At 57.2% G+C, this 41,754-nt stretch carries 44 protein-coding genes and 3 pseudogenes; 20 read left to right on the forward strand and 27 right to left on the reverse strand.

Annotation, left to right across the window (positions count from 1 at the left end):
* Nucleotides 1-392: 392 nt before the first annotated feature.
* From VQ830_RS26235 to VQ830_RS26250, 4 genes are read right to left on the reverse strand one after another with little or no spacing between them, the layout of a single operon-like run.
* Nucleotides 393-1,274, reverse strand: coding sequence for an NAD-dependent epimerase/dehydratase family protein (locus VQ830_RS26235; RefSeq protein WP_337271110.1), 882 nt, complete (start codon nucleotides 1,272-1,274; stop codon nucleotides 393-395).
* A gap of 23 nt (nucleotides 1,275-1,297) precedes the next feature.
* Nucleotides 1,298-1,759, reverse strand: coding sequence for a hypothetical protein (locus VQ830_RS26240; protein WP_337271111.1), 462 nt, complete (start codon nucleotides 1,757-1,759; stop codon nucleotides 1,298-1,300).
* Entirely contained in the window at nucleotides 1,756-2,226 is a 471-nt protein-coding gene (locus VQ830_RS26245) for a DUF6152 family protein (RefSeq protein WP_337271112.1), read from the reverse strand. The genes VQ830_RS26240 and VQ830_RS26245 overlap by 4 nt, the downstream gene beginning before the upstream one ends.
* 57 nt (nucleotides 2,227-2,283) lie before the next feature.
* Nucleotides 2,284-3,177, reverse strand: a complete 894-nt coding sequence (locus VQ830_RS26250; RefSeq protein WP_337271113.1) for a type 1 glutamine amidotransferase domain-containing protein — start codon at nucleotides 3,175-3,177, stop codon at nucleotides 2,284-2,286.
* Nucleotides 3,178-3,369: 192 nt separating this feature from the next.
* On the opposite strand from VQ830_RS26250, the gene VQ830_RS26255 reads away from it, so the two are divergent.
* The 3 genes from VQ830_RS26255 to VQ830_RS26265 all read left to right on the forward strand — a co-directional run bounded on the left by VQ830_RS26255 (nucleotide 3,370) and on the right by VQ830_RS26265 (nucleotide 6,605).
* Nucleotides 3,370-3,993 (forward strand): TetR/AcrR family transcriptional regulator, encoded by a 624-nt coding sequence (locus tag VQ830_RS26255; RefSeq protein WP_337271114.1) that lies wholly within the window; start codon nucleotides 3,370-3,372, stop codon nucleotides 3,991-3,993.
* Between the two features lie 400 nt (nucleotides 3,994-4,393).
* Nucleotides 4,394-5,644: a multidrug effflux MFS transporter gene (locus tag VQ830_RS26260; protein ID WP_337271115.1), complete on the forward strand. Its 1,251-nt coding sequence runs from the start codon at nucleotides 4,394-4,396 to the stop codon at nucleotides 5,642-5,644.
* A 55-nt stretch (nucleotides 5,645-5,699) separates the two neighbouring features.
* Nucleotides 5,700-6,605, forward strand: a complete 906-nt coding sequence (locus VQ830_RS26265) for a LysR family transcriptional regulator (RefSeq protein ID WP_337271116.1) — start codon at nucleotides 5,700-5,702, stop codon at nucleotides 6,603-6,605.
* A 59-nt stretch (nucleotides 6,606-6,664) separates the two neighbouring features.
* Here VQ830_RS26265 and VQ830_RS26270 read toward each other — a convergent pair whose 3' ends face one another.
* Nucleotides 6,665-7,090 carry a winged helix-turn-helix transcriptional regulator gene (locus VQ830_RS26270; RefSeq protein WP_438618756.1) on the reverse strand — a complete coding sequence of 142 codons (426 nt, stop codon included), beginning with the start codon at nucleotides 7,088-7,090 and terminating at the stop codon, nucleotides 6,665-6,667.
* 73 nt (nucleotides 7,091-7,163) lie between these two features.
* Between VQ830_RS26270 and VQ830_RS26275 the strand changes: the two genes are divergently transcribed.
* The 3 genes from VQ830_RS26275 to VQ830_RS26285 all read left to right on the forward strand — a co-directional run bounded on the left by VQ830_RS26275 (nucleotide 7,164) and on the right by VQ830_RS26285 (nucleotide 9,694).
* Nucleotides 7,164-7,760: an NADPH-dependent FMN reductase gene (locus VQ830_RS26275; protein ID WP_337271117.1), complete on the forward strand. Its 597-nt coding sequence runs from the start codon at nucleotides 7,164-7,166 to the stop codon at nucleotides 7,758-7,760.
* 115 nt (nucleotides 7,761-7,875) lie between these two features.
* Entirely contained in the window at nucleotides 7,876-8,637 is a 762-nt protein-coding gene (locus VQ830_RS26280) for an SDR family oxidoreductase (protein ID WP_337271118.1), read from the forward strand.
* Nucleotides 8,638-8,701: 64 nt separating this feature from the next.
* Nucleotides 8,702-9,694 carry an aldo/keto reductase gene (locus VQ830_RS26285; protein ID WP_337271119.1) on the forward strand — a complete coding sequence of 331 codons (993 nt, stop codon included), beginning with the start codon at nucleotides 8,702-8,704 and terminating at the stop codon, nucleotides 9,692-9,694.
* 181 nt (nucleotides 9,695-9,875) lie between these two features.
* Here VQ830_RS26285 and VQ830_RS26290 read toward each other — a convergent pair whose 3' ends face one another.
* Complete coding sequence (locus tag VQ830_RS26290; protein ID WP_337271120.1) at nucleotides 9,876-10,139, reverse strand: hypothetical protein; 264 nt, start codon at nucleotides 10,137-10,139, stop codon at nucleotides 9,876-9,878.
* A 53-nt stretch (nucleotides 10,140-10,192) separates the two neighbouring features.
* Between VQ830_RS26290 and VQ830_RS26295 the strand changes: the two are divergent.
* Nucleotides 10,193-11,056, forward strand: a pseudogene (locus VQ830_RS26295) (efflux RND transporter permease subunit); the annotation flags it as partial.
* A 162-nt stretch (nucleotides 11,057-11,218) separates the two neighbouring features.
* Here VQ830_RS26295 and trbI read toward each other — a convergent pair.
* The 12 genes from trbI to traI are packed head-to-tail and all read right to left on the reverse strand — an operon-like array spanning nucleotide 11,219 to nucleotide 21,543.
* Nucleotides 11,219-12,520: an IncP-type conjugal transfer protein TrbI gene (gene trbI, locus VQ830_RS26300; protein WP_337271121.1), complete on the reverse strand. Its 1,302-nt coding sequence runs from the start codon at nucleotides 12,518-12,520 to the stop codon at nucleotides 11,219-11,221.
* 11 nt (nucleotides 12,521-12,531) lie between these two features.
* Nucleotides 12,532-13,011: a conjugal transfer protein TrbH gene (gene trbH / locus VQ830_RS26305; RefSeq protein ID WP_337271122.1), complete on the reverse strand. Its 480-nt coding sequence runs from the start codon at nucleotides 13,009-13,011 to the stop codon at nucleotides 12,532-12,534.
* Complete coding sequence (trbG, locus tag VQ830_RS26310) at nucleotides 13,011-13,829, reverse strand: P-type conjugative transfer protein TrbG (RefSeq protein ID WP_337271150.1); 819 nt, start codon at nucleotides 13,827-13,829, stop codon at nucleotides 13,011-13,013. Before trbG ends, trbH begins: the two co-directional genes overlap by 1 nt.
* Before the next feature lie 50 nt (nucleotides 13,830-13,879).
* A complete protein-coding gene (locus VQ830_RS26315; protein ID WP_080831085.1) occupies nucleotides 13,880-14,542 on the reverse strand; it encodes a conjugal transfer protein TrbF in 663 nt (220 codons plus the stop codon).
* 15 nt (nucleotides 14,543-14,557) lie between these two features.
* Complete coding sequence (gene trbL, locus VQ830_RS26320) at nucleotides 14,558-15,760, reverse strand: P-type conjugative transfer protein TrbL (protein ID WP_337271123.1); 1,203 nt, start codon at nucleotides 15,758-15,760, stop codon at nucleotides 14,558-14,560.
* Nucleotides 15,754-15,987 carry an entry exclusion protein TrbK gene (gene trbK, locus VQ830_RS26325; protein ID WP_337271124.1) on the reverse strand — a complete coding sequence of 78 codons (234 nt, stop codon included), beginning with the start codon at nucleotides 15,985-15,987 and terminating at the stop codon, nucleotides 15,754-15,756. Before trbK ends, trbL begins: the two co-directional genes overlap by 7 nt.
* On the reverse strand, nucleotides 15,984-16,793 hold the full coding sequence (gene trbJ, locus VQ830_RS26330; RefSeq protein WP_337271125.1) for a P-type conjugative transfer protein TrbJ: 810 nt from the start codon (nucleotides 16,791-16,793) through the stop codon (nucleotides 15,984-15,986). Before trbJ ends, trbK begins: the two co-directional genes overlap by 4 nt.
* Nucleotides 16,768-19,233, reverse strand: coding sequence for a conjugal transfer protein TrbE (locus tag VQ830_RS26335; RefSeq protein WP_337271126.1), 2,466 nt, complete (start codon nucleotides 19,231-19,233; stop codon nucleotides 16,768-16,770). The genes trbJ and VQ830_RS26335 overlap by 26 nt, the downstream gene beginning before the upstream one ends.
* Before the next feature lie 11 nt (nucleotides 19,234-19,244).
* Nucleotides 19,245-19,544 carry a conjugal transfer protein TrbD gene (locus VQ830_RS26340; protein WP_337271127.1) on the reverse strand — a complete coding sequence of 100 codons (300 nt, stop codon included), beginning with the start codon at nucleotides 19,542-19,544 and terminating at the stop codon, nucleotides 19,245-19,247.
* A complete protein-coding gene (gene trbC, locus VQ830_RS26345) occupies nucleotides 19,537-19,947 on the reverse strand; it encodes a conjugal transfer pilin TrbC (RefSeq protein ID WP_337271128.1) in 411 nt (136 codons plus the stop codon). The genes VQ830_RS26340 and trbC overlap by 8 nt, the downstream gene beginning before the upstream one ends.
* A complete protein-coding gene (gene trbB / locus VQ830_RS26350; protein ID WP_337271129.1) occupies nucleotides 19,937-20,908 on the reverse strand; it encodes a P-type conjugative transfer ATPase TrbB in 972 nt (323 codons plus the stop codon). Before trbB ends, trbC begins: the two co-directional genes overlap by 11 nt.
* Complete coding sequence (traI, locus tag VQ830_RS26355) at nucleotides 20,905-21,543, reverse strand: acyl-homoserine-lactone synthase (RefSeq protein ID WP_337271130.1); 639 nt, start codon at nucleotides 21,541-21,543, stop codon at nucleotides 20,905-20,907. Before traI ends, trbB begins: the two co-directional genes overlap by 4 nt.
* A 375-nt stretch (nucleotides 21,544-21,918) precedes the next feature.
* Between traI and VQ830_RS26360 the strand changes: the two are divergent.
* The 8 genes and pseudogenes from VQ830_RS26360 to VQ830_RS26395 all read left to right on the forward strand — a co-directional run.
* Nucleotides 21,919-22,228, forward strand: a pseudogene (locus VQ830_RS26360) (plasmid partitioning protein RepA); the annotation flags it as partial.
* 291 nt (nucleotides 22,229-22,519) lie between these two features.
* Nucleotides 22,520-23,587 carry a LacI family DNA-binding transcriptional regulator gene (locus VQ830_RS26365; protein WP_337271131.1) on the forward strand — a complete coding sequence of 356 codons (1,068 nt, stop codon included), beginning with the start codon at nucleotides 22,520-22,522 and terminating at the stop codon, nucleotides 23,585-23,587.
* A complete protein-coding gene (locus VQ830_RS26370; protein WP_337271132.1) occupies nucleotides 23,584-24,606 on the forward strand; it encodes an ABC transporter substrate-binding protein in 1,023 nt (340 codons plus the stop codon). The genes VQ830_RS26365 and VQ830_RS26370 overlap by 4 nt, the downstream gene beginning before the upstream one ends.
* 90 nt (nucleotides 24,607-24,696) lie before the next feature.
* Nucleotides 24,697-25,524, forward strand: a complete 828-nt coding sequence (locus VQ830_RS26375) for an ABC transporter permease (protein ID WP_337271133.1) — start codon at nucleotides 24,697-24,699, stop codon at nucleotides 25,522-25,524.
* Nucleotides 25,521-26,300 carry an ABC transporter permease gene (locus VQ830_RS26380; RefSeq protein ID WP_337271134.1) on the forward strand — a complete coding sequence of 260 codons (780 nt, stop codon included), beginning with the start codon at nucleotides 25,521-25,523 and terminating at the stop codon, nucleotides 26,298-26,300. Before VQ830_RS26375 ends, VQ830_RS26380 begins: the two co-directional genes overlap by 4 nt.
* Entirely contained in the window at nucleotides 26,293-27,318 is a 1,026-nt protein-coding gene (locus VQ830_RS26385; RefSeq protein WP_337271135.1) for an ABC transporter ATP-binding protein, read from the forward strand. Before VQ830_RS26380 ends, VQ830_RS26385 begins: the two co-directional genes overlap by 8 nt.
* Nucleotide 27,319: 1 nt before the next feature.
* Nucleotides 27,320-28,246, forward strand: coding sequence for a nucleoside hydrolase (locus tag VQ830_RS26390; protein ID WP_337271136.1), 927 nt, complete (start codon nucleotides 27,320-27,322; stop codon nucleotides 28,244-28,246).
* Nucleotides 28,243-30,036 carry an adenine deaminase gene (locus tag VQ830_RS26395; RefSeq protein ID WP_337271137.1) on the forward strand — a complete coding sequence of 598 codons (1,794 nt, stop codon included), beginning with the start codon at nucleotides 28,243-28,245 and terminating at the stop codon, nucleotides 30,034-30,036. The genes VQ830_RS26390 and VQ830_RS26395 overlap by 4 nt, the downstream gene beginning before the upstream one ends.
* Before the next feature lie 15 nt (nucleotides 30,037-30,051).
* Here the strand turns inward: VQ830_RS26395 and VQ830_RS26400 are convergent, their stop codons facing one another.
* Both VQ830_RS26400 and VQ830_RS26405 read right to left on the reverse strand, forming a co-directional pair.
* Complete coding sequence (locus tag VQ830_RS26400; RefSeq protein WP_337271138.1) at nucleotides 30,052-31,230, reverse strand: M20 aminoacylase family protein; 1,179 nt, start codon at nucleotides 31,228-31,230, stop codon at nucleotides 30,052-30,054.
* A 151-nt stretch (nucleotides 31,231-31,381) separates the two neighbouring features.
* Nucleotides 31,382-32,200, reverse strand: a complete 819-nt coding sequence (locus VQ830_RS26405) for an alpha/beta fold hydrolase (protein ID WP_337271139.1) — start codon at nucleotides 32,198-32,200, stop codon at nucleotides 31,382-31,384.
* 383 nt (nucleotides 32,201-32,583) lie between these two features.
* Between VQ830_RS26405 and VQ830_RS26410 the strand changes: the two are divergent.
* Nucleotides 32,584-32,883, forward strand: a pseudogene (locus VQ830_RS26410) (nucleoside 2-deoxyribosyltransferase); the annotation flags it as partial.
* Between the two features lie 31 nt (nucleotides 32,884-32,914).
* On the forward strand, nucleotides 32,915-33,208 hold the full coding sequence (locus VQ830_RS26415) for a hypothetical protein (RefSeq protein ID WP_438618766.1): 294 nt from the start codon (nucleotides 32,915-32,917) through the stop codon (nucleotides 33,206-33,208).
* 9 nt (nucleotides 33,209-33,217) lie between these two features.
* Here the strand turns inward: VQ830_RS26415 and VQ830_RS26420 are convergent, their stop codons facing one another.
* The 5 genes from VQ830_RS26420 to VQ830_RS26440 all read right to left on the reverse strand — a co-directional run bounded on the left by VQ830_RS26420 (nucleotide 33,218) and on the right by VQ830_RS26440 (nucleotide 36,150).
* Nucleotides 33,218-33,745, reverse strand: coding sequence for an RES family NAD+ phosphorylase (locus VQ830_RS26420; RefSeq protein ID WP_337271140.1), 528 nt, complete (start codon nucleotides 33,743-33,745; stop codon nucleotides 33,218-33,220).
* Nucleotides 33,742-34,131: a hypothetical protein gene (locus tag VQ830_RS26425; RefSeq protein ID WP_337271141.1), complete on the reverse strand. Its 390-nt coding sequence runs from the start codon at nucleotides 34,129-34,131 to the stop codon at nucleotides 33,742-33,744. The genes VQ830_RS26420 and VQ830_RS26425 overlap by 4 nt, the downstream gene beginning before the upstream one ends.
* 254 nt (nucleotides 34,132-34,385) lie before the next feature.
* Nucleotides 34,386-34,706, reverse strand: a complete 321-nt coding sequence (locus tag VQ830_RS26430; protein WP_337271142.1) for a hypothetical protein — start codon at nucleotides 34,704-34,706, stop codon at nucleotides 34,386-34,388.
* A 217-nt stretch (nucleotides 34,707-34,923) separates the two neighbouring features.
* Entirely contained in the window at nucleotides 34,924-35,400 is a 477-nt protein-coding gene (locus tag VQ830_RS26435) for a hypothetical protein (protein ID WP_337271143.1), read from the reverse strand.
* Nucleotides 35,401-35,619: 219 nt separating this feature from the next.
* A complete protein-coding gene (locus tag VQ830_RS26440) occupies nucleotides 35,620-36,150 on the reverse strand; it encodes an NUDIX hydrolase (RefSeq protein ID WP_337271144.1) in 531 nt (176 codons plus the stop codon).
* 96 nt (nucleotides 36,151-36,246) lie between these two features.
* Here VQ830_RS26440 and VQ830_RS26445 point away from each other — a divergent pair, with 96 nt between their 5' ends.
* The 3 genes from VQ830_RS26445 (at nucleotide 36,247) to VQ830_RS26455 (ending at nucleotide 39,667) form a co-directional block, all read left to right on the forward strand.
* Nucleotides 36,247-36,891, forward strand: coding sequence for a DUF47 domain-containing protein (locus VQ830_RS26445; protein WP_337271145.1), 645 nt, complete (start codon nucleotides 36,247-36,249; stop codon nucleotides 36,889-36,891).
* Entirely contained in the window at nucleotides 36,891-37,904 is a 1,014-nt protein-coding gene (locus VQ830_RS26450) for an inorganic phosphate transporter (RefSeq protein WP_337271146.1), read from the forward strand. The genes VQ830_RS26445 and VQ830_RS26450 overlap by 1 nt, the downstream gene beginning before the upstream one ends.
* Before the next feature lie 293 nt (nucleotides 37,905-38,197).
* The gene (locus VQ830_RS26455; protein WP_337271147.1) at nucleotides 38,198-39,667 is read left to right on the forward strand and encodes a sensor domain-containing diguanylate cyclase; all 1,470 of its coding nucleotides are present in this window, start codon (nucleotides 38,198-38,200) and stop codon (nucleotides 39,665-39,667) included.
* 116 nt (nucleotides 39,668-39,783) lie between these two features.
* Here VQ830_RS26455 and VQ830_RS26460 read toward each other — a convergent pair whose 3' ends face one another.
* Nucleotides 39,784-41,187: a coniferyl aldehyde dehydrogenase gene (locus VQ830_RS26460; protein WP_337271148.1), complete on the reverse strand. Its 1,404-nt coding sequence runs from the start codon at nucleotides 41,185-41,187 to the stop codon at nucleotides 39,784-39,786.
* 4 nt (nucleotides 41,188-41,191) lie between these two features.
* Nucleotides 41,192-41,754 (reverse strand): MFS transporter (locus VQ830_RS26465; RefSeq protein WP_497812708.1); only part of this gene is annotated, 563 nt, incomplete at its 5' end.

Below are 41,754 nucleotides of genomic sequence, written 5' to 3' on the forward strand. Positions count from 1 at the left end.
ATGATCTCGGATATATCGACTTGGAACAGAGGACTTTGCAAACCATCGACAACCCGTTCGGCACGAGGTTGTTACCTATGTCTTAGGAACAGATTGTTACCTATGTATCCGGGTTGGACATGCCAGTCGTCTCTGCCTTGATGGGACTCGAACGCTCGACCCAACCACTGAGCCGTTGAGAACGCCATCATTTAGTAGCTATATTAGTAAGATCTTGAAGCTGAAGGCCTCAACAATTTAAACCTTATGCAATAATATTCGAGTTGTTCTCCTTGGCAGCCTTCCAAGGATGCGCGGATGGGACTGTCTCGCATCAAGGGGATCTCGTCCGGACGATGCCCGGCCTGGTCACCGCTTTCTCCTAAAGGTGCCTGACCGTTTGCTCGCTCAGCTTAGAGTTGATCGCTGGTGTGCAAGTGGACGCCTTGACTATCGCGCCAACTGTAACGCGGCCGCCACCCGAGCACATCGTGAGCTTTCTGTGTCGACAGCAAAGACTGGTGGTCGCCGAGCGGGCTCCTAATGGGCACATCCGGGAATCTTAACGCTAAAAGATCACGTGTTGGCCGCTCCATAACTGTATCCGGGCTTGCGATGATGTAGATCTCAAGACCCGTGCTTTCCCGCGACACCGCCCGAACCACTGCGTCGGCCCCATCTCGGACGTCAATGTAAGACCAGAGGTTCCAATATTGTTTTTCCAGATCATCCTGGAGTTCGGCAAAAGCCGGGTACTCCTCGGGGGTCTTCACGTATGAGAAGCGCAGGCCGATCAGCTTGAGTGCCGGGTCCCAGCGGCAAAATTCGGCAGCCATGACTTCGTCCACAAGTTTGGACAAAGCATAGGCGCTCTCAGGCCGGCGCGAGCAGGCCTCGTCGATCGGGACATATTCGGGCGGTGTGTCGAACGGGACGCCAAGCAAGGTTTCCGAAGATGCCCATACTACGTTGCGGACACGCATCAGCTTGGCGGCCTGGAAGACATTGAAGGTCGACAACGTATTGTTGGCGAATGTCCTGGCATTGGCGGCGTGGCTTGCGCCGGGTATGGCAGCCAGGTGGACAACCGCATCCACCCCCGTCCATCCGCCATCTATGTGGGACATCGCCTCCACTACTTCCCCATAATCCGCGAAATCAATGCGCGTGAACCGACATCGGCTCTCTCGTGGGGGCGCCCGGTCCAAATTCATGACCTCATGGCCCGCAGCAATGAGTTGGCGGATTGTTTCGGCTCCGAGTTTACCACTCCCTCCCGTGACGATGATGCGCATTGTTTCCTCCCTGGAATTTGTGACTATAGGCCCCAATAGGGGATCAGCGATGAAAAGGTGAGAACTGCCGCCCAGATGCCGAGCGATAGTGCTGCTGAGACGCGTTGTATCGCGGCGGAGCGATTGCGCTGGAACAGGTACTCGAACAGCAGCGCGTTCAAGCCGGCCACCAGGATAAGCGCGATCTTCATGCGCAGCGCGGTGTTTTCCCATAGCGCTTGCGGCTGGGCTGAAAATAGTAGAATTCCTCCGGTTACCGCGACGACAAAGCCCGTCCATACGAGGCCCATTGTCAGGTCGTGGACAACGGGGATGCCTGCTGTCCGTTTGCGGCCTAAAACCTGCAAGTCGAACAGCACCAGAGCGCCAAACAGAATGCCGGCACCTCCGACATGCATGGCGCGCACGTATGGATACCACGCATCCCGTACCAGGCTGGCGATCGGCGTGTCACCCAGCCAGATGAGAAAAGCGTCGGGACTCAATGGTCGCAGCCCTGGACCTCGGTCTGCACGCGGCCGCTGCGTGCGACTTCGGTGCTGTCACCCAGGCGGATCCATTGGACGCGCAGTTGGTTCGGCGCCTCGCAGTTGCGATAGACGATGACGCTGACGTTATCACCCGCGTTGAGCTGCCCTTCCAGGCTGTTGAAGCGAGCAATGGGTGGAAATTCAAGACGCACGGTCTTGCCGGCATAGCCTGGATCATTGACGGGCGTGACCGTGAGAAAGCCTGTATCGGCAGGTCGCTCAGGGCGTCCCTCGCCAGCCTGGACGTCGAGTTCCACGATCGCATGCGGATATTGGAAAGTCGCGGTTTTGACGACGCCCTGTAGCCAGACGGGGCGGGTTACATCGTACTCACCGGTAAATCCGTGGTGAGCGAAGGCAACCGTGACCGGTATGCCGATAAGCATCACAACGAACGCAGATAATCTAGCAAAAAGAGACATTGTCTTTCTCCAAACTCAGAGAAGGCCCGGCAGCGAAGGCTGCCGGACTAGAGCGAGTTAGTTTGAGGCGGCTTGACGCTTGGCGACCTGCGCATCGAGCTTGCGCACCATCGCGTCGGCGATCATGTGAGCCGAATTCGGATTCTGGCCGGTCACCAACTCGCGATCCTCGACGATAAATGGCGTACCGGGGGCCTCGACGCGCACCTTTCCGCCAGCGGCGGTCAGGGCGTCTTCCATGTAAAACTGGATGTCTCCGCCCAGAAATTTTTCGACCGACTTCTCCTCGGCCGTCGAATAGACGGTCATTTGATAGCCCTTGTAAATCCAGTCAGACGCTAAGCGCGCTGCAGCAGCCGTGTCGCCGGACACCATCGCAGCGCGAAATTCGACGGGCTTGTCGGTCGACGACGAGAGGGCGATTGGGCCGTGGCAGAGCAGGCCAGTGGCCTTACCGGAAGTATGGAATTGCCGCAGTGCCTTCCCTAGTTCCGGATCCTGCATCAGGTCCACCATCGGGGCGTGACCGCCCGGCAGATAGATGCCGTCGTAGCCGTCGAGGCCGGCCTGGACCACCTTGCCAAGCGTCTCCGGCTTCTGCATGCCGGGATAGGTGGTGACGAACCGCATGGCATCGGCGAGCTTCGCCGCGTCGCCTTCGAAGTGTTCGGTAGTGATGGAATTGCCGTCGAGTGCTGGCGTGTTTCCGTCAGGGGTCGCTATCACGACTTCATAGCCAGCTTTGATGAAAGTCTGCGCTGGCACGACCAGTTCACCAAGAAAGTAGCCGGTGGGGTGTGTGCGGCCGTCCTTGAAGGTCAGCGTGTTTGTGCTGGACGCGACAAGCAGCACGCGGCCTTTATGATTGCCCGAAGCCTCGGTTTCGGCAACAGCGCTTGAGGTGATGAGACCCAAGCCTACAGCCGCCAGTGTGAAGAGTTTGATGTTCATGACGATCTCCTTTCACCACAATGGTGAGTGCTTCAACTTGGCCTCGATCGACCCTTATGTCAAGTTACTCAACTTATCTTGAACTGATTGACTTCGTATGCATCGTTTCCGTTCTGGATCTGTGCTAAAATGCTGGCAATCAAGCACGCTTCGACCTAGAGAAGCTCGAAGGAACAAGCGGAAGGTTGCTAAATGACGGTGGAAGAGTACCGCGACAGGATCATGCTGGAAAAGAAGACCGCTGCCTTGGAAGCGGCAAGTGCCTGCTTTTTGAAAGATGGGTATGACCGCACGACGCTGGCCGAGGTCGCGCGCGTGGCGGGCATCTCGACGGGCACCCTGTTCAAGCATTTTCCAACCAAGGCGGTATTGTTCGGCGCCATTATGGAGCGCATGTGGGAAGCCGACCCATCGGTGAATGTTGCTTTGCCGCCCACGGGCGCCCCTGTCACAGGCCTTACCCAAATCGGCATGGATTACGCGGCCAAGCTTCGCCAGCCAACCACAGAGCCTTTTTTCCGCGTGATTATCGCCGAGGCGCAGCGCTTTCCAGAGTTGGCGCAGGCACTGTTCGAGCGCGGCAAAGTCCCTTATCTCAAACGCCTTGATGCTTACATTGAAAGCGAGATTGCTGCCGGCACTCTTGAGGTCGAAGACGTCTCGCTTGCCGGCCGCCAGTTCCTCGGCATGATCAATGACGTCATTTTCTGGCCGCGTTTTCTGGACGCGACTATCGTTATTCCCGACCCGGAAGTGAAACGCGTCGTCCATGAAGCAGTCCTCACCATTGTGGCACGGTACGGTCGCCAGGCGTAGGGACGACGCCACACCGGAACGCGATGATCGGAAACCTTTAGTCTGCGTGACAGGCGAACGACGTAGAACCCGCCAGTGATGGCGCGCCAGGCAACGTGTCAGCCAAGAACAATAGTGGATCATCCACCGTTGACGCCGAGTTAGATACATCGTCAGGGATGTCGATGCACGACGAGCTTTCCTTGATGCGGCAGTGAATGAAATTCATCATTCCTGCGCCTAAGCGCCGTGCTTTGTTTGCCGTAGCAAGCTTTTCAACGTTGAGCCGTGTGACAGTGATGATCAATACTCATCATCGCATTGAGCAAATCTGAGCCAAGAAACGCTCTGCGGAGTTCGCTTGATGCGATAGATGTGTGGCCTACCGCCCCGACGGTCTTCGTCATCATGGATCACCAATATGCACACCCAATCCAAGCGCGATATTCCGCGCTTCGAATTCATAGGCATCGTTTCCGCCCTAATGGCGCTCAACTCTCTCGCCATAGATATCATGCTTCCCGCGCTGCCTCGCATGGGTGAAGCACTCGGTGTGGTGGCGGAAAACGAGCGTCAATTCATCATCAGCGCCTATATGATGGGTTATGGCGTGGGAGAGATTTTCTTCGGCCCGATTTCGGACCGTTTCGGTCGACGCGGTCCGCTCCTTCTAGGACTTGGCCTGTACATTGTCGCCGCGATCGCCGCGGTGTTCTCCCCAAGCTTCGCGATGGTCTTGGCCTTTCGGTTTACGCAGGGTCTGGGTGCGGCCAGTACGCGCGTCATCGCGACCTCCATCGTGCGCGACCGCTATGTCGGGCAGTCCATGGCTCAGGTGATGTCGATGGTCATCATGCTGTTCATGGCCGTGCCGATCCTGGCGCCCGGCATGGGACAAGTTCTGCTGGCTTTCTGGCCCTGGCAGTCAATTTTCCTGTTCATGGGAGGCCTCGCCATTTTGGTCGGCCTTTGGACCTGCTTCAGGCTCCCGGAAACTCTGCTGCCGGAAGGCCGCCGCTCACTTGGCCCAAGTGCTGTCCTGGAAGCGTTCAAGCTCGTCGCCACCAACCGGGCCGCCTTTTCCTATGGCCTGGCAGGCACGTTCATGTTTGCATCGCTCTTCGGCTTCCTGACATCGGCGCAACAGATCTATGTCGGCATCTACGGGCTCGGGCCATACTTTCCAGTCGCTTTCGCCGCAGTTGCCGCCCTCATGGGCCTGGCGTCATTCACCAACTCGAGACTTGTCGCCACACTTGGCATGCGCAGGTTGTCGCATGGCGCCGTCCTCATTTTCACGATCTTCAGCGGCATCTGGCTGGCGCTTGCCAGGCTTATCGATGTGCCATTCTGGCTTTTCCTGCCACTGTTAACGATCATCATGTCCTGCTTCGGCTGGGCTGCCGCGAATATGAACTCACTGTCGATGGAGCCGCTCGGTGAAGTCGCAGGGACGGCTTCTTCCGTTTTTGGATTCATTCAAACGGTTGGCGGTGTTCTGATTGGTGGTTACATCGGCCAACAGTTCAACGGTACAGTTGTGCCTGTGGCAGCCGGGTATTTCTCGATGGGAGTTCTTTGTGTACTCTGCATCCTCGTTGCTGAGAAAGGGCTCATTTTTGGAGCGGATACCTCATCCGACGAGGGGGCATGTGTGACTTCTGCCGCTTAATGGCAACCGAGAGCGCTAACCCTTGACCTCACATCCAGCTTCACGCGGGGAAGGCATGCGTTTCAACAGGTCAGATCTCGCAGATTTCGCCTACTTCCTCGCCGTTGCCAGACACCTCAACTTCCGTCAGGCAGGCCTCGAGCTTGGTGTTAGTGCGTCTGCGGTCAGCCACGCGCTGAAGTCCTTGGAAGGCAGGGTCGGTGTAAGGCTGCTCAACCGCACGAACAGAAGCGTGACCCTGACGGCTGCGGGTGAAGAGTTCAAGGTAGCCCTTGAACGCCCCTTCGAGGACTTGCGACATGCCAGCGAGGTGCTGGACCGTTTTAGGGACACTCCGTCAGGGCGCATCCGGATCAACGTGCTTACCGGTGCGGCAGAATTACTTCTCGCCCCGGTCTTGCCGGCCTTCTTTGATCGTTATCCGGAAATCATGGTTGAGATCGGGGTCACCGATAAAATGATCGATGTCACGGCTGGCGGCTACGATGCCGGGATCCGCTTCGGTGGCACTGTCCCGGAGGACATGGTCGCACAGCACCTTACACCACCGATGCGATGGACTGTCGCTGGATCAGCCTCCTACCTGGCACAGCACGGCACACCCCGCCATCCTAACGATCTGATGCAACATCGCTGCGTGAGAACTCGACTGGGCGACGGTTCTGTCTATCTTTGGGAATTCGAGAAAGACGGCGAAGAATTGGTTGTAGACGTCCCCGGTCCTCTTGTCATCGATAGTGGCGCAGTCGCCCTAAAGCTGGCGCTTAAAGGATTTGGCCTCGTCTACATGAACGAATGGGACCTGGTGACATACAAAAACGATGGATCGCTCTCAACTGTTCTCGATGACTGGTCGGCTCGGGGGGAAGGCTTCCATATGTACTACTCGAGCCGACGGCAGGTGCCCAAGGGTGTGAGGTTGCTCATTGACTTGATCCGTGAATTGAAGCCGTTGGGCTGAAGCAAAAAGAGATGCATCCGCGGTGCCGCGGCACAGCTCGGCTATCAATCAATTCCATTCTAATACCTTGGCAAGCTCACCCTAATTGGCCGCGATTTCGGTTTCCGACGCTGTTCAAACTCCAGGGCGGCAGCTTCCATCCGCTCCGAGTTGGACATTACCCATTCCGCCAGCATCCTCACTGGCTGTAGAAACTCGATACCGAGTTCAGTGAGTGCGTATTCCACCTGGGGGGGCGTCACTGGTGTCACCGTGCGCGACACAAAGCCGTTGGCTTCCAGATCGCGAAGTGTCGATGCGAGAACTTTTTGGCTGATCTCCCCAACTTCACGACGCAGAGCATTGAAACGGCACGGTCCACGTCCAAGCGACCACACAACCAGCAACGACCATTTGTCGCTAATACGTCCGAGCATTCGGCTGATATGAGCGCTGCAAGTTGCTTCAGTCCAGGCGGTTTCCGTTTGGTTAGCTGGTTTCGGCACAGTGCCTCCTTGTGATGAAATGCGTACTTTCGGTAACATAGGTTCCGTTGGTAACCACATACAGGAGATACCTTTGTCCGGCAAACCACGCATCGCCATTATCATCAGCTCAACCCGTCCAACACGCTTCGCGGACCTGCCTGCGCAATGGGTGCTCAAGCAGGCTAATGCAAGGAGTGACATGGAGGCGGAGATCGTAGACCTTCGTGATCATCCCCTACCCTTCTTTGATGAAATCGCTTCGAGCGGTTTTGCACCCAGCCGTGGCGCCGAAGCCATCCGATGGCAGCAGACCCTTAAGCGCTTCGACGGGTTCATCTTCGTCCTCGCGGAGTACAACTTCGCAGTCACGGGCGCCTTAAAAAACGCGATCGACCACGCTTATCACGAATGGAGCTTCAAGCCGTTCACGGCAGTGGCCTATGGCGGAACCGGTGGCGTTAGGGCGCTGGAAAACCTGCGGACCATCGCGACCCCATTGCAGATGGTTTCGACCCGCTCTTCCGTGCACATCGGTGGCGCTGATTTCGTATCCGTTCATCCGGGCTATGGCATCAAGAAACCCATAGAAGCCATCGAGGACCATATCCTTCCGTCGGCAAATGCTGCTTTGGATGAGCTATCCACATGGCTCGGGATCCTACGAGTTGCCAACGGAAGGGCAGCGTGACGGGGCAAATGCCTTTCGATTTTAATGGCAAGTTAAGTGACTTGACATAGGAAAAGATAGGCGTATGCATGCATCCAAAGTCAATTGACTTTGGATGCAACAGAAGGACACCAACATGACAATGCCACTGTCAAATCGCGTCGCAGTTATTACGGGCGCTTCCAGCGGGATCGGCGAATCGACGGCGAAGCTACTCGCCAAGCAAGGGGCCAAGGTTGCACTGCTGGCGCGCCGTCATGACCGTATTGAGGCCCTCGCCGCCTCGTTGAGGGACACCGGTGCTAGCGCCGTCGCGATCGCAGTTGATGTCACTGATCAAGCGTCGGTCGATACAGCGGCAGACGCCGTCCATCGCGAACTGGGTCGTGTTGATCTGGTATTCAATAACGCCGGCGTCATGCTTCCGGCCCCGATTGAGGAAAAGAAGATCGAGGATTGGGAACGCATGATCGATCTCAATGTCACCGGTCTGATGCGAATCATCCATGCCTTCATACCCGACCTGGTTGCCGCCGCTCAGGCAGGTAAACCCTCCGACCTGATCAACACCTCCTCGATCGCCGGCCAATACCTTTATCCGACCTTTGCGGTATACTCGGCGACGAAGGCATATGTGAGCCATTTGAGCCGCCACCTGCGCCTCGAGCTGGGTCCGAAGGATGTGCGTGTATCGATGCTGGAGCCGGGCATAGTCGCCACGGAACTGCAGAGCCACGTTACCGACCAGGGCGCAAAGGACTGGCTCGCCGGGGCCCGGGAAACGATGGAGTGGCTTCAGCCGGAGGACATTGCAGAGGTGGTGGCGTTTATCGCCGGCCTGCCTCGTCACGTCAACATCCAGCAGGTCACTGTAATGCCGACCCGGCAGGGCGTTTAATAACAACAAACCTGCCGGCAATTTCTCTTGCCGGCAGGTCAGGAAATAACGGAGGACAACTATCATGAAGTACCGACGACTGGGCCGCACTGGCTTACAGGTCTCGCCGCTTTGTCTCGGCTGCATGACCTTTGGCGATCCCGAGCGCGGACCCCACTCCTGGACCCTTGACGAAGAGCGAAGCAGGCCGGTAATCCGGCACGCGCTGGAAGCGGGCATCAACTTCTTCGACACTGCCAACAGCTATTCCGCTGGCAGCTCCGAGGAAATTGTCGGCCGAGCCCTTAAAGATCTAGCCCGCAGAGACGAAGTGGTCATTGCAACCAAAGTGTTTGGGCTGGTCAACCCCGCGGACAGCGGCCGTGCCAATAGCGCCGGCCTGTCGAGAAAAGCAATTTTCCAGGCGATCGACGCGAGCCTGCGCCGGCTGGGCACCGACTATGTTGACCTTTATCAGATTCATCGCTGGGACTATGAGACGCCGATCGAGGAAACCCTTGAGGCGCTACACGACGTAGTGAAGGCAGGAAAGGCACGCTACATCGGCGCGTCCTCAATGTTTGCATGGCAATTTGCAAAAGCACTGCACGTCGCAGAAGCGAATGGTTGGACCCGCTTCGTCAGCATGCAAAACCATCTCAATCTTCTCTACCGCGAGGAGGAGCGTGAAATGCTGCCGCTCTGTGCCGATGAGGGTATTGCTGTCATTCCCTGGAGCCCGTTGGCGCGAGGACGCCTGACGCGGGATTGGGATACCGGTAGCGCGCGTGAAGCAAGCGACGCTTTCGGGCGAAATCTTTACGCCAAGTCAGCCGAAGCGGACAAGCAGGTCGCTGAAGCTGTGGCGCGTATCGCAAATGCGAGGGGCGTACCCCGTGCGCAGGTAGCTCTTGCGTGGGTGATGGGCAAGCCGGAGATCACGGCGCCGATTATCGGGGCCTCAAAGCCGGAGCACCTGAATGATGCGGTTGCCGCGCTGGCAATCGCGCTATCGGGAGAAGAGCGGGCCGAGCTCGAGGCATCCTACATCCCACACGCCGTTGCAGGGTTTGAGTAAAACCTGAAGACGGCGGTGATGACATCGTCATTTATCCTTCGGGGTTCTCTGCAGCTAAAGCTCTCGTTTCATGGCTTCGGTACTGCAGGGCGATATATGAAGTTGCCATGAGGCATGGCTTTAAGGCTCTTGAAGAGATAGGAACCGCCGACCATGCTGTTTTCGCTCAGTCTGAGTCGACTTATCGTTGCCTCTGAGCACTGACGCGAACGAGGGGACCTCTGGTCGGAAAAACGGCTTTTGTTTCGGGGGGAGCTAGCCCAGTTGTGACTTTGATCGAGCCTAAGCTAACATCGAATATTGCAGGGTCGATCTCGCTGCGCAGTCTTTGCAGCACGTCAGTGACGCCGCCCATCATTCGCCGCACATAGGCCTGTGTGCGTGACGGATCTCCTGCAAGAATGAGGCGCAAAAGATCAATATGGTCCTCGATCATCTGTTCCATCGACTGATTTTGGCCAAGATAGGTGTGATAAATCCAGCCGCTACGCCGGTAGAGACATCGCCAATCTTCGTGTCAGCGGCGCAAACGGTAGCGTCAACCTTGGCTCGATCGCCGATATCCGCATTGGCGGCAGCCCATCCGAAATCGACTGGATCGACCGGTCACGCAACATCACGCTCTCGGTCGAGCTCAACGGGCGGATTCTAAATGACGTCTACAGTCACGCAAAGGCGCTGCCCGCGCTGCGCAACCTGCCGGAAGGTGTCCGGCTGGTGGAACAAGGCGAATTGCAGCGCAGTTCGGAACTGTTCGAAAGCTTTGGCATTGCCATGGCGATCGGGGTCTTCTGCATTTATGCCGTGCTGGTCCTGCTCTTCCACGACTTCCTGCAGCCACTGACCATTCTTATGGCTTTGCCGCTCTCGCTCGGCGGCGCGCTGCTTCCCCTCGTCATGACCGGAACAAGCTTCTCGATGCCTGCCGTGATCGGCCTGCTGATGCTGATGGGTGTCGTGACCAAGAACTCGATCCTGCTCGTTGAATACGCCATCATGTCGAGACGCGCCGGCATGACCCGCTTCGAGGCCCTGGTGGATGCCTGTCACAAGCGCGCGCGCCCGATCATCATGACCACCATCGCCATGGGATGCGGCGTGCTGCCGGTCGCTTTCAGTCTGACGGGAGGAGATTCAAGTTTCCGTCAACCTATGGCCATCGTCGTTATAGGCGGTCTGATGACATCGACGTTCCTGAGCCTTCTCGTTATCCCGGTGATCTTTACATTCGTTGATGACTTCCACCGAGCGCTGAAACGCGTGCATCGTACTATCCGCCCACCCTCATCAGCTAAAGACACTAAACAACTGGAGAGCGACACCGACCAACCCATTCATCAAAAGCATCGAAATGCGCTGTGATGTAGCTATGGATTTGTAAGATTGGCAAACGCGAAATCTCGGCGAGATTCGCCTAGAGAGCGCCGGAACCCCGACGAGGTTTTGCTAACGTTACCGTCGTGAGCGGCCTTCTGTCCTTTACAAAGCTCTAGAAAATCACCTAGCCGAGTTTATCAGCGCTCCTCAATGATATTGGCCCGGAAACAAAATGTCCTGATCTACCAGGACATTGAATTTGTATCCGGGCCGGATCTGCAGCGTCGGCTGCACGTCCATATTCCGCTGTATCGTCCGGTCGGCCACTCGGCCGAAGGTTTCGGCAAAATTCCGTCGCGCCGCATCCGATGCAGTATCCTGCGTGGCAAGCGTTGAACTCTGCGGCACGGCCATGTCGATTCCCGTTCCGATCAGCGCGATCATGACCGCGGACCCGAATGTTTTGAGATAGTGGTTGTTCACTTTGTCATTGAAGCCGCCATAGCCTTCCGCATCCGTGCCGGCCATCCCGCCGATCTGCAGCGTCGATCCGTTCGGGAAGATGATATCGGACCAAACGACGAGAACCCTGCTCTGGCCGAACGAGACCTTGCTGTCATAGCGACCGAACAGTTTCGTGCCCTGAGGGATTAGCAGGCGATGGCCGGTGGCGCTGTCATAGACATTCTGGCTGACCTGCGCGGTGATCCGTCCCGGAAGGTCGGAATTGATGCCAGTGATCAATGTTGCCGGAATGACCGACCCGCGCTTCAACTCGAACGCCGACTGCTGTGGCACGACGCGGTTCGGCAGATATCCGAGATCCTTGAGATCGGCATTGAAGAAGTCCTCCTTGGAGTTCTGACCGTTCGGATCGACATTCTGGCCGCCCAGGCCGGCGCGTAGAGCCGCGGCATAAAGATCGGACGGATTTCTATTCGCTGAGGCTGTCGTCGTCGCAGTCCTGTTCGCGGCGGTGTCGTCTGCCTGTGCCCGGGCTTCCAGCTTGCCGCGATCGATGGCAAGTGGCGCGTCATAGGCGGAGTCCCGCGCCTGCATCCGGGCCATGCGCTGCCGCTGCTGCTCGCGCAGAACCTGTTCCTGTTGCTCGCGGGCAAGCCGTGCCCGCCACACCTCTTCCGGCTCCAATTCGGATCCGCGCTGCTGCTCGGCCTGTGGCGTAAAGGGATTGGCCGCCTTCTCTTGCGTCCGTTTCGTCTCGACCGGGGACGGCTGGAACGTCGTCTGCGGCTGTGGCTCGCCAATGATGCCGTCGGTGACGCCCCGCTTGATTTGGTCGGCATAGGTCGAGGCCGGATTGCCCGAGCTCGTCTCCGGGCCGCTATCCTTGCCGAAGTAAAGCCCGCGCGAGGCGAGCCCAAAGAAGATGATGCCGAGAAAGGCGACCAACAGCACGATCACGATTATAACCGGCAGGCGGTTCACCCGTTTGATGCCGGAAGGGGTCTGACTGTTTTGCCCACCGCCGAGTTTTAGGGATTGCACCATGATGTCCTCCCTCACCCGCGCCGCATGAGCGACAGGGCGCTTGCGGGTATCGCACCGGATGTCGTCACGGTATAGGCTCGGCCGAGTTCGACACTGCTGGTCGAGAGCCTTGCGAGCACCTGACCGTCATAGGGCATGATGACATAGGCGAGCGGAATGACGGCAGCGCCGCCATCCGTCTTCTGGTCAGTGACAACCGCATAACCCCATCCCTTCAAGGCTGCTTCAAGCGCCTGTCCGAACGGCGAGTCGTCCTGCTTGAGCATAACGGTCGCTTTTCCCTGTCCGATCTGTTCGGCAAGACGGCTGACCATGTCGCCGGCGATCGCGCCCGCTGCCGGTCCGGAGATTTCCGAAGGTGCCGCGCTCGTGGTGAGACCGCCAGTGTCCATTGACTGGCAGCCGGAAAGGAGGATGGCGAGGGCACCGGTTGTGGCGAGGCATCGGATGCGGGTGGGACGATTCGTGACGTAACGAAGAAGGCTTGGCATCACCGCCCTCCTCTGCTGATCGTCACCTTCTGCTGTTTCCAGCCAACGCCGGAGACAAGGACAGCACGATCGATATTATAATCGACCACCATCATATTGTTCTTCATACGATAGTTGACGATGCGGTTCTGGCCGCCAGAGACAACGAAGAGAACCGGCGCATCCTGACCGGAAATCGACCGCGGAAACTGGATGTAGGTCTTTTGCCCATCCGAGTAGACCCGCGTCGGCCGCCAGCCGGCACTTCCCGAGACAGAATAGGCAAAGCTTAGTTGCTCGGCGGGAACACCGGCGCCGGGAATGGTGCTGGCTTCAAGCCGTGCGTTGACGTCGGCAAGTTTTGCCGAGACGTCCTCGGGATATTCGAAACCAACGCGCGCCATATACTGGGTCGGATGAGACTTGAGCTGGATGTGATAGGTTCGTCGCGACGTCGTCACGACCATCGATGTGACCAGACCCGGCTCCGATGGCTTGACGATCAGATGTATCGCCTGCCCACCGGCCGCACCCGATGTCGCTGGCTCCACCTTCCAGCGTACCGTGTCGCCGACCAGCACGTCACGGACGACCTCGCCACCCTGAAGCTCGATGTCGCAGACCTGCAGAGGCGAGCAGACGACGGACGGCTGCACTTCGCCATAAAGGAACATCACCTTTCCATTCGCGCCTTTCGTCACCAGGCCACGGCTTCCGCGCCACTGTGTCGAGATGCCCATTCCCTTCGCCTCGTTGGCGGTGACACCATCGGCGGCGAGAGAAGCAGACGGGAAGGCAAAGGAGGCAGCAACGGCGATAGCAATGATGCCGGCGCTCATCGTGACCCGAGATAGTTCGTATGATCTGTTCATGTTCCGGGCCATGCCTTTCAAAGCTGAGCTGTCCAATCGAAGTCGCGGAGATAGAGACCGATGGGATTGAGGCGGATGACGCCCTCGTCTTGAGGCGGCGTCAGTGTCACGGTGGCGATCCCACGGAAGCGTCGCGTGGCGGTCTCCTTGCCGCGGCGGTCCCGCTCGAACTCGGTCCAGTCGATCTGGTAGCTCTGGTTCGACAGAGCGACGATATTGTTGACCTCGATCGCCACCGTTGCGGTCTTCGCCTTCTCGAACGGTGAATTCGACCGGAACCAGGCGTTGACCTTTTCAGTGGCGGGATCAGAGGTGCGGAGCAGCCCATAGGTCCGGTCGATATATTGCTTCTGCACGACCGCATCCGGCGTGACGGATCGGAAGTTTGACACGAAGCTGCCGAGTGTCGCGCGCACTACCCGTGGATCGGCATATTCGATCTGCTGCGGGAAGCCGGCATTGACTGATGTGCCGAGTTTGTCGACTTCGACGATATAGGGGATCAGCTTCACCTGCGTGCTTTGGTAGAGCGCGTAACCAAAACCGATCACGGCCATAGTCATTCCGGCAATGCCAACCACGCGCCATGCGGCGGCCGCTTTCACGTACGAGCCATAACGCTCGTTCCACTCGTTGCGTGCCGCGATATAGGGATTATCTGGAACGTTCTGTCCGGCCATTCTGTCAGGGTCCCGTCACTTGCTGTCGTTGATCGGCGGTGGTGGAGGCGGTGTGCCGGGCCGGCCGGTCGGTTGGTCGAGTTTGGCGTTGGCGAGGCCGAGCATCGATCCGGCATAGGCGCCCGGCGAACCGATGGCCTTTTCTTTCGCCGCCGAGCCGACCGCGCCAGCCGCTCCGCCAATCCCGGCCTGCATGCCGCGCAGCGCAGCACTGCCGAGGGATGCTCCCCCTGCCCCTGCCCCTGCCCTTGCCGTCGTCGCCGCCTGAAACCCTCTGCTCGCCGCCGCTGTTACCAAAAAGCCGGCGCCCGCCGCAAAGGACGCGGCCTGTCCGCCATGGCGGATGGCTTCCATGCCGCCGCCGACCGATGCGCCTTGGACCACGCCCTGTAGGATCGGCGGCACATACATGGCGATCACGAAGACAACGACCGAGATCCCGGCAATCGCCAGCGTCGTGATGAACTGTTCCGAGGTCGCCGTCGGCGCTTCGGCGAGACTGAGCAAGATGTCCGAGCCGATCTTGGCGATCATGACAAGCGCCATCAGCTTCATGCCGACGGAGAAGGCATAGACGAGGTATTTGATCGCAAAATCCTTGGTGTACGAGGATCCGCCCAGGCCCAGCATAATCATACCGGCCAGCAGGCCGACATACATCTCCACCATGACGGCCACGAAGATCGCTGCGACCAACGAGAACGAGACGACCACCACCACCATGGCGAAGACGGCGGCAATCGCCAGCGCATTATCCTCCCAGAGGCCGAACTTCGCCTGTTCCGACATTTTCGTTGCGACACGAATGCCGGCATCAAAAATGTTGGCGGGAGAAGCCGAGCCGCCGCCGGCGCCGATCTGGTAGAGACTGTCGACCACGGCCTTGGCGAACTCCGGGCCCTTGTCGAGGATGAAGGCGAAGAGGCCGATGAACATGATGCGTCTGACGAGTTCGGCGAACCAGCTGTCAAGCGAGGCGGCGTTGATCGCCAGCCAGACCGCAGCGATCCCGACCTCGATGCCGGCGAGGATCCAGAACAACGAGCGAGCGGCATTCATCACCGTCGTCTCCCAGCCCTTGGCGGCGGTGACGACGGAATTTTCGAGTGTGGTGAGCATCTGTCCCTGTTGCGCCAGCGCGGGCGTCGTCGCCAGCAGGACGACCGTGATCGCGATGAATACCCGGTCAAGCGTGCGGGGAGAGGGAACGGTTACCATCGGGGCTTGATCTCCTTACCGCCACGGATGTCACGGTTGGAATTCCCACCAAAGAACTCTTCGCGATGTCGGCGTTTTTCCTCATCGGAGGACGAATTGATTGCAGCTGTGCCCGCTCCGGAAATTGCCGTGGCCTGCGGCTCGACGACGATCCAGGTGATGACGGTCGCGCCACCCGCGCGGACGACCGCGACGAGGGCGACAATGACGACCTGACGCGGGCTCACCAGCGGGGCTCCATCGTCTGGCCGCCACGGATGTCATACTCGGTCCCGCTGAAGAATTGTTCGCGCCGCGCCTGAGCCAGATCCTTTTGCGCTTGCTCGGACTGATACCAGGTGCCCATCATGGTCATCTGCTGTGAGACTAGACCCCGCAGTTTTTGCATCTGGGCCACCTGCTGCGCGGCGATTTCGTGCCCGACCTGCAGCGCCTTCATCTGGCCGTCGGCCGATTCCGACATCGACCTGAGCTGGGACATGGTACTTTCCTCGCTGGAGAATTGCTCGGCCGTCAGATTGGCGGCCTTCAGCGTTCCAGCGATCGTGTCGCGATTGGTGTCGGACCAGCCCTGATAGGTCGAGGAGAAGCTCGCTCCGTCAGGCAGATTGCTCTTCATGTCGGCAAAGCTCTGAAAACGCTGCTTGAGCACGTCGTCGACATTGCCCATGGAGAAAGCGACGCCCTGGCCCTGGTTGACGACATTCTGGAGGTTCTCGAGATCGCTTTCGACCTGACCCCAGACATGGTCCGGGAGCTGCGCGGTGTTTTGCAGCATGTTCTTGTAGATGTTGAGCTGGTTCTGGATCTGCTCGGCCAGCTGCGAGATCTGAGTAATCTGGTTGTTCACCTGCTCCGCGGACTTGCCGACGAGGCTGATCAGTTCCGTATTGTTGGCGAGCTGCGTCCATTCGGTCGCCTGCCCGGTGACACCACCGGCCTGAGCCGGCAGCGAGAGAGCAGACAAGAGCACGAGGGCCGCACCGAGCGCGGCGTGCACCACTCTATTAGGTTGCGAAGAGCGCGTCGGCATGGGCGATCCCCCTTTGCTGGAGCCAATGGAGAAGCCAGTCGGCCCCATGTTCAAAATGCAGAGCGCGGATGCGCTTCAAGTCTTCTTTTCCGGACGCCCCGACAAACGAGAGCGCGACTGGACCAAGTGCCATGTCGAAGAGCCTGCGGCCCTCGGGCGACACGACGTAATAGTCATGCTTCGGGATCGCGGTCGCGACGATCTCGATCTGCCGCTCGTTGAAGCCGATGCGCTCGTAAAACTCGCGTGTTCCCGGCTCCCGAGCAGCACCATTCGGCAGGCAGATCTTGGTCGGGCAGGATTCCTTCAGCACGTCGATAATGCCGGAACGCTCGGCGTCCGAGATCGACTGCGTGGCGAGCACCACGGCGCAATTTGCCTTGCGCAGCACCTTCAGCCATTCCCTGATCTTGTCGCGGAATACCGGATGGCCGAGCATCAGCCAAGCCTCGTCAAGGATGATCAGGCTGGGTGGGCCGGTAAGGCGCTTTTCGATGCAGCGAAAGAGATAGGTCAGAACAGGCACGAGATTGCGCTCGCCCATGTTCATCAGTTCCTCGATCTCGAAGCACTGGAAGGCAGCGAGCGCCAGACCGTCCTCCTCGGCATCGAGAAGCTGCCCCATCGGACCATCGACAGTGTAGTGATGCAGCGCGTCCTTGATCTCGCGCATTTGGACGCCCGAGACGAAGTCGGAGAGCGAGCGACCGCGCGACTCCGCCATCAGACCGATCTGTCGGGAAATCGCATTGCGGTAGTCCGGTGTGATCGTCACACCCTGCAGCGCCACCAGCATCTCGATCCAATCGGACGCCCAGGCACGATCAGCGTCGGAGGAAAGGTCGGCCAGCGGGCAAAACGAGAGTACCCTCGCCTCGCCACTCGCCGACGGGCCGATATCGCCGCCGATCTGGTAATGGTCGCCGCCGATCCCCAACGTCAGCGGCAGCATCGAGCCCCCCTTGTCGAAGGCGAAGACCTGCGCATCGGCGTAGCGTCGGAACTGGGCGGCGATCAGTGACAGCAGCGTTGACTTACCGGAGCCGGTCGGTCCAAAGATCAACGTGTGGCCGACATCATCGACATGCAGGTTGAGCCGGAAGGGCGTGGATCCGCTGGCGACCTGCATCAGCGGAGGCGATCTGGGCGGATAGAATGGGCAAGGTGCGACCGGGCTTCCCGACCACACCGAATTGAGCGGGATGAGGTCGGCGAGGTTGCGGGTGTTGATCAGCGGCTCGCGGATATTGGCATAGGAGACGCCGGGCAGGCTGCCGAGAAAGGCGTCCGTGGCATTGATCGTCTCGATTCGTGCGCCAAAACCTTCGGCCTGGATCAGGCGGCGGACTGCCTCGCACTTCTCCTGAAGGCCCTGCTGGTTCTCATCGAAGAGAACGATGACCGGCGTATAGTAGCCGTAGGCCACGAGCTGCGATGAGGCTTCGGCGATTGCGTCCTCGGTTTCCGCCACCATGAGCATCGCGTCCTGATCGAGTGATCGCGATTGCGTCTGGAAAAGCTGATCGAAGAATGGCCTGACCTTCTGCTGCCATTTCTTGCGCGTACGCTCCAGCTTCCCCCTTGCCTCCTCGGCATCGAGGAAGATGAAGCGGGACGACCATCGATAAGAGAGCGGCATCAGGTCAAGGCTGTTGAGGATTCCTGGCCAGCTTTCCGCAGGCAGGCCATCGATCGCCACCACGCCGAGAAACCGGTTTTCGACCAGTGGCGTCAGACCGTGCTGCAGCTCGGCCGTCACCAGCCAATCGAGATACATGGGAATCTCCGGCAGACGCACAGGATGATTTTCCCCGGTGATGCAGAAGCGGATGAACTGAAAAAGCTCGTCGTAGCGGGCGACACGATGACCGCCGCGCTCTGCCGTCTCGCGTGTCATCATCCGTCGGATCGACACGACATTGGCGAGATACTGTTCGACCTCGCGGACCGAGGTGAGAAAGCTCTCGAGCGCCTTGTCGGCATAAGTTGCGGATCTGCTATCACTGTCGGAATAGACATAGCGGGTCAGTCCGGACCGCCGCGGCTCCGGTGGGCGCCAGGTCAGGATCAGGGCATGTCGGCTTTCGTAATGGCCCCTGTTCCTCTGGAAATGCGCTCGCCGTTCGGCATCGATGACGCGGGTCACCAGATCAGGGAAGTGACTTGCTTCCTCCGTTGGATAATGCGCGATCGGCACCCTGATAGCCTCGACCTGGATCATCCATCCCGAACCGAGGCGCGACAGGATGGCATTGATCTGCCGCGACACCTCGTTTCGCTCGGCATCGGTCGAACTTTCGCTGTCCGGTCCGGCAAAAAACCAGCCGGCCATCAGCGAGCTGTCCTTCAGGAGAATAACGCCATTGTCGACCAGGCCGGCATAGGGGACGAGATCGGCAAAGGACGGTCCGGAATGGCGGAAGAATTTAAGGGCAACCATGCCGTACGCCCTCAGTACCTGCGCCACGGCGACGATGTCGCGCGGTAGAAGGTCTTGTAGGAGATATACCGGATATAGATCCGTCTCATCAGCGGATCGGCCTTTGCCATCATGCGGAGGGCAGCTAAGGCGACCAGCCAGACTGCAACGCCGAACAGGGCCGCGTACCAGGTCAAAACGACGAAGATCAGGATGACGGCGACAAGCGCCGTCACCAGGACAAGCTCGCGGTCGGCGCCCATCAATAGATTGGGACGTGACAGCGCCCGATGCACGCGCGACCGGACGAGGTTGGAGCCGGCGTCAGCCACGATCCCCCTCCCCTATTGTTAAAGGGGTCGCCTGAGGCGCAGGGACACTGGGAGCAGTCTGTGCCTCGGCGTGGTGGTCGCCGATCGATGCACCGGTTGCGCCGAACAGGGCAACGATCTGGGTCGCGCCGAGCAGAACGCCGCCGACAAGGGCGACGTAGCAAAGGCGACGGGCAAAATCGTTGAGCTCGCCGCCAAAGATCAGCATGGCGCCGGCGATGGCGACCGCGGCAAGCGCAATGAACCCGGCGACGGGTCCGGTGATCGACTGCTGGATCTGCTGCAGGGGCGATTCCCACGGTAGACCTCCGCCGCCCGAGGACGCCAATGTAGGCCCCGAGAGGCTGAAGGTGAAGGCGGCGACCGTGATCGCTGTGAGAATGGAACGGGTCTTACGCAACATGGCTATCCTTGTCGATCTGGGCATAATGTTCAGTCTGGTAGTGGTTGTTGCGGTATCCCTCGATGTGGATCACTTCGCGGACCCGCATTCCCTTCCCCGTTCGCTCGATCGAGACGACGAGATCGACCGCCTCGCCGATTACCTCCTGCATTGGCTGCTGGCTGGACTCGGCGGTCAGTTGCTCAAGTCGGCGCAGCGCCGACATGGCAGTGTTGGAATGGATCGTGGTGAGCCCTCCGGGATGACCAGTGTTCCAGGCTTTCAGGAGCGTGAGCGCTGCACCGTCGCGGACCTCGCCGACGATGATGCGGTCCGGGCGCAGCCGCATGGTGCTCTTGAGCAGCCTCGCCATGTCGATCGTGTCGCTGGTATGGAGCGAGATCGCATTTTCCGCTGCGCACTGGATTTCGACCGTATCCTCGAGGATTACCATGCGATCTTCGGGAGCGGCGGCAACCACTTCAGCGATGATGGCGTTCGCAAGCGTGGTCTTTCCCGAACCCGTTCCGCCGGAAATGACGATGTTCATGCGAGAGTCAATCGCGCTCCGTATCACGGAGGCCTGCGCCTCCGTCATGACCTTGGTTCTTACGTACTCGGTCAATGGAATGAGACATGATGCACGGCGGCGAATGGTGAAGGCCGGTCCAGACACCACGGGTGGCAGCAAACCCTCGAACCGGTGTCCACCGATCGGCAGCTCGCCGGAAATAATTGGTTGATCCGCGTCGGCTTCGGACTGCAAGGCGTGGGCGACGCTGCCAATCACGACCTCTGCAGCTGCAGCGGTCATCGCGCCGGCTGGCGCCACGCCGTGCCCTAATCTCTCGATAAAGAGTCGGCCGTCAGGATTGAGCATGATCTCAACCACCGTCGAATCGTCGAGGGCGACGCAGAGCTGATCGCCAAGAGCGTCCTGCAGCTTGCGGACTAGGCGGGGATGGGAGCGGAGCTGGGTCACGCAGCGCTCCGGATCTTCGGGCGCGCGTCGTGCGAGATGGCGGATTGATAGTCCACTGGACGGACACGGTCGAAGCTCTCCGGGTCGGCCGGCAGCGAGCCAGCAATCGCGATCGTGTTGCCTATTTCCCTTGGCTCCCCGAGCCGCCTCATCGGCCAGCCGGCGCGATTCAGGATCCGCTCGAAGCGGATGTCGGTCGCCGTGACGATCTCGTTGTAGCCGTTGGACATCGACCATTCGATGATGCCGGCGAACATGGTCAGCGTGGCCAGATGAAGGCGTCCCCCTTCCCTTGCCTCGCCAACCGATGTGTCGACGCAAAACCGCGAGCTTTCGACCATATTGGGTGAAGCGCAGAGTGAACCGCTTCCGAGGAGTTGGGCGAAAGTCCCCTCCAGCATGGTCGGGCCTTCCGCAGGTAGGAGGCGAGCGCATCCGACCACACGGGCATCGTCAGTCGTCGCAAGGATGTATGTGGGATCGAACTTGTCGTATTCGTCGAACTCACCCGATTTCGTAACAGTAACATCCCATTCGAGACGGCCGCGGAAGATGCTCGCGCGAAGGCGATGCATCTGTGCGAGTTCATCGGAATGATCGGCATATTTCTCAGGTGAGACGGTCAAGACGCGCATTTTTCTCTCCACTTGTTTCATACATGGGGAGAGAAATCATCTCAGAAGCGGTGTGACCATCTGCAGATCTGCAGTCGTGATTCTACGTCGCGAATTCAAAATTCAGTGCGCGCCAGCGAACGTCCGTGCCTCCGGCCACCGCTGGCGGGACTGCAGATCTGCAGTTTCCACCGACTATACTGCATCTGTGGAATCAGCCTAACTGGTGGAAACATATCAGGGAATCGTTGCACCGGGCGGAATCACTGCAAGTCTGTAACTGGTTGTTAACCTTAAATGTCTTGCGGCGAGATGGGAATCGGACAATAGTTTCGGAAATAATGGCCATAAAGCCATTTTTTCGAAAGTGAAGACTCCCGGGAAATAGTTCGCAAAATGAGCAATACGCTGCAACACAGGTTCCAATATCGAGATCGCCCAGCAGGGTTCAAAGATCTCTAGCGCATTGCATATGTTGCGTAGCCAGCAGTACCCGCCTAATGCTCGCAAAGGATTGCGCAAGTTCCAACTCGCGGAAGTCGCAGACTTCATGGGGGTAACCCAGACACATCTCAGGCAACTTCATTCTGACGGAAAAGGCCCTGAAATCGAGTCAGTCGGCGGACGCAGGTATTATACGGCCGATCAGATGCTTGAACTCCGGGATTACCTCGAGGCCAACAAGAAGTCCGACAAGATGCGTTATGGAACTTGCTTTTGCTTGATTAAAAACCTCGCTTGAGGCGCCGGACGCTACAAAATTCTTCTTCACTCAACGCTGATTGACTGTGACAACTCGCCAAACCTCTACCCCCGCATAGGCGGAAGGCTTCACCATCAAATTTCACCAGTTCATTATGCGGGTGTCGGTCTGTCACGAGAAGCAATCTGGCCTGCCGTGCGATGCTGGCAGCAATTCAAAAGCCCGAAAAGGAACTGATCGACAATCGATAGCAACTGGATTATGATGCTTAAACGATTAAGCAACGATTGATCGATGGCTTCTGATAAAGTCTCAGCAAACCTTACTGGCATTGCCGCTGCTTTGGGTGTTTCAAGCGCGACGGTGTCTAACGCTCTGTCTGGAAAAGGACGGGTTTCAGCAGAGCTCAGCGATAGAATACGCCGCAAGGCGATGGAGCTTGGCTATGTGCCAAGCCCTGCGGCGCGTGCGCTCCGCACGGGGCGAAGCGGTGTCCTCGGTCTGGTTCTTGCCGATATTGCCAATCCGCTTTTCCCGCAGATCGCGCAAGCCATCGAAAAAGCGGCCGCTGACGCCGGTTTCGGCGTGCTCATTGCCGACTCTCATGGTGATGTCTCCAAGCAAACCGAAGCCATCAACCGTTTGATCGAACGTGGCGTCGAAGGCATGATCGTCATTCCGCGCCGCGGCACCCGAATTGTTGACGTGGATTGTCCTGTGGCAGTGATCGATTCCCCGTCTACTCCGGGCAACACGGTGGCAGCCGACCACTGGGACGGCGGCTTGCAGATCGGCAGGTATCTTGCGGGGCTTGGCCATCAAGATGTTGTCATCATTGCAAGAAATCCTGATTCTAACGTGCAGAACGACCGCGTCGGCGGTATTCGCGCTGGTCTATCGGCTGCGGCACGCACCGAGACTCTCTGGATCGCCCACTTGGAACAGCAACACGGAGAAGGCTGTCGTCTTGGTGTGGCTGAGAAGGTGCGTCACGGCTTTACAGCTTTTGCTACAGTATCGGATTTGCATGCCCTGCGCGTTCTTACCGAGCTTCAGGACGAGGGTATTGCCGTGCCTCAACTGGCTAGCGTTACAGGCTTCGATGACCTGATCTGGGCACCTGTTGTCACCCCTGCCCTTACAACGATGCGCATGGACATGACGCGGATTGCCGAAGCGGCGATCACGGCTCTGGTTCGGGCTATCGATGCGCGGGATCCGGCAGCACGCCCCTCAGCCGGTGGCGTGATCGCCGATATTTCCAAAGTGGCGATGGAGCTGGTCATCCGCCGCTCTGCCGCCGCCAAGAACAAGAAAACAAGTAAAGACAAAATCCTTCCGGTCGGAGAACAGACATCATGAAGACAATCATTCTCGCATCCACCATTGGGCTTACGCTGTCCGTGGGAATAGCACAGGCGCAAGAAAAGACACTGACGATTTCCGTGTACGCCTTTGCGCAGGATGAGTTCAAAGAACTTGTCTATACCCCTTTCGAACAGAAATGCGGGTGTAAGCTGGTGGTCGAAACCGGCAATAGCGTCGAACGTCTTGCGAAGATGGAAGCCAACAAAGCGAACCCCGTCGTCGACCTTGCCATTGTTTCCATGGCCGACGCGCTTGCCGCCGCTCGCGGCGGTCTGATCGAGAAGATCGACCCCGCCAAGGTGCCGAATATCGATAAGCTTTACGACATCGCAAAAGATCCGAATGGCGACGGCATGAGCGTGGGGGTCAATCTCTATGCAACGTCGATCGTCTATAGAACGGACAAGATGAAGATCGATAGCTGGGGGGATCTTCTGAAGAGCGATATCGCCGAACATATCGCATTTCCCAACGTGACCACCAATCAGGGTCCGCCTGCCCTCTATATGTTGGGCAAGGCCATTGGCAAAGACACGCCCGATCTGGCTGGCGCGATTGACGCGCTTGGCGCCAAGAAGGACGATATCGTGACCTTCTACGTAAAGTCTTCCCAGCTCGTGCAATTGATGCAGCAGGAGGAAATCTGGGCTGCTCCCATCGGGCGTTTCTCTTGGGCACCGTTCACAAAGCTCGATCTTCCGCTCGCATGGGCCACGCCCAAGGAAGGCCAGACCGGTGGCATGAACGTTCTTGTCGTTCCGAAGGGGACCAAGAACGAGGATCTGGCGCTGCAATTCATGAATTTCTGGCTTTCAACCGACATACAAAAAGCGCTGGCCGACAGACTGGTGGATAGCCCCACCAACAAAGAAGTGAAGGTTTCCGAGGCAGTGGCGAACAACATCACCTATGGCGAGGAAACGGTTAAAAGCCTTAAGCTCATTCCGTCCGCCGCCGCGCTCGACAACCGCGATAAATGGTTGTCGGAATGGAATGCAAAGGTCGGGCAATAATCCTTCCGTTGCGTCCCACCCATCCTCGATCTTTGCTCCCAAGGGTGACGGGAGCTCCGCGATAGGTTACCTCTCAAAGGATCAAACACTATGTTCCAAAATCGGGGCGAAGCTCTCGCGCTTGCTTTGCCTGCCGCAGTCTTTGCGACAGGCGTTTTCCTTGTTCCGGTTTTCATTCTTCTCTCGGAGGGCTTCCGCACCGCCGATGGCTGGACATTGCGCGCCTATGTAAGCTTCTTTTCCGACCCGCTCAATCAAACGGTGTTTCTTCGCACACTCAAACTTGGTGCAATCGTCACGCTGGTTTCGGCTGTGATCGGCTATGCCGCTGCCTTTGCTATTGTCAGCCTTCCGCCGAGTTCGAAGGGACATGCGATAAATCTGGTCATCCTACCGTTGATGATTTCACCGGTTGCACGGACCTATGCCTGGATCGTCATCCTCGGACGTACCGGGATCGTCAATGAAGCTCTTCGGTTTTTTGGCCTGACAGACAGTCCAATCCGAATCCTCTTCAGCGAAACGGCAGTTTTCATCGGTCTGTTGCAACTGTTCCTGCCCTTGATGGTCATTTCGTTGATCAGCGCGCTGGAAAACATGCCACGCGATGTCGTGTCCGCTGCGCGTGTTCTCGGAGCAAACTGGTTACAGGTCTTCTGGAAAGTCATCATTCCCCTGACCAAGGAAGGCTTGGTGGTCGGCGGTACGCTGGTCTTTACCGGCTCTTTGACCGCCTACATCACTCCCGCCATTCTCGGCGGCTCAAAGGTCCTGATGTTGGAAACACTTCTTTACCAGCAGGTGACCGTCTCCAGTAACTTCGTTGCTGCGAGCGTCATTGCCTTCATTCTAATCGTCATGAGTTTTGCGGCCAATATTTTGCTGAAGCGTATCGCGACGGCGAGGAACAGAAAATGACGAAGCATCTTTTCGTTCCGCTGACGCTCGTTCTGGTGCTCGGCTTTCTTATCGGACCGTTCCTGATCATCGTAGCCGCCTCATTTTCGGCAGGCGATACGCTCTCGTTTCCCCCGCAGGGATTTTCGCTGAAATGGATCATGAAGGTCTTTACTGTCGAAAGCTTCAGGGACAGTTTTGCGATGTCAATGTTCCTTGCTATCGGCGGGACTGTAGCGGCTCTCCTTCTCGGCACTCCTGCGGCGTATGCGATGTCGCGCTACAAGCTGCCATTTTCGGAAACGATCCGGACCATCGTGTCGGCGCCCATCATCGTTCCGGGCATCGTCGTCGGTCTCGCGCTGCTTCGATATTTTGTCGTACCATTCGGCCTTGGGATCACGCTCGCGCTGTTCTTGGCACATGCGGCCCTCATACTGCCCTACGCCGTGCGTGTCGTGTCGGCGAGCCTAACCAATTTGCGCTCGGATATCGAAGAGGCCGCGGTGCTGCTCGGTTCGTCGAGGCTCGGCGCGTTCTTCCGTGTCGTTTTGCCGAATATTCGCGGCGGCATCCTATGCGCTTTCATTCTTGGTTTTGTCACAAGTTTCAATCAGGTACCCGTCTCGCTCTTTCTGTCGGGACCCGGTGTTCGCACGCTGCCGATCGACATGCTGGGCTACATGGAGATCGTCTTCGATCCCTCTGTCGCGGCTCTATCTTCACTTCTGGCCTTTCTTTCCATCGGCATTGTCTTCCTGGCCGAACGTTTTCTGGGATTCTCCCGCTATGTCTGACGCTGAATATCTTTCCGTGCAAAACCTTTCGCTCGCCTATGGCACCTCAATGGCGGTTGAAAAGCTGAATTTAACAATCCGGAAGGGCGAGCTTCTTGCCTTGCTAGGCCCCTCTGGATGCGGCAAGACGACGACGATGCGCGCCATTGCCGGCCTGATGCCGATTGCCGGCGGCCAGATTGATCTGGATGGCAGGGATATCACGCGCGTTCCCGCCAATAAGCGCACCGTCGGCCTTGTTTTCCAGTCCTATGCACTTTTTCCGCATTTGTCTGTTTATGAAAATGTCGCCTTCGGGCTGAGGTTGAAGGGAATGAAAGGCGCCAACCTCGATACCAAAGTGGCATCCGGGTTGAAGTCTGTCGGCCTGTCCAGCTTCGCCTCGCGCAAACCTTCGGAGCTTTCCGGCGGCCAGCAACAACGCGTGGCGCTTGCCCGCTCCATGGTCATGGATCCGAAAGTTCTCTTGTTGGACGAGCCTCTTTCCAACCTCGACGCCCGGTTACGATTGGAAATGCGAACCGAACTCCAGCGAGTACAAAAGGCAACAGGCGTAACAATGATCTTTGTCACTCATGATCAGGTAGAGGCGCTGGCGCTTGCAGATCGTATCGTCGTGATGAAGAACGGTGCGATCGAGCAAATCGGAACGCCGGAGGAAATCTATAACGCTCCTGTATCAGCCTTCGTGGCGGATTTTGTTGGCTTCGACAATATCTTTCGGCTGGAGGAAAAAAGGCTGAAAACGGAAAATGGCCATATAACGCTGTCTGGCGATATCCCTGAAATAACAGGATTAGCCTGGAGGCCAGGGGCTGTCACGCTTGGCTCAGGCCCTTTTGAGGGAACCGTGCGAGGCTCATCATTTGCGGGCAATACGCGCGAATATCTTCTCGATAGCGCCCTTGGCCCGATCAAGGCAGAGGTCGGTGCCGCCCTGCCCGCTTATGAAATCGGACAAAAGCTTGCTTTCGACCTCCCCGTCGAAAAGGCCGCCGGTTTGAAGGTGTTCAACTAAGATGGGAATCTGGATCGACACCGACATGGGGTTTGACGATATCGCTGCCATTTTGGTGGTAAACTCGTCTGATTTGGTGGTCGATGGCGTCTCGCTGGTTTTCGGCAATACACCTCTCGATCAAGTTCAAAACAACGCATCTGGCGCCGCTCAAGCCTTTTCATGGCGCTTTCCAATCCATGCGGGGCGAGCGAACCCGGTGCTTGGGAAGATCGAGACGGCGCAGAGTGTCCTCGGCCCAACCGGCATTCCGACTGTCGGAGCGACGCTTCCTCTTACGAGAGGCTCATATCCGTCGGACGGTTTTGAAGCCCTCTGCAATTGGCTGGCAGACGGTGACGGGAATAAAAGGATATTGGCGCTCGGCCCTCTTACGAATATTGCCGCCGTCTGCCTCGCAAGGCCGGATCTCGCTAGTCGTATCACAGACCTCACCTGGATGGGCGGCGGTCTGACACTTGGCAATCATACCGCTTCGGCAGAGTTCAACGCCTTTGCCGATCCTGAGGCTGCCGCCGTCGTGATTGCACATGCCCTGCCCTTGCGCATGGTTGATCTCGATTTCTGCCGTAAGGTGACGGCATCCGTCTCGGATGTCGGTCCAATTCGCGAGGCGGGCGGCAAGAACGCTGTGCTTCTGGCGGATATGCTTGAAGGGTTCATCAACATCGCTATCAGCCGGGGACGCGGTGCTATGGCTCTTTATGATGCCTGCGCCGCCCTGACACTTGTTGCTCCCGATAGCGTTGGGTGGAAACCAGCGCGTATCGATGTAGAACTGCAAGGCAATCTGACACGTGGACGGACCGTTATCGAAGCGCGAGCTTCGCACGCAGGGCGCTTCAATGCGCATTATGCCGAGGCGATCGATGTCGCATTCGGGCGAGAACGCATCCTCGAAGCGCTGCGGCAGGAGGCAGCCCGATGAGCGATCGTCTGATGAGCGGACATCGGCATGGCCTGAACGATGAAAACCTGCGGGGCCGCGCGGTCGCGGCTGCACGAGGCGACGAGCCTTTCGATATCTTGATTTCCGGCGGAACGCTGGTGGACGTCGTCACTGGCGAATTACGGCCAGCCGATATAGGCCTTGTTGGCCCGCTGATTGCAAGTGTGCATCCTGCAAGATCGCGGGAAGACGCACAACAGGTTTTAGATGCCAGCGGGGGCTATGTTACCCCGGGCTTGATCGATACGCACATGCATATCGAAAGCTCGATGATCACGCCGGCATCCTATGCGCGCGCCGTTTTGGCCAGGGGCGTAACGACCATCGTCTGGGATCCTCATGAATTCGCGAATGTCCACGGAATGCACGGCATGCTGTGGGCGTCGCATGCAATCCGTGACCTACCGCTGCGTACGATCCTGCTTGCGCCATCCTGCGTACCCTCTGCACCGGGGCTAGAGCGAGCAGGTGCCGACTTCGATGCCAAAGCGCTTGCGGAAATACTCTCATGGCAAGAGGTCGGCGGTATTGCTGAGGTCATGAATATGCGCGGTGTCATAGAACGCGACCCGCGGATGAGCGCCATTCTTCAGGAGGGTCTCTATGCTGACAAACTGATCTGCGGACATGCGCGCGGTCTTGGAGGCGCCGATCTTAACGCCTTCATGGCGGCCGGCATCACTTCTGATCACGAACTGACCTCTGCGGATGATCTGATGGCAAAGCTTCGAGCCGGCCTGACGATTGAATTGCGCGGCTCCCACGATCATCTGCTGCCAGAATTTGTATCCGCTCTGAACGCAATGGGTCATTTGCCACCAACTTTGACGCTCTGTACCGACGATATATTTCCCGATGATCTCTTGGAAAACGGGGGCTTGGACGATGTTGTGCGGCGATTGGTGCAATATGGCCTACGCCCACAATGGGCTTTACAGGCAGCAACGTTGAATGCAGCGTCGAGGCTGCAGCGTTACGATCTTGGTCTCATTGCTGCCGGACGACAGGCAGATATCGTCGTCTTCAACGATCTCTCGCAGTTTGCAGCCCGTCATGTTCTCGCTAGGGGAGTTCCCGTGGCCGAACAAGGCAGGATGATTGCGGAAGTCCCTGAAATCGACGTGGCGCCGCTAGAGAATTCGATGAAGCTGCCGGCCCGTTCCAGCGACGATTTCCGGGTGAAGAGCAAAGGAAGGCGTGTCAGGCTCGCCACGATTGACCGACCCCGTTTCACGCAATGGGCCGAGACCGAAGCCGATGTGATCGATGGCTTCATCGTTCCTCCGTCCGGAACTACGATGATTTCGGTCACGCATCGACACGGCAAGGCATCGCCAGTGACACGCACGGGATTTCTCACCGGATGGGGCCAATGGAATGGCGCCTTTGCCACGACGGTCTCCCATGACAGTCACAATCTGACAGTCTTCGGTGGCAACGCGGAGGACATGGCGGCTGCGGCCAATGCCGTCATCGAAGCTGGCGGGGGGATGGCCGCTGCCTCAGGCGGAAAGGTTACGGCCGTTCTACCTCTGCCACTGTCTGGGCTTGTCTCCGCCGTCCCTCTTCTGGAGATTGCCGACGGTTTCAAAGAGGTGCGGGAGGCAGTTGGCCGTATCGTCGCGTGGCAGCCTCCCTACCTCGTCTTCAAAGCCTGCTTCGGGGCGACGCTCGCCTGCAATATCGGCCCGCACCAGACCGATATGGGCATTGCCGATGTTCTGCAAGCAAACGTGTTGGAGACGCCCGTCATCGACATTCTGGAGTAGGATCTGTTGCTTCGCTCAATCTCCAGCTTCTGAAAGTTCCTGCTCCACGAGCGTCGTCCAGAAAGCGACACCTGATGCGATTGCGTTGTCGTTGAAATCATAGGACGTGTTATGGTGAAGCGCCCCGTCGACTGCGGGACCGTTGCCGAGCCAGACATAACAACCCGGAGCTTCAGCGGCGAAAAAGGCGAAGTCGTCGCCAGCCGTTGAGGGCGGAAAGACCGTTCTTATCTTTTTCCCGAAGACACGACGGGCCGCCTTCAGCGCCCTTCTGGTCGCGTCCGGATTATTGACGACCGGCGGGATACGGCGGATAAATTCGTAGGTCGTTTCGATCCCAAACATCTTTGCCGTGCCTTGTGCCAGACGCCCGATTTCTTCTTCGAGCTGATCGCGGACATGTGATGCATAGGCGCGTGCCGTTCCGCCTATATGTACGAGATCGGGAATCACATTGAGCGCATTTGGGTCTCCTGCCTGGAGTGCACAAGCACTGACAACGGCCGGCTGCAACGGATCAACAACCCGGCCGACAATGCTCTGGATCGCTGCCAAAAAGCTTCCTGCCGCCGTGATCGGATCACGACCGAGATGCGGCTTTGCGCCATGTGTGCCTACACCCTTGAATACCACGCGCCAGCTGTCAGACGAGGCGAGCTGCGGTCCTTCCACAACAGCCATCTCATTCGTCTCAAGCCCTGGCATATTGTGCAAACCGTAGACCGCGTCACAGGGAAAGCGGCCAAAAAGCCCGTCTTCGACCATCTTCTTCGCGCCGCCACGGCCCTCCTCCGCAGGCTGGAAAATGAAATATACCGTGCCGGAAAAATTCCGATTGGCAGCAAGTGCCCGCGCTGCACCCAAAAGCATGACAGTATGACCATCATGACCGCAGGCGTGCATCTTTCCCGGGATCTTCGATTTGTAGGCCCGATCCGGCAGCTCTGGCATCGCCAGCGCATCCATGTCGGCACGCAGCCCAATTCGGCGCGTCCCGTTGCCGACCTGCAGCACGCCGACAATGCCCGTTCCTCCAAAACCCCGATGCACGGGGATGCCAGCCTCCTCCAGGATCGAGGCGACGATCCGACTGGTGCGCTCCTCTTCAAATCCGAGTTCAGGATGGGCATGGAGGTCGTGACGAAGCGCCGTCAGAAAAGCAAGATCGTCTCCGACCGGGTTTTGGGCAGTCATGTCGAGAACTCCTGAAAAGGCGAGGTAACGCGTCGTGCCTTTTCACAACAAGCCGCCCGATTAAGCAACGGGAGATCCGGATTGGCCTCAAGAAGAACGATGAATTCTCTGTAGCGTGGGCGCGTTTTGCTAAAACGCCCACGCCATCGGATCAGCTCAGAAAATCGATCAGATCCTGGTTCAGACGGTCCGGGGCTGTAGCGAACAGTCCGTGGGGCTCTCCGTCATACTCGATCAGCTTGGCGCCTGAGATACCCTGCGCGGCGGCGCGACCAGTCGGATCGATTGGCACGGTCTTGTCGCCCGTGCCGTGAATGATCAAGGTGGGTACTGTGAAGGCTTTGAAATCCGGGCGGAAGTCTGTTTTAGCGAAAGCGTCAACGCATTCGATCGTCGCCTTTGGACTTGCCATGACTGCGAGTACGAAAGACCAGTCTAAGACACCTTGGCTGACCGGGCTTGTAACAAATCCGACGCCATAGAAGGTTTTCGCGAAGCTCTGGAGAAACGCAAAGCGGTCCTTGCGAATCTGCTTCTTCATGTCCTCGAAGACGCTTGCATCAACACCATCCGGATTGCTCTCGTCCTTTAAAAGGTAGCCTGCAACAGAAGCCACGAGAACAGCCTTTGAAACTTTTGACGCGCCATGTCTGGACAAATAGCGAGCAATCTCGCCGCCCCCCATCGAAAAGCCGACCAGACCAACGGATTGAAGCTGAAGGCCATCGATGACAGCGGCAAGGTCATCTGCAAAGACGTCATACGTGTAGCCGCTTGCTGGATGTCCAGACTGGCCGAAGCCACGGCGGTCATAGGTGATCACACGGAACCCGGCTTCCAATAGCGCAACAGTCTGGTATTCGAACATATCGCCGGTCAGCGGCCAGCCGTGGATCAGGACCACGGGGCGGCCCTGGCCCATATCCTTAACGTGCAGTTTCGTGCCATCTTTCGCTTCGATAAATGCCATCTGGTGACTCCCTTGGTAATGCCACCGGTAACGGTCGTTTCATCCGTTAGGTTCCTTTTAGACCCAATCATCAGCACTTCAGGCATTTTTACCGAATTAACTCCATGCGCGTCGCGACGTGCATGTTTCTTCGTCTTAGGCTTCGAGAGACTGCGGCGATAGCAGTTATGCCTCTGTGTCGCACCTCATTGTGGAAATCCCATAGTTTTGACGCCTGCAAATGGCTGCCGTCTTCGATCTCGCTTTTGCCCACTAGAGCGCAATGCAACTTCGCGCTAGAGCAGAAAATGCAATCTGGTTGCCGGTCCCTTTGTTTCAGGAATTTCTAATGAAAAAAAGTTTATCTGGCGGGTCCTGAGGTCTTCCTCCCCAATGCTCGCGAAATGTTGGATCGAAAGGCCGCGCTTGCCCGTGAGGCTGGCCTGATCCCGCTTTCACCTGGCGACCTGGAAATACCGCACACCAACTCACCGCGCGAACGGGCCGCGGCGATCAATGCTGTCGACGAGCAGATGATGACCGAGGCTGACGCTATCATCGCCAATCTGACGCCATTTCGGGGAATTGCTGCTGATACTGGCACCGCCTTCGAACTCGGCTTCATGTGTGCGACCGGCAAGGCCGTGTTTGCCTATACCAATGTAGCCCGTGACCACCGCGGACGCGTTAGTGATCTTTATAGTGGAGCCGTCGCATATGACNGAACTCGGCTTCATGTGTGCGACCGGCAAGGCCGTGTTTGCCTATACCAATGTAGCCCGTGACCACCGCGGACGCGTTAGTGATCTTTATAGTGGAGCCGTCGCATATGACGGCGAAGGCCGTCTGAGAGATCCAAATGGGATTGCAGTCGAAGACTTCGGCCTTGCCGATAATCTCATGCTGCACGCTGGAATCGAGCGGCGTGGCGGCGTCCTCGTCGTTGGAGATGCAGCGCCGGAAGCGCTTTATACGGATCTCGCGGCGTTCAAGACCTGTCTTGCAATCGCCGTGGAAAAGCTGCGTTAACTCGCGCTTCTAGTTCGGCCAGGAGGATTGGTCTCGCGGCAATCGACTGTCGGGATCGTGAACATGTACGTAATCGTCTGCAAGAAGGTTAGCAGAAAAGATTACAAGATTGGTACCGCCGGCATGCCGCAGCGAGGGAAACAGAAGGCCTCGGAATCCAGCCGAGATGACCTCGTCTGCAAGCTTCCAGGATGGCGGTACCCTTTTGTCGATCCGAGCGATTTTTCGCCAGGCGCAGTCCCATTGTGCCCAGGCAGGGTCCCAATGAATTGGATCAAACCCTTCCGAGAAGTCCGTCACTTCGCCGAGTGTGATCTTGTAGGCTGCAAGCGTAGCTGGCGGCGTGATGCTTGCGCCCTGTCGATATTCTTCAAGTGCGGTTTGAGGAGCCACCGAAAGATAGAGCGCCTCGACGCCGGGACGATTGAACCGCCCGCCATCGATAGCCGCCCCAGCGCCGCTGGTTGGAAGGAACGCCCATTTCGGAGTCAGGTATCGGTGAAAGACTGCCTCGGGGCCGATGCGGGTGGTTTTCACCCCCGCGCTCCATTCTCCAGGTCCCGAATGAATGCAAGGACAGCCTCTATCTCACCATCGGCAACAAGCTCCGCAGCCGTGCGATGACCGTAATCAGCGATCGGCTCGTTCCGATACCAGTAGATTGCCTTTGCAAGATCGCCGCTCAGTTCAGCGGCAGCAGAGATTGCCTTGATCATTTCCCGCATCCTACCCTGCAGTCGTTCCGAAGATGGATTTCGTAGTGTATTGCGATGTACCCCCGTCAATTCCGCGAGGTTCGCAACCTTGACGCCAAGCGCCTTCGACAGACGGGACGGCGAGATATAAGGCGTGCGCGGCTCCTGAAGGCTGTCTACGAAGCCAGAAACAACTGCATATGAATGTGCTGGTCGTGCCGGTGCCATATCCAATCTCCGATCATTATATGCACAATATATGCACATCCTTGCGCACATCAAGCGACATTAGAACTTGCCTGCGTTCTTAAACGAAGGTCGGAGCCCGATTTTTTTAAGGTGGCGCTAGAGATCGACGTACTTAGGCCGTTTAACTGATATGCCAGTATAGAGATCAGCGGCGTTGAGAAGGCGGATCACCCCTGAGATCATTCGGCTCAACGCGAAATGCCTTCGGGAGCCTTTTCCCACGCTCCGGACAGCTACGAACTAGGACCGCTCCACTGGCTTTTCTTGCCTTTGAGAGACAATCCGCGTCTTCTGTCTTCGGAGGCCTGTTTCACCATTTCGGTGATCGCTTGATATGTTTGTCTCTGTGGCAAGCGGTGAGCACGCATCTGACCGTTTTCCGGGCGCGTCAGTTCATATTCGTTCACCCCCACAGAAATGGAGCGTACTTTGTCCAAAACGACGGTTGCCCCAGGGTTTGCCCAGATGATCTCGCAGGCTTGAACCTCGTTCAGGTTGAACCTCACCTCCGAACCGTCGTCTATTTGGACAGTAACAAGGTAATCGCGAAACATCATTTTTGTCCTTACAAGGCGTCACTTACCTTACCGCAAGATTGTACGTTGCAGCACGGAGCTCGGATTGACAAAAAGTTAAAATAGGTTCTTCACCAATCTCATTTAGCCTCTCTCAATTTCTTCGGCTGCGCTGCGGGGAGACTGACGTTTCGAGATCGGGATCGTTGATCATTCTTTGCCTGCGCTTGGACCAATGCAAGTGCCGATTTTATACCTATGGCTCCAGAGAGTGTGGGTCGCGCCAGCGATGCGGTTGAGTCTCATGATGGAGAAGCCGGTAGCGTTTGAGGTTCTTTGCCGAGACGACAGAGATGCCCTGTCCCGCAATGTTCAATGAGACATCATGCAGCAGCGGACTTTCCCAGTAGAAAGATACGTTACCCCAAAAGAGGGTCAAAGGTGTTTCGCGCTCCTGAACAAGAATTATTTCGCATAGTGTGCCATCGAAATTGAACGCACGTTTGTGTCGGAAGCGCTTGAGTGGAACCTCTTCAAAGTCAGGCATCGCGGTAAGCTTAACATCGAATTCTTCAAAACTTTCGCTCCGATAGAGCAAATCGATATCTCCGTGAGCGGAAGGTGCACGGAGGCACAAGACCTCCTCTGCCCAACCGCCAAAGAGATCACAGGCGATACCCAAATCCGCTAGCTTGCCGATAACAGCGGCGACCTTATGTCGGGTATTCTCCATTGGCTGGCTGCCCCCATGACTCGATTTAGCCGCGAATGCTTCCAACGCGTCTACTGAACGCCGTTTGATCGCGCGTAGGTGAGCAACAGACATGCTTTTACCACGTGGTGATCGATCCGGCTTATGTTGAACTCACGCCACTGCTCATGACCCAGAACGATTCGCGTGAATGGAGGCATCTCCGGGCGCCTGCTCAACCTTTCACGCCCAAGCACTTGACTATCGAGACGCCCGCGTTTCTCCGATCGGCTTGAAGTTCACGAGAAGTGCCTTCAGCTCTACCTCGCGGACTCTTCGAGCCGCTTCGTCAGGGCTGACCCAGGCCAAGATGCGCTGTCCCCTTTCCTTGAAGTCCTCCTGCGTTTTTTTCACTTTCACCTGAAACATCTCGACCATGACAGGCGCGACATCACCGTCATCGAGCTGTTTGAGATAGATGTATCGCCCTATAGGGTTTTTGTTGGCCTTGCCTCGGATGCCTGCCTCCTCCCAAGCCTCAGTCTCAGCGGCTTGGTGCGGCTTCTTGGACTTCATCGGCCACCCCTTTGGAATGACCCACCGACCGGAATCGCGGGACGTAATCACCAGGATCTCGATCTCCGCGCTCTTCTCCTTTTGTCGGAAACAAAGCGCTCCATACTGGACTCGAAAAGCGCCTTTGAAAAGCTTTCCAGGCTCTTGCGCAAGCTCTTTCAAAAGACTTTGGGAGGCGTTCGCGCGCGGCTTCTGGCGCTTTTTCTCTGGCTTCATGACAATCTTAGCTTGTCAAAATTCCCAATCTGTATCAATTGCCCAGGGAAATTTATGACAGTTTTGTGACAATGATCCACATGAAAGGTCGTCACGATGATGGGCATGTTCCGTAAACTAATGCCACGCGAAGACAAGTTCTTCGACATGTTCAGTCAGCATGCAAAGACCGTGGCAAGCGCAGCGCATGCAATGGAAGAATTGCTGCGCGGTACCGATGTCCAAAAAAATTGCGACCGTATCGTGGCATTGGAAGGCGAGGCCGATGATATCACGCGCGACGTGCTCCTCGCCGTCAGGCGCAGTTTCATTACACCTTTCGATCGCGGTGACATCAAGGATCTCATCCAGTCGATGGATGATGCGATCGACACCATGCACAAGACAGTCAAGACAATCCGTCTCTTCGAGCAGACGAGCTTCACTCCGTTGATGCAACAGATGGGTGGCGAGATCGTCAAGGCGGCAACATTGATCGAGGAAGCCATTCCGCTTCTCAACCGGCTGGGCCCCAATGCGCAACGGCTCTCGGCCATTGCGGAGGAGGTTACGCGTGTAGAAGGCCGGTCGGACGAGCTTCATGATGAGGGGTTAAAAGACCTCTTCCGACGTGGCGGCGCAGGCGGCGACACAATGGCATATATCATTGGCAGCGAGATCTATGGCAACCTTGAGAAGGTGGCAGATCGGTTTGAAGACGTCGCTAACGAGATCAGCGGCATCCTGATCGAGAACGTCTGATGGAAGCCACGCTCGCCTTCCCGCTTCTTTTGGGCTTGATTGCTGTCGCCTTATTCTTCGACTTTCTCAACGGTCTTCATGACGCCGCGAACTCGATTGCCACGATCGTTTCGACGCGCGTGCTACGCCCGCAATATGCTGTTGCCTGGGCCGCCTTTTTCAATTTCATCGCCTTCCTATTCTTCGGCTTGCATGTCGCAGAGACACTTGGAACCGGCATCATCGATCCATCTATCGTCTCACCTCAGGTGATTTTTGCTGCGCTCATTGGCGCGATTGTCTGGAATATTGTGACTTGGGTGTTCGGTATTCCCTCCAGTTCGTCCCATGCGCTCGTTGGCGGGCTAGTCGGTGCAGGATGGGCCAAAGTTGGCTTCAGCGCTGTCGTGTGGGGCGGGCTCCTGAAGACGATCGGAGCGATATTCATGTCGCCCGCCATCGGCTTTTTTCTTGCGCTGCTTCTGGTCCTTGCGGTTTCCTGGCTCTTTGTGCGCCAGACACCTTTCGTCGTCGATCGCACCTTCCGCTACATGCAGTTCGTCTCGGCCTCGGCCTATTCGCTGGGCCACGGGGGAAACGACGCGCAGAAGACCATGGGCATCATAGCCATCTTGCTGTTCAGCCAGGGCCATCTTGGCTCTACCTTCTACGTGCCTCTTTGGGTGGTCATTTCATGCCAATCCGCGATGGCACTGGGAACGTTGTTCGGCGGCTGGCGCATCGTCCACACGATGGGTTCGAAGATCACGAGGCTGAACCCGATGCAGGGCTTTTGCGCTGAAACCGGTGGCGCCTTGACGCTTTTCGGGGCAACCTGGCTCGGGATTCCTGTCTCCACCACACACACGATTACCGGTGCAATTGTCGGGGTCGGTGCTGCCCGCCGCGTTTCAGCTGTCCGTTGGGGAATTGCAGGCAATATCGTCATCGCCTGGATCATCACGATGCCCGCAGCTTCGCTCATTTCGGCGATTGTCTACCTCGCCAGTGACTGGATAGGACGTTTGGCGTGAAAAACGCAATCAGGCATGACGCATCCTGGAAATGTTACTACCCATGACACCTTGGGAGTGAAAAGGCTTCGCCAATCACCGCTGATGAAGTCCTCGATCAATGCGCCGATTTATTTCAAATGACTCCCGGTCTGGAAGTTATCGGATTGACGGCGAACTCAGGCTCATCGTCCGCTCTTTTCGGATAACAATAAAAAAGTGATCGGCAAGCAGTGATTTACCTGTTGTATGTAAGGGTCGCGTTTCCCGAGTAAGCTCGCTGCGAACTGCTTTACGTTCTTCAGGTATTTACGATGACCGATGACTTTGATTCTGACATTTTCAACCTCGCGCCAATCGCCATGTGGATTGAAGACTTCAGTGAGGTAAACACCCTTTTTGATGAGTGGCGTCGCAAGGGCGTCGCAGATATCAGGAAATTCCTGCGCGAGGATCGTCATCGGGTGATCGCTTGCTCTAAGCGCATTCGCGTACTGAGGGTCAACGCCAAGACGCTGCAGGTGTTCGAGGCGGAAAGCCTTGCACACCTCAAGGCAAACATATCTTCCATCTTTCGAGACGATATGCTTGACACTCATATCAACGAATTGGCAGCACTTTTCGATGGCGATTTGACCTTCTCGAGCACGACTGTCAATTACACGATCGCCGGGCGGCGTCTTGATATCCAGCTGCGTGGCGCTGTCATGCCTGGTCATGAAAAGACGCTTGCGAGGCTGCTTTTGACGACCGAAGACATCACTGATCGAGAAGATGCTCGTCGCTCCGAAGCTGAGCAGAGGCGTCAGGCAGAAGGCATATTCGAACATTCTCCCGTCTCGCTATGGATTGAGGATTTCAGCCGCATTCGCGTGCTGATCGATGATATCCGCGCCCGTGGCATCAGCGATTTCCGAACCTTCATGGACGTTCATCCGGAGTTTGTGCGCCAGTGCATGAGCGAGATCAGAGTGATCGACGTCAACCAGGCGACGCTTGATCTTTTCTGCGCAAGAGACCGCACCGATCTGCTGCAGCGACTTGGCGAAATTTTTCGTGACGATATGGAAAAGCCGTTCCGGGAACAGCTTATGGAACTATGGAATGGAAATCTGTTTCACCACCGCGAAGTCATCAACTTTGCCCTCGATGGTTCGCAGCGCCACATCCTGCTGCATTTCTCTGTGTTTCCGGGACACGAAAAAGACTGGTCTCGCGTCCAGGTCGCGCTCGCGGACATTACCGCGCGCAAGAAGGCGGAAGCCTATCTCGAATATCTCGGCAAGCATGATGTTTTGACGAAACTTTACAACCGAGCCTTCTACGCTGAGGAGATGAACCGTCTTGAGCGCAAGTCCCTGCGCCCAGTGTCTGTAATCATCATTGATCTCAATGGCTTGAAGGAGGCCAATGACCAACTTGGGCACGATGCCGGGGATGGGTTGTTGCGTCGCTTTGGCGAGATCCTCAATGGAGCAGTATCGGCGCCGAACCATGCTTGTCGCATTGGCGGCGATGAGTTTGCGGTTCTTTTGCCTGGCGCAGATGCGAAAGCCGCTGGCTCCATCATCGAAACGATCCTTGAACTTTTGAGGATCAACAATCAGTTCTACTCAACTGCGCCGCTCAGCATGTCCTACGGTGTTGCGACCAGCGAAGACGGCGAGACGATCGAGTCGGTGGTCAGGCGCGCTGACATTTTGATGTACGAGGACAAAAAGGCCCATTATGCGACAGCCGATCTCAGCGCAAGTGCGCCAAGCGCTCGAACGAGTACACGATAATCCGCAAGCAAGATCGTCGTGCAAGCACGAAACTCATTCGGCGGCCACTTGAAAGCCTCGGGACTGGCGACGTGGCGCCGCCTTGAGGTGGCATCGGTTTGCACGCGAATTTTGAGCTAACTTCGCGCCATAAATTTTGCCAGGAGCCGTGTCAGCCGCCCATAAGGTGGCATGGCAAGCCGCGCTGGATTGAACAAGCGAACTTTCGTAACACCACGTGCGTGCGAGAAGCGCTTAAAGCCATCGTGGCCATGGTAGGCGCCAAACCCGCTTGGCCCCACGCCACCGAACGGCAAATCATTCTGCGCGACGTGAAGGAGCGTTCCATTGACGGTGACGTTGCCAGAGATCGTGTTCTCCAGCACTGAGCGCTCGGTGACCCGATCCTTTGTGAATAGATAGAGCGCCAGGGGCCGTGGACGTGTCCGGATGAAACCTACTGCCTCGCCAAGCTGCTCATAAGAAATGATAGGAAGGATTGGCCCAAAAATCTCTTCTTCCATAAGCTTGCAGTCGCACGCAGGGTTGATCACGAAGGTCGGCCCAATGCTGCGCTCCCTTGAAGGCAGGTCCAGATCGACTGTCACAACCTTCACACCCTTCGCCTGACAGTCACCGAGCCCTTCCGTCAGTCTTGTGTAACCGCGTTCGCCCAGAAGGCTGGTGTAATCTTTCGCAGCGCTATCCCTCGGATAGCGTTGCCGCACCTGTGAAACCAACGCGTCGATAAGATCGTCAAGGCGGTCTTTTTGAACAAGCACATAATCCGGCGCAATACACGTTTGGCCGGCGTTCATCAGTTTGCCGAACACAAGATCACGCGCAGCTTTCTTGATATCATAATCTGGCGCTATCAATGCTGGCGACTTACCGCCAAGTTCGAGCGTCACAGGCGTCAGATTGGCTGCTGCTGCAGCCATTACCTTTTTGCCAACCGCTGTGGAGCCCGTAAAAATGAGATGATCGAAGGCAAGGCTCGAGAATGCGGCAGCCACATCGGCTCCTCCCTCCACAACCCTTACTTCGCCTTCAGGGAAATATTTTCTCATCAACGCTGACAGCAAGGAAGAGGTTTGAGGGGCCAATTCTGAAGGTTTGATAATTACGCGGTTTCCCGCGGCAAGGATGTCGATGAGGGGTCCGATCGACAGAAACAACGGGTAATTCCAGGGGACCATGACGCCGACGATCCCAAGCGGCTGATATTGCACGTAGTTGGCAAGATGCATAAATTCGAGCGAACATGCTCGAGGTTCGGCCCTCATCCACCGCCGTAGATGGCTGCGCGTATGCCTCAGCGCCGCCATCAGGGGCACGATCTCGAGCATCATCGTCTCGTCATGAGAGCGGTGACCGAAATCGCTAGATACAGCCTCGCAGAGAGACTGGCTGTTTTCCTTCAGCAGTTGGGCGATCCGCATTAGACGCTCGCGTCGTGCAGCGAGCGACGGGTTCATGTCGGCGTCAAAAGCCTGGCGCTGGTCGATGAATACCTTCTCGAGAGCCCCGTATGCGGTCAAAGCTTCACTCCGATATACCCGATTTTGCCATGCTCGGGAGATTGCGGTGCAAATGACCGAATACCATGACCGCACAGACAGCCGCCAGAGATAGAGGCAAGAGGCATGAGTAGGAGAAGGCTGCAGCACCGGCCGCGGAGAAAATCGGGCCCGCCACAGCGGTCCCGACCGTCGCACCAATGATGGCGATCACCAGGATGCGCGACATAAACGAGCCGTCTGGATCATTCTCTGTAAGCACTCCAGTGACGAAAGGCGTCACGATGTAAAAGCCGATATTCACCAGCACCTGCGTCACCAGAAATACGGTGGCCGTGAAAATATGAAACAGATAGTAGATCGAGACGGCCATAATCAGGAAACCAAGCATCACACAGGGCAAGCGCCTTGCCTTGTCCTGTGTCAATGCAGGGACGACTGCCCCGATAAAACCCGCAAGCGAAGAAATCGCCAGATAAAGTCCGGCCTTAGCATTATCGAGCCCGATGCGCTCTGCGACATAGCCGCAGATCGCCCATTGCCCTGCCTGTACCGCATACACCATGAACACGATGATCATCGCTAAAA

This window comes from Oryzifoliimicrobium ureilyticum, from assembly GCF_037199735.1.
GTDB classification, from domain to species: Bacteria; Pseudomonadota; Alphaproteobacteria; order Rhizobiales; family Rhizobiaceae; genus Rhizobium; species Rhizobium ureilyticus.

What these genes read in the sequence shown, in the direction of transcription:
- VQ830_RS26235 (WP_337271110.1), bottom strand. Translation starts at nt 1,274, where the DNA reads ATGCGCATCATCGTCACGGGAGGGAGTGGTAAACTCGGAGCCGAAACA.
- VQ830_RS26245 (WP_337271112.1), bottom strand. Translation starts at nt 2,226, where the DNA reads ATGTCTCTTTTTGCTAGATTATCTGCGTTCGTTGTGATGCTTATCGGC.
- VQ830_RS26250 (WP_337271113.1), bottom strand. Translation starts at nt 3,177, where the DNA reads ATGAACATCAAACTCTTCACACTGGCGGCTGTAGGCTTGGGTCTCATC.
- VQ830_RS26255 (WP_337271114.1), top strand. Translation starts at nt 3,370, where the DNA reads ATGACGGTGGAAGAGTACCGCGACAGGATCATGCTGGAAAAGAAGACC.
- VQ830_RS26260 (WP_337271115.1), top strand. Translation starts at nt 4,394, where the DNA reads ATGCACACCCAATCCAAGCGCGATATTCCGCGCTTCGAATTCATAGGC.
- VQ830_RS26265 (WP_337271116.1), top strand. Translation starts at nt 5,700, where the DNA reads ATGCGTTTCAACAGGTCAGATCTCGCAGATTTCGCCTACTTCCTCGCC.
- VQ830_RS26280 (WP_337271118.1), top strand. Translation starts at nt 7,876, where the DNA reads ATGACAATGCCACTGTCAAATCGCGTCGCAGTTATTACGGGCGCTTCC.
- VQ830_RS26285 (WP_337271119.1), top strand. Translation starts at nt 8,702, where the DNA reads ATGAAGTACCGACGACTGGGCCGCACTGGCTTACAGGTCTCGCCGCTT.
- VQ830_RS26290 (WP_337271120.1), bottom strand. Translation starts at nt 10,139, where the DNA reads ATGGAACAGATGATCGAGGACCATATTGATCTTTTGCGCCTCATTCTT.
- trbI (WP_337271121.1), bottom strand. Translation starts at nt 12,520, where the DNA reads ATGGTGCAATCCCTAAAACTCGGCGGTGGGCAAAACAGTCAGACCCCT.
- trbH (WP_337271122.1), bottom strand. Translation starts at nt 13,011, where the DNA reads ATGCCAAGCCTTCTTCGTTACGTCACGAATCGTCCCACCCGCATCCGA.
- trbG (WP_337271150.1), bottom strand. Translation starts at nt 13,829, where the DNA reads ATGAGCGCCGGCATCATTGCTATCGCCGTTGCTGCCTCCTTTGCCTTC.
- VQ830_RS26315 (WP_080831085.1), bottom strand. Translation starts at nt 14,542, where the DNA reads ATGGCCGGACAGAACGTTCCAGATAATCCCTATATCGCGGCACGCAAC.
- trbL (WP_337271123.1), bottom strand. Translation starts at nt 15,760, where the DNA reads ATGGTAACCGTTCCCTCTCCCCGCACGCTTGACCGGGTATTCATCGCG.
- trbJ (WP_337271125.1), bottom strand. Translation starts at nt 16,793, where the DNA reads ATGCCGACGCGCTCTTCGCAACCTAATAGAGTGGTGCACGCCGCGCTC.
- VQ830_RS26335 (WP_337271126.1), bottom strand. Translation starts at nt 19,233, where the DNA reads ATGGTTGCCCTTAAATTCTTCCGCCATTCCGGACCGTCCTTTGCCGAT.
- trbC (WP_337271128.1), bottom strand. Translation starts at nt 19,947, where the DNA reads ATGTTGCGTAAGACCCGTTCCATTCTCACAGCGATCACGGTCGCCGCC.
- traI (WP_337271130.1), bottom strand. Translation starts at nt 21,543, where the DNA reads ATGCGCGTCTTGACCGTCTCACCTGAGAAATATGCCGATCATTCCGAT.
- VQ830_RS26365 (WP_337271131.1), top strand. Translation starts at nt 22,520, where the DNA reads ATGGCTTCTGATAAAGTCTCAGCAAACCTTACTGGCATTGCCGCTGCT.
- VQ830_RS26370 (WP_337271132.1), top strand. Translation starts at nt 23,584, where the DNA reads ATGAAGACAATCATTCTCGCATCCACCATTGGGCTTACGCTGTCCGTG.
- VQ830_RS26375 (WP_337271133.1), top strand. Translation starts at nt 24,697, where the DNA reads ATGTTCCAAAATCGGGGCGAAGCTCTCGCGCTTGCTTTGCCTGCCGCA.
- VQ830_RS26380 (WP_337271134.1), top strand. Translation starts at nt 25,521, where the DNA reads ATGACGAAGCATCTTTTCGTTCCGCTGACGCTCGTTCTGGTGCTCGGC.
- VQ830_RS26385 (WP_337271135.1), top strand. Translation starts at nt 26,293, where the DNA reads ATGTCTGACGCTGAATATCTTTCCGTGCAAAACCTTTCGCTCGCCTAT.
- VQ830_RS26390 (WP_337271136.1), top strand. Translation starts at nt 27,320, where the DNA reads ATGGGAATCTGGATCGACACCGACATGGGGTTTGACGATATCGCTGCC.
- VQ830_RS26395 (WP_337271137.1), top strand. Translation starts at nt 28,243, where the DNA reads ATGAGCGATCGTCTGATGAGCGGACATCGGCATGGCCTGAACGATGAA.
- VQ830_RS26400 (WP_337271138.1), bottom strand. Translation starts at nt 31,230, where the DNA reads ATGACTGCCCAAAACCCGGTCGGAGACGATCTTGCTTTTCTGACGGCG.
- VQ830_RS26405 (WP_337271139.1), bottom strand. Translation starts at nt 32,200, where the DNA reads ATGGCATTTATCGAAGCGAAAGATGGCACGAAACTGCACGTTAAGGAT.
- VQ830_RS26415 (WP_438618766.1), top strand. Translation starts at nt 32,915, where the DNA reads ATGTGTGCGACCGGCAAGGCCGTGTTTGCCTATACCAATGTAGCCCGT.
- VQ830_RS26425 (WP_337271141.1), bottom strand. Translation starts at nt 34,131, where the DNA reads ATGGCACCGGCACGACCAGCACATTCATATGCAGTTGTTTCTGGCTTC.
- VQ830_RS26430 (WP_337271142.1), bottom strand. Translation starts at nt 34,706, where the DNA reads ATGTTTCGCGATTACCTTGTTACTGTCCAAATAGACGACGGTTCGGAG.
- VQ830_RS26435 (WP_337271143.1), bottom strand. Translation starts at nt 35,400, where the DNA reads ATGGAGAATACCCGACATAAGGTCGCCGCTGTTATCGGCAAGCTAGCG.
- VQ830_RS26440 (WP_337271144.1), bottom strand. Translation starts at nt 36,150, where the DNA reads ATGAAGCCAGAGAAAAAGCGCCAGAAGCCGCGCGCGAACGCCTCCCAA.
- VQ830_RS26445 (WP_337271145.1), top strand. Translation starts at nt 36,247, where the DNA reads ATGATGGGCATGTTCCGTAAACTAATGCCACGCGAAGACAAGTTCTTC.
- VQ830_RS26450 (WP_337271146.1), top strand. Translation starts at nt 36,891, where the DNA reads ATGGAAGCCACGCTCGCCTTCCCGCTTCTTTTGGGCTTGATTGCTGTC.
- VQ830_RS26455 (WP_337271147.1), top strand. Translation starts at nt 38,198, where the DNA reads ATGACCGATGACTTTGATTCTGACATTTTCAACCTCGCGCCAATCGCC.